Here is a 42716-nt window from a genome sequence, read left to right on the forward strand (position 1 = left end):
CTAGTAGTAGGCGATTTGCGCCGCTTGGTGACCGCGACGGTGCTGGATCCGTGCTGGGTAGGGTCCCCCGTCCGGGCGTTTCAGCAGGTGACTGCGGTGTATGAAATCTTCCGCTTCAACGTGTGATGGTCTGCTGAGCAGCCCGCTGGCTTGCGGAAACCGCAGGTCAGCGGGTCGATTTGGGGTTCCAGGGTCCTGACCTCGTACGTTGCGCCGGAACGTTCAGACATCCGGCGATTGTCGGACTCGCATCCAAAAGAGCAGGTGGGGACTGGTCCGCCGCGCTCGTCGCTGGAGCGCTGCGTGCGTTGATCGAATGCGGTGCTGGATGGGTGCTGGACGATCTGACGGGCCGTCGGTCCGGCGTCGGAGGCTGTGCCGTGGACCGGATCGGCGCAGTTGCCGTCGGTTCGTGGAGCGGTCGTTGCATCGGAAGCTCCGATAGCGACCGCTGTCGACCGGTTCGGTGGTGCCTGTCGTAGCTCGCCGCGCAGCGACACGACCAGGACTCCGCCCGCCTCGAACTCGCCGCCTGGACGGAGGCGCACGGCGGCCCGGCCCCCGCCCGCGACCATCCGCGCCATGCCCTTCCGCCTGCGCGCCCGCGCGATGCTCGAGATCGACGCCGCCGCGGTCCCCAGCGACGAGGCCGAACCACTGCGCCCGCGCCCAGACCTCCGCCCCTGCGGCCGCGAGGGCCTCGCCCACCTCCAGGCCCTCGCTGCTGGGCCGCTGAGCCAGGGTGCCGCAGCCCGACGCGCCGCGCCAGGCGCACCCGCCGCCGCAACCGCTGACCGACCCCCGGGCCCAAACGGCAGACCCGGCCGGGAACAGCGCCAAAGTGGCCCCGGTGCCCGCATGCATCCGGCCCTGAGCGGCCGCCAGTAGGCGAGGAGGCTTGTGGCGGCGGTGGAGTCGCGGCGGTTGAGCACGCCAGAGGAGACGGCGGAGACGGAGTCGTTCCCCCTGACGGACATGCATGGTACCGAATTCCGTACCGATAGTGTACGGTTTTCAGTACAATGCACGGGGATGGTTGGCGCGAAAGGGGCGACAGTAAATGACGATCACTGGAACCGAGGCGCGGCGGGACTTCTTCCCCCTGCTCAAGAAGGTCAACGACGATCACGCGCCGGTGCGGATCGCCTCCAAGCAGGGGAACGCCGTTCTCATGGCGGAGTCGGACTACGAAGCGTGGACGGAGACCATGTACCTGCTGGGCAATGCGCGCACCGCCGCTGAGCTGATGGAGTCCGTCGCGGAGCTGGAGGCCGGGCGCGGTACTGTGCGCGACCTGATCGACCCCGAGGCGGCGGAATGAAGGTCATGTTCTCCACTCGCGCTTGGGAGCAGTACGCGCAGTGGGCCATGACCGACAGGCGCACGCTCAAGCGCGTGAACCTCTTGATCGCGGACATTCAGAGGAACCCCGATGACGGCGACGGCGTTGGAAGGCCCGAGATGCTGAAGGGGGCATTGAAGGGTTGGTGCTCGCGGCGCATCACGGAGGAGCACCGACTCGTCTACCGGGTTAACGGTGACGTACTGGAGGTTGCCCGGGTCTACGGCCATTACTCCGACCGTTGAGGCGTGACGCCGGTGCTGGACGTCGATCTGCCAGCTTCCGGAACGGTCGTGTGGCAGGTCTGTGCCCCGATCGGCTTCGCGTACGCCGTCGCCGGTGCTGGATGCGTGCTTGATACAGCGGCCGTCTTGCGCGTTTCCGCAGGTGATTGCGGTTACGTCGGCCGTTCCGCTCTTCAGCGTCTGATGATCTGCTGAGCAGCCAGCTGGCTTGCGGAAGCCGCAGGCCGGCGGGCTGATTCGTGGGCGGTGTGCGCTCGCGCATCCGATGACCGTGCCCACAGTGGCCGCTTCCACTCCCAGCGATCCGACCAGGGGCGTGCCTCGTGTCCGACGATCCGTGCCGTTCGAGCGACCGCGCGACAGTCGTGGTTCCCTCGGGGCGGCGGCGATGGAGGCGCGCCAGGCGGCCAACCAAGTACTGCACCAGCACCCGCTGATGCTGGCCCGCGAACTGCGCTACCCCGCGACCCCCGACCTGGAGGGCCTGCGAGCCACTGCCAGGCCCCTTGGCGCGTGGCGCGGGCCACGAGGGCGTACACGCGCTCGCCAGCCTCCGCTGGATTCAGCGGCGTTCAAGGGGCCGCCGTCAGGATGTCGCCCCTCAACCGGACAGCCTTCGCCGCCGCGACCCCGCACTACTGGGTCAGCGCGTGGATGGGCTTCACACACGAGGACCAGTTCCAGACCTACCTGTGGAACGGGTCCGCGTGGAACGCCTCAGTGCCCGCCGGTCTGACCGCACTGGTGGCCCTCGCCGCAGGCGCAACCATCGTCGTGTTCTGGGCGTCCAAGGACGACCGTTTGCTCCGCAGTGCGGACTGATTCCCCGCAGGTCCCCACGGTTCGAGGAACCGTCAGTTCACGAAACAACGTCTGACGCGGGGGCGGCCGACAAGATCCGCCGCCCCAATCCACTGACGGGGGAACATTGTGGGGACTGCTGTCGGCCGCCGGAACATCGAGTTGGGGCTGGTGCTGTTCGCGGCGGCGATCTCGGTCTTCGCCGACGTACAGGTGGAACTCACCCTGCACGGTGCACTCCCCGACAACTTCGGCGGACTGTGCGGGGTATTGACGGTTGCGGCCGTCCTCGCGCACCTGGCGGTCCGCCGCTGGGCCCGCCACGCCGACCCGCTGATCCTGCCGATCGCGGTGCTGCTGACCGGGCTGGGGCTGACCATGGTCCACCGGCTCGACATCACCTACGCCCTCATCGACGCCGGCTTCGACCCGTCGGACGCGACGCCGGAGGCGCCGACGCAGCTCCAGTGGACGGTCATCGCGGCCCTTGTCTTCGTCGTGGCCCTGGCGGTGGTCAAGCACCACCGGCTGCTCCAGCGCTACACCTACCTGACCATGGCCCTGTCCATGGTGCTGCTGATCGCACCCGCGTTCTTCCCGGCCATCAACGGTGCCAAGCGCTGGATCAGCCTCGGCCCGCTCCATGTGGAACCGGACGAGTTCACCAAGATCGGCATGATCGTGTTCTTCGCCGGCTACCTGATGGCCAACCGGGACGTCCTGGTGCTGGTCGGCCGGAGATTCTGGGGGGTGAGCCTGCCGCGCATGCGGGACCTCGGACCCCTGCTGGTGGTCTGGGCGCTCTGTCTGCTCGTGCTGGTCGTCGAGGTCGACCTCGGCACCTCTCTGATCATCTTCGGCATCTTCATCCTGATGCTGTACATCACGACCCAGCGGATCGGATGGGTCGTCGTCGGCCTGCTCCTGGCCGTGGTGGGTGGCGGCGTCGTCGGGGCGGCCTCCTCCCATGTCGGGCAGCGCGTCACCGCCTGGCTGCACCCGATGGACGCGTTCCTGCCGCACCCGACCGTCACGAACCAACCCGCACTGGCGCTCTTCGCCCTCGGCCACGGTCGCATTTCCGGCACCGGCCTGGGGCGAGGCCAGTCATGGCTGATCGGCACCGCGGGCCGCAGCGACTGGATCTTCGCCGCGTTCGGCGAGGAGTTGGGCACGGCTGGCCTGATGGCGCTGCTCTGCCTCTACCTCCTGCTCGCGCACCGGGGTTGGCGGGCAGCCATTTCGCTCACCGACCCCTTCGGCAAGCTCCTCGCCGCCGGGCTCGCCAGCGTCCTGGTGCTTCAGGTGTTCGTCGTCGCAGGCGGCGTCGTCGGCCTGCTGCCCGAGACCGGCAAGGCCCTTCCCTTCGTCTCGCAGGGCGGCTCTTCCGCCGTCGCCAACTGGCTGCTCGCTGCCCTGCTCATCAAACTCAGCGACGCCGCCGGCCGCAGCGAACTCAGCCCCCCACCCCATCCGGGAGATACGCTCACCGTCTCCACCGGAGAGATCCGCGCCCACTTCGCCGACGCCCAGTGAAAGCAGGGCCGCCGCACCAGCCAGACGGTGTGCGTCCCTAGCGGGACAGGCCTTCACCAGCGCAGTAGGGAAACGACACGGAGGTGCTCAATGCCGTGACCGACGACGGCTTCCAGGGCTACTGTCGCGGCGGATCAACGACGAGCACCGGCTGATCGACAAGGTCACTGAGGATTCGATCCTGATCGCGCAATGCCGCTACCACTACGAGGGCTGAGGTGGACCGCCTCAACGTGTGACGCGCGCCCGAGCCGCCGTGGCCCGGTCGTTCCCGTCCTCGATGCGGCCGGGCTGCTCCCGTCGCGACTGGCATGTTCACGCCCATTTCGGTTGGATAAAACCAGGGAAGAGCCTGTTCCGTCGACGAAGGGTGGCTTGGGTGGAAGCGGTGAGTGGGGCGAAAGGTGGGGCGGCCGAGGAGTTGGAGCGGCTCGCCGCCGACTACTTCCACGGGCATCTCGACGCGCAGCCCGTCTTCGCCTCGACGCTCGGCTTCGCCGGGTACGAGTCCCGGGTCGCCGACCCGTCGCGGGAGGGCGACGCACGATGGATCGCGCGGCTGCGCGCGTTCGCGGTGCGCGGGGAGGGCATCGATCCCTCCGGGCTGGACCGCTCGCGGGCGCTGACCCGCGCCATCCTGCTGGAGCGCCTGCGGCTCGAGGCGGACAGTCTCGAAGCCGCCACGGGCGAGGTCTCCGTGTCCGGGAGCATCGGGGGAGACCTCTCGATGACGCTCTCCATGGTCGGGCACGCGTCCCTGCCGGACGATGCGACGGCCGAGGCGTTCGTGCGCAGACTGGAGGCGCTGGGCGGGTACTTCGACGGCCTCGGACTCCGCTACCGGCAGGCTCGGGAGGACGGCCGATTCCCCGTGGCGTCCGGAGTGCGTTCGGCCGTGCGGCAGTTGGACGGCTACCTGGCCGGTGACGTGGCGACCGACCCGTTGCTGCGGCCGGTGCTCTCGGCGGCCACCCTGCACGACGGCTGGCAGGCCAAGGCGGCCGGGGCCCTGCGGGAGCACGTGCGGCCCGCGCTCGACCGGCTGCGGTCGGTCTGGCTGAACGAGCTGCTGCCGGTGGCCCGGGACGACGAGCACCCGGGTCTGTGCCATGTGCCCGGCGGCGAGCAGGCCTACGGCGCGGAGATGCGTCTGTACACCACGACCGTCTACTCGGCCGAGGAGATCCACCGGCTCGGCCTGGCACGGGTGGCCGAACTCCGGGAGGAGATCGCCGAGCTGGGGGAGGCGGTGTTCGGGACCGGGCGGTGCGAGGCGGTCCTGCAGCGGGCGCATGCCGGCGGGGGCCGGGTCTTCGACAGCCCCGACGAGGTGCTGGACTGCATCCGTGCCGCCTACGGGCGCGCGCGGGAGGCACTGCCGGGATGGTTCAAGGACCGTCGTCTGCCGGACTGCGAGATCCGTGCGCTCGATCCGCATCAGGCGGGCGGAGGGGCGGCCGCCTACTACCTGTGGCCGTCGGCGGACGGCAGCCGGCCCGGGGTGCTGTGGGTGAACACCCGTCAGGCCGTGGGCAGGCCGGCCGGCGGAATCGAGGCGCTCGCCTTCCACGAGGGGGTGCCCGGCCACCACCTCCAGGTGTCCGTGGCGGCCGGCGGGGACGACCTGCCGGACTTCCGGCGGCACCGGCGGCTCGCCGCGCACTCGGAGGGCTGGGGCCTGTACGCGGAGCGGCTCGCCGACGCGATGGGTCTCTACAGCTCGCCGGAGGCGCGCCTCGGCATGTGCACCGAGGCGCTGATGCGGGCGGCGCGTCTCGTGGTCGACACCGGCGTCCACGCCCTGGGCTGGTCCAGGAACCGGGCCCTGGAGTACCTGCGTGCCAATTCCGACCGCTCCCCGGAGGCGGTCGAGAACGAGATCGACCGTTACATCGCCGTTCCGGGCCAGGCGTTGTCGTACATGGTCGGGCAGGTGCGCCTGGAGCAGTTGCGGGACGAGGCGAGGGCGGCCCTCGGGTCGGCCTTCGACATCGCCGAGTTCCACGATCTCGTGCTGGCGGACGGGTCCATGCCGCTCGACGTGCTCGCCGCGTCCGTCGGCGCGTGGGTGAAGGACGGGGCGCGGGTGCCGTAGTCGCGCGGCGGTCCCGGCCCCGAGCGGGCGCGCGAGGAGGCCGCCGACCCCGGGTGCTCGGGGTCGGCGGCCTCTCGGACGTGCGCTGACGGAGGTTCGGCCGGGGCTCAGTCGACGGGTTACCGCAGTCGGCCGTCGGTCGCCGAAGCCGAAGCCGAAGCCGCCGCAACCGAAGCCGAAGCCGAGGCCGCAGCCGAAACCGAGGTCGGGGTCGGGGTTGGGAAAGCGGTGACGTGCTGGAGGCGTTCGCCCTCGATGTCGAGGTCGGGCAGGAGCCGGGCCAGCGGACGCGGGAGCCACCAGGCGGCGCGCCGAGTGAGGGCGAGCACGGCGGGGACGAAGGTCATCCGGATCACGAAGGCGTCCAGCAGCACGCCGGTGGCCAGGGCGAAGGCGATCTGCTTGAGCATGATGTTGTCGGTGCCGAGGAAGGCCGCGAAGACGGAGATCATGATGAGCGCCGCCGCCGTGACGACCCGGCCGCTGTGGCGGGCGCCGGAGTGGACGGCCTGGAGGGGGTCGCCGGTGGCTGTGTAGGACTCGCGCATCCGGGAGACGAGGAAGACCTCGTAGTCCATCGCGAGGCCGAACAGCACGGCCAGCAGCAGGATCGGCAGGAAGCTGCTGATCGGACCGGTCGTGTCGAGGCCGAACAGGCTGCCCATATGCCCGAGTTGGAAGACCGAGACGACCGCGCCGAGGGTGGCCGCGACGGACAGGACGAATCCGGCGGCGGCCTTGAGCGGCACCACGACCGAGCGGAAGACCAGGAGCAGCAGGAGCAGCGAGAGACCGACCACGACCGCGGCGAAGGGCAGCAGCGCCGCGTTGAGCTTGGCGGCGACGTCGATCTGGACCGCGGTGCTGCCGGTGACCTGGATCGTCGCGCCCGTCTGCCGCTGGATCGCGGCGCGGTCGTCGCGGATGGTGTTGACCAGGGTCTTCGTCGCGCTGTCGCTGGGGCCGGTCCGGGGTACGACCTGGATGAGCGCGGCGTGCGTGGCCGGGTTGAGGACGGGCTTGCCGACGGCCGCGACGTCCGGGAGGCCTTGCAGGGTCGAGGCGATCCGCCCGGCGGCCTGCTGGGGGTCGGCGCTGCCGCCGGTGTTCGCGAGGACGAGCAGGGGACCGTTGAAGCCGGGACCGAACTTCTGGCTGATCTCGTCGTAGGCGACGCGCTGTGAACTGCCCGCCGGCGCGGTTCCGTTGTCGGGCAGGGCGAGTTTCATGGAGTGCGCCGGCCAGGCGAGCGCGCCGAGCACGACGGCGACCGCCGCGAGGGCGAGCAGCGGGCGGCGGGTGACCTGGCGGAACCACGCTTCGGCCGCGTTCGCGGCCCGACCGGTTCCGGCGCCGGCGGTCCCGCTCGCCGCCGCCTCGCGGCGGGCGGCGCGTGAGCCCGGACGCGGCGCCAGACGTGCGCCGGCGAAGCCGAGGATCGCGGGCAGCAGGGTGGTCGCCACCAGGACCGCGGTGAGGACCGCGCCCGCCGCGGCCAGTCCCATGGCGGTCAGGAACGGGATGCCGACCACGGTGAGCCCCGCCATGGCGATCACGACGGTCAGTCCGGCGAAGACGACGGCGCTGCCGGCCGTGCCGACGGCCAGCGCGGCGGACTCCTCCGGGTCCATGCCCTGGGCGAGCTGGGAGCGGTGGCGGGTGACGATGAAGAGGGCGTAGTCGATGCCCACGGCCAGACCGATCATCAGGGCCAGGCTCTGCGCCGTGGAGGAGATGGCGACGACGCCGGTGAGCGAGAGCAGCCCGAAGATGGCCGTGGCGACCCCGAAGACGGCCGTCACCAGCGGTATGCCGGCGCTCAGCAGCGAGCCGAAGGTGACGACCAGGATGAGCAGCGCCACGCCGACGCCGATCAGATCGCTGTCGGACTTGCCCGGCGCGTTGCCGTAGGCCGCGCCGCCGACCTCGGTCTTCACGCCCGGCTGGTCGCTGCCGGAGACGGACGTCGAGACGGCCGATTTCAGCGCGTCCAGCGAGCCGGAGGCGAGGCCGCTGCTCGGCACCTCGTACTGGACCTGCGCGACGGCGGTCGTGCCGTCGGGAGAGACGGTGCGCGCGTCGAACGGGCTGACCACCCGGGCCACCTGCGGTGCGGTGGCGGCGGCGTTCACAGCCGCGCGGATCGCGGCGGCGTCCGCGGGGTCGGTCACCTTCTGCCCGGCCGGGGCTGTGAACACGATCTGCGCGCTGGTGCCCGAGGAGGTCGGGAAATCGGTCTTCATCCGGTCCAGGGCCTGCTGGGACTCCGAGCCGGGGATCGAGAAGGTGTTGTCGAACTTGCCGCTGCCGCCGAAGGCAACGGTGCAGGCGACCACGGCGGCCACGACCGCCAGCCAGAGCGCGAGCACGCTGCGGCGGTGGCGGAAGGCGAACCTGCCGAGGCGGTGAAGAACGGTGGGCATGGGGGCTCCGGTGGGCTCCGGTCGCCCCGGGAGGGGACGACCGCGGTGACCGCGGTGCTGGAGGACCCGCGATCCGAAAAACTGGCAGTTCTGCCACGGTAGCAAAGTGGCAGAACTGCCAGTTTCATCCTCAAGGCTGAGATGCTTGGCCTGTGGACACAACCGCAGGAGGATCCGCGCGCCTGAGCGAGCAGGCCGAGGGCCGTCGGCAGCAGAACAAGCGCCGTACCCACGAAGCCCTGATCGAGGCCGCCGGCCGCCTCTTCCAGGAGCGCGGCTACGAGTCGACGACCGTCCGCGACATCGCCGCGGCCGCCGGCGTCGGGGAACGCACCTTCTTCCGCTACTTCCCGAGCAAGGAGAGCCTGGTCCTGCAGCAGGTCCGCGATCTGGTGCCGTTGCTCGCCGCCGAGATCCGCGACCGTCCCGGCGCCGAGCCGCCGCTCGTCGCCCTGCGCAGCGCCGTCCTGGAGGTCGCCCGCCGCAACGGGACCAACCCCGCGGTGCTGCTCGCCGGCTCGGGCCCCTTGCATGGGATCACCCGCACCGACGGCCGCACGGACGGGCGTGGCGACAAGCACCTGCTCTACGACATGGAGCAGGCCGTGGCCGCCGCGTTCGCGGACCGGCTGCTGCGCGAGGGCGGCGAGGCCGCGTCCGTCGCGCTGCGGGCGTCGGTCCTGAGCCGCGCGGGCGTGGGCGTGCTCCGGGCCGTGCGGCTGGCCTACGGCAGCGTCAGCGAGCCCGAGCGGCTCTCGGTCGACCCGGTCGCCCTCGTCCAGGAGGCCTTTGCCTGCCTGGACCTCCCGGGCTGAAGCTACGCTTCCCGTATGCGGATCTCGGTTTCCTCCGACATGGATGAGGGCGTCGCCCGACAGCTGGTCACCGAGCTTCAGCGCCGGGGCCATTCGGTGATCAGGCACGGTGCGCTGGAGCCCGACGAGAAGGACGACTGGGCCTTCTGCAGCGAGGCCGCTGCGCGCGACGTGGTGGAGGGCCGCGCCGACCAGGCGGTGGTCTGCTGCTGGACCGGCACGGGCGCGTCGATCGCCGCCAACAAGCTCCCCGGCGTGCGCGCGGCGCTGTGCACCGACGGCTACACCGCGGGCGGCGCGCGCCGCTGGAACGACGCCAACGTCCTCGCGCTGAGCCTGCGGCTGACCTCCACCCCGATGCTGTCGGAGATCCTCGACGCGTGGTTCGACGGCGCGCCGAGCCAGGAGCCGGACGACCAGGAGAACATCGCCCACCTCGCCAGAATCGGCCGCGGATGAGCGGCGGCGCCGGGACGGGCTGGATCCTGATGCGTCAGGACGACAACAGCAACCGCGTCGAGATGGCCCGCTTCGAGGTCCGCGCGGAGGCGGAGGCCGCGGCGGCGGAGTTCGAGGCGCGGGGGCACAAGCAGCTGTACTGGGTGGCGCAGGCCGCCCGGATCGTGGTGGGGGCGGCGCTCTTCGAGGCCGCCGAGGCCGATGCTCGCGGCGATTCCGGCGGCGATTCCGACGGTGGCGACTCCAGGGGCGACGGTGGCGGCGGTGGGGGGCGGGGCCGCCGGGTCCTGGCGGCGCGACGGTCCGCGCCGGAGGCGCTGGCGGGCCGGTGGGAGTTCCCCGGCGGCAAGGTCGAGCCGGGGGAGAGCGTGCCGGCGGCGCTGGAGCGGGAGCTCCGGGAGGAGCTGGGCGTGACCGCGCGCGCGGTGGAGCGCCTGCCCGGGGCGTGGGAGGTCCGGCCGGGGCTGGAGCTTCAGATCTGGGCCGCGGAGCTGCTGTCGGGCGAGCCCCGCCCGCTCCAGGACCACGACGAGCTGCGCTGGCTGGACGCGAGCACGCTGGACTCGGTCGACTGGCTGCCCCAGGACCGCTTCGCCCTGCCGCACGTGGCCAGGCGGCTGTAGCGGCGCCCCTCCCGGGGTGAGCCGCTGACCTGCGGGTTTCCCCCGGGCTCCCCAGGTCCCCTCGGCTCCTCCGGTCCCGCGCCCGGGCTCCCCTGGCTCCTCCCGGACTCCCCCGGCCTTCGGTCGGGAGCCGCTGTCGGCGTGGATCCACGGATCTCGTAGGTCGCCGCGCCGGTCTGTCGCTTCCCGCCGCGCCGGTCTGTCGCCTCCCGCCGGGATCTCTGGCCTTCGGCCGGGAGCCGCCCCCGGTGCGGGCGCCGCGAACCCTGGGTCCCGGCGGGCGCGCGAGCGCGCCGAGTCGGCCCCGCGCGGGCCGTGTGCACGGGCTTCTCAGGGCGGTTTGCCACGCCTGGGACGGGCCGCCTTCATCCCTGCTCGAAGATGACCCATCCGGCGGGGTACGGCCGGTTTAAGGTGGGTATGTCAGTATCCGGCCACCCACCGGAGCGGTGGCCGGGACTGGGGAGACGTGAGGCGAGCTGACGCGCGTGCGCGCCTGCGGCGAAGGCCGGCGGCGGGTGGTGTCGGGGGGATCGTCCGTCGTGCCGGGTCGCGCGCTGCCACGCCCGCGCCCTTCCCGGACGCGCTGGCGGTCGGCGCAGAGCTGGAGGAGGGGGTCGGGCGTCGGACCGAGAGCCTGCTCGACCTGGTGCGTGTCGCCATCGCCCTGCTGGACGAGCAGGGCCGGGTGATGCTCTGGAGCCACGCGGCCGAGGAGCTGCTCGGCTGGCCGAGCGACGCGCTGGTCGGCCGCGACCTGGAGGTGCTGCTCGGGGACGACGCCGAGATGTACAAGGTCGCGCACGACGCGATCGCGGGCGTGCTGCGCGACGCCGAGTCCTGGTCGGGGATCGTGCGGCTGCAGCACCACGACGGGCAGAGCGTGCGCTTGGAGGCGCGACTCTCGCTGCTCGAGAACGGCGACGGCGTACCGTTTCTGCTCTGCCGCTTCGCGGACGCCGCCGCGCTCCTCGGGCTGGAGCAGGGGCTGGCCGTGCAGGAGGCGCTCTTCGAGCAGTCGCCGCTCGGTCTGGCGATCTTCGACCGCGACCTGCGGTACGTACGGATCAACGAGACGCTCGCCCGCATGAACGGCCTGCCCGTCGAGGCGCACCTCGGGCGGACGGCCGGCGAGGCGCTGCCGCAGCTCGCCGCGGACGAGGTGATGGCGGTGCAGCGGCAGGTGCTGGCCACCGGCGAGCCGGTGATCGACGTGACGGTCAACAGCGCCGATCCGGGCGAGCCCGGCTACCGCTCCGTCTCCTACTCGCGGCTGCACGACCGCTCGGGTCGGATCCTCGGTCTGACCGGCATGATCATGGATGTGACGGACCGCTACCGCTCCGTGGCCAAGGTCGAGCACGCGCGGCAGCGGCTCGCGCTGCTCAACGAGGTCGGCAGCCGGATCGGGGACCTGCTGGACGCCGAACTGATCGCGCAGGAGCTGGCCGGCGCGCTCGTGCCGCGTCTCGGCGACCACTCCGGGGTCGCCCTGCTGGAGGCCGTGCTGGACGGCTCGGAACTGCCCAGACACCCGCACACACGGCTCACACCGCTGATCATGGCCGCGGCCGCCGCCGTCGTGCCGGGGCCGGACGCGGACGCGATGCAGACGCCCGGCGCGCGGATCACCATGACCGACGAGTCGCTCTTCGGCCGGGTGCTCCGGACCGGCATGCCGTTGACCCTGGACGCGGCCACCCGCCTGGAGGACGTGTCCGGGCAGGGCGACCCGCGGGTCCGCGCCGCGTACCGGCTCGGTGTGCACTCGATGCTGGTGGTGCCGCTGCGGGCGCGCGGCATCGTGCTCGGCCTGCTGATCCTGGACCGGGCCGGGCGGCGTGAGGGCTTCGACCACGACGACGTCGTCTTCGCCACCGAGCTGGCGGACCGCGCCGGGGCCTCGCTCGACAACGCCCGCCTCTACGCCCGCGAGCGCGCCGCCGCGCTGATGCTGCAGCGCAGCCTGCTGCCGCAGTCGGTGGCCCAGCCGCCGGGCATGGAGGTCGGCTACCGGTACGTGCCGGGCAGCAGCGGCGCGGAGGTGGGCGGCGACTGGTTCGACGTGATCCCCCTGCCACGCGGCCGCACCGCGCTGGTGGTCGGCGACGTCATGGGCCACGGCCTGCGCGCCGCCGCGACGATGGGCCGCCTGCGCACCGCCGTGCGCACTCTCGCGGGGCTCGACCTGCCCCCGCACCGGCTGCTGCAGAAGGTTCACGACCTCGCCGACGACCTGGCCCAGGGACCGGAGGAGGCGCTGATCGCCACCTGCGTGTACGCGGTCTACGATCCCTCCGCGCACAAGCTGGTGCTCTCCAAGGCCGGTCACACCGAACCGCTGCTCATCACCCCGACTCCGACGGCCGCGCCGGGCGGGGAGCGGCTGGGCGGCGGATCGGCGACCGTGCTGGCGCTGCCCTCGGGCGCGCCGCTGGGCGTGGGCGGGGTTCCCTTCGAGGTGACCGAGCTCACCGTGCCGGAGGGCAGCCTGCTCGCGCTGTACACCGATGGGCTGGTGGAGTCGCGCACGGAGGACATCGACGTGGGCACGCGCCGACTGAGCGCCGTGCTGGAGCTTCCGCACGCCTCGGTCGAGGAGGCGTGCGAAGCGGTCGTGCGCACCCTCGACCAGGGACAGGAGCCGGACGACGTGGCGCTGCTGCTGGCCCGGCTGGGAGGGACGCCCGAGCCGACCGTGTTGCGGGAGGAGCGCTGGACGCTCAGCGCTGAGCCCTCCGCGCCCGCGCACGGCCGCCGTCTGGTCCGGGCGACGCTGCACGACTGGGACGAGGAGCGCCTGCTGGACACGACGGAACTGCTGGTCAGCGAGCTGGTGACGAACGCGGTCCGGTACGCGAGCGCGCCGATCGGGCTGCGGCTGGCGCTCCGCGAGGAGACGCTGCTGGTCGAGGTCGCCGATCCGCTGCCCGACCCGCCGCGTGAGCGCGAGGCCGCCGGCACCGACGAGGGCGGCCGCGGCCTGCAGTTGGTGCACCGGCTGGCGAACCGCTGGGGGACACGCGCCGAAGGGGAAGGAAAAGTCGTCTGGTTCGAACAAATCCGGTCCGATGTTCCTGGTGAGACTGATGTCTCCACCAGTTCTTGATCAACTGGACACGTCGAGTACCTCCCGTTCGGCCTGACTGAGGCGTATGGTTCCGATTCCGGACACCGTGCCCCGCGGTGGCAGGGGATCGCCTCACGTTCCCTCGCTCGATGTGATGTTGAGATCGGTCAGGGCGTAGGCGAGATCACCGGGATGATGAATACTCGGAACGCGACATGCTCCACCGGGCTTCGGCCGGGAGGTGCCCCAGCGCAGATCGCCACAGGAGTCGGTAGTTGAGCGACACGCCGTCACGTGAGGCCGCCGAGCCGGCCGCGTTCACGCCCGAGGGCGGTGCGGATGCCGTCATCCCGCATCCGGCCGGGGAGGTGCGGCTGCACGCCACGTCGCCCAACCTGTCGGGTCACGGCGAGCCGGGCTCCGTCTACGACTACATACAGGTCGCCGCCTTCTCGCTCGACGGCGACGGGCTGATCTCCCAATGGAGCGACCGTGCCGCCGAGTTCTTCGGGCTGCGCGCCGACGAGGTGGTCGGCGCCGACCCGGTGACCACCTTCGCCCCGCGTGAGCTGTGGCGACGCGGACGGGAGCGGATCGAGGAGACCCTCGGCGGCAAGGAGTGGGTCGGCACCGCGCCCTACCGCGACGCGGACGGCCAGGAGCGCGTCGCCGAGCTCTACCTGATGCCCGCTCGTGGCCACGACGGACGCCCCGGCGTCGTTTGCCTGGCCGTGGACCTGCGCAAGCTGCGCGCGATCGAGACCGAACTGGCCGCCTCGGAGGCCGTCTTCGGCCAGGCGCCGACGGGGTTCGTGCTCTTCGACCGCGAGTGCCGCATCCGCCGGGTCAACGACAGCTTCGCCGAGGTCCTCGGCCTCCCGGCGGAGGACCTGGTCGGCCTCGCCCCGGTCGACCTGATGGCCCCGCGCGACGCCCTCCGGCTCGGCCGGGCCGTCGCCGACGTGCTGGAGAGCGGCGAGCCGGTCGTCGACGTGACCTTCAGCGGAGTGCTGCCGACCCGCGGCAGACGCCGCTGGTCGATCTCGCTCTACCGGCTGCTGAGCACCGGCGACCGCCCCATGGGCGTGGCCGGGCAGGTCGTGGACGTCACCGGCCGGGCCCGGGCCGAGCGCGAGGCCGCCAGCGCGCGCCGCAGCCTCGCCCTGCTCAACGAGGCCAGCCGCCACATCGGCTCGACCCTCGACCTGGAGACCACCGCCCGCGAGCTGCTCGACGTCACCGTGCCCGGCTTCTGCGACGTGGCCACCGTCGACCTCTACAACGCGGTGCTCACCGCCGACGCGGAGGGCCGCCGGGTCGACGACGGCGACGGCACCGGCGAGCTGCGCCGCGTCGCCTCGGCCAGCACCGTGCACCACGACGCCGCTCCGACGCACGAGGCCCCGTCCACCCCGGCCGCGGAGGTCGGCGGCGCGTTCTGCTACCCGCCGCGCTCCCCTTACGCCAAGGCGCTGCGCACCGGCCGCAGCCTCACGCTGATCGGCCCCGGCAACCCGGACCCCAACCCGCTGATCCACAGCGCCATGGTGGTGCCGATGGTCGCCAGGGAGAAGGTGCTCGGCCTGGTCCAGCTCTCCCGCGCCAAGGGCAGCGAGCCCTTCGACGCACGCGACGTCGCCATCGCGACCGAGCTGGTCGCGCGGGCCGCGGTGTGTATCGACAACGCCCGCCTCTACCGGCGTGAACACGAGCGCGCACTGATCCTGCAGCGCTCCCTGTTGCCCCCCGGCAACCCCGAGGCCTCCGGCCTGGAGATCGCCTGCCGCTACCGCCCTGCCGGGAGCGGCACCGAGGTCGGCGGCGACTGGTTCGACGTCATCCCGCTGCCCGGCAACCGCACCGCGCTCGTCGTCGGCGACGTCATGGGCCGCGGGCTGCGTGCGGCGGTCGCCATGGGCCAGCTGCGGACGGCGGTGCGCACGCTCTCCCTGCTGGACCTCGACCCCGCCGACGTGCTGACCCAACTCGACGAGATCGCCCGCGGGTTGTCCGCCGACCCGGAGTCCGACGGCGGCGAGTCGGGCGAGCTCTACCTCGCCACCTGCGTGTACGCCGTCTTCGACGCGGTCACGCGCCGCTGCACGATCGCCAACGCGGGCCACCTCCCGCCGGTCGTGGTCGACCCCGCGGGCGGCGACAACCCGGCCCTGATGCTGGAGGTCCCCGAGGGCCTGCCGTTGGGCGTCGGCGGCGAGCCCTTCGAGGAGGTCACCGTCGAGCTCCCGGACGGCGCGCTGTTCGGGCTCTACACGGACGGGCTGGTCGAATCCCGCAAGCACCAGCTCGAGGACGGCCTCTCCGCGCTGCGCTCCGCGCTCAGCGGCCCCGAGCGTCCACTCGAAGCCCTCTGCGACCAGTTGCTGACGGAACTCGACCCGCACCACGGCGAGGACGACATCGCCCTGCTGATGGCGCGGGTGCGCGCCCTGCCGAGCAACTCCGTCGGGGACTGGGTTCTGCCCTCCGAGCCCACCTCGGTCGCCCGCGCCCGTGAACTGGCCTGCGGCTGGCTGCTCGCCTGCGGCCTGGACGAACTGGTCGACACCGTCGAGCTGCTGGTCAGCGAGCTGGCGACGAACGCGCTGCGGCACGGCCGCGGCGACATCCGCGTGCGCCTGCTGCGGGACTCCGTCCTGGTCTGCGAGGTCTGGGACAACGGCTACGCGCAGCCGCGCCAGCGCCGCGCCCGCGACACGGACGAGGGCGGCCGCGGCCTCCAGTTGGTCAGCCTGCTGGCCGACCGCTGGGGGAGTCGCCGGACTCCCAACGGCAAGGCGGTCTGGTTCGAACTCGGCCTCCCCGCAACCCCCTAGCGGCGCGGCCAGGCCGAGCTTTCGTTCCCGCGGGTGGGTGCGGGTGGGTGCACTGCCTGGGGCGCGGGGAACTGCGCGAGAACCACCCGGTGCGGATGGCCCAGCGCGTTGAGGACCATCCGCGTGTCAGTGGCTGGTCGCGCAGTTCCTCGCGCCTCCTGATGCGGTTGCCCCCCTGAGGGTGGTCGCCCCCTGAGGGGTCGCCACCTCAGGGGGCCGCCACCTCAGGGGATCGCCACCTCAGGGGGCCACCACCTCAGGGGGCCGCCACCTGAGGGTGGTGCCTCACCCCCGTCGTAGGCCGATCTTGCTGCCCAGCCAGACCAGCGGGTCGTACTTGCGGTCGACCGCCCGTTCCTTGAGTGGGATCAGTGCGTTGTCCGTGATCTTGATGCCCTCCGGGCAGACCTCCGTGCAGCACTTGGTGATGTTGCAGTAGCCCAGCCCGTGCTCCTCCTGGGCCGTGGCCTTCCGGTCGAGGCCGGAGTCGGAGGCGGCGTCGAGGGGGTGCATGTCCAGCTCGCCCACGCGCATCAGGAACCGCGGGCCGGCGAAGGCCGGCTTGTTCTCCTCGTGGTCACGAATCACGTGGCAGGTGTTCTGGCACAGGAAGCACTCGATGCACTTGCGGAACTCCTGCGAGCGGTTCACATCCTCCTGCTGCATCCGGTACTCGCCGGGCTTCACGCCCTGCGGCGGGATGAACGAGGGGATCTCGCGGGCCTTCTGGTAGTTGAAGCCCACGTCCGTGACCAGATCCCGCAGCACCGGGAAGGTGCGCATCGGGGTGATGGTCACCGTCTCGCCCGGCGGCAGGGTCGACATGCGGGTCATGCACATCAGCCGCGGCCGGCCGTTGATCTCCGCGCTGCAGGAACCGCACTTGCCGGCCTTGCAGTTCCAGCGGACGGCGAGATCGGGAGCCTGGGTCGCCTGGATGCGGTGGACGACGTCGAGCACCACCTCGCCGTCGTTGACCTCGACCTGGAAGTCCGTCAGTTCCCCGCCCTCGGCGTCGCCGCGCCAGACGCGGAACGTGGCCTCGTAGCTCAATGCTCCGCTCCGTTCTCACTCTTCTTGTCGGCGTCCGCGTCCGCGCGCTGCGGCGGGAGGTCCGCGTCCGCGCCGGGCAGCTCGTCCTCGGTCAGGTACTTCTTGAGCTCGTCGATGCCGAACAGGCCCAGCAGGTCCTCGCGGATGGACGGGTTCTCCTTCCGCTGGAGGACGATCGCGCCCTCGCCGGGAACGGGCTTGTCCGCGAGCGAGCAGGCGAGCAGCACGCGGCGCCACTCGGGGGCCATCGCCGGGTGGTCCTCGCGGGTGTGGCCGCCGCGGCTCTCCTGGCGCTCCAGCGCGGCGCGGGCCACGCATTCCGAGACCAGCAGCATGTTGCGCAGGTCCAGGGCCAGGTGCCAGCCGGGGTTGAACTGGCGGTGACCCTCGACGCCTGCGTTCACGGCCCGCTCGCGCAGGACCGATAGCCGCTGGAGGGCCTCCTCCATCTCGCCCTCGCGCCGGATGATGCCGACCAGGTCGTTCATCGACTGCTGCAGTTCCTGGTGCAGGCCGTAGGGGTTCTCGCCGCCGTCGGCCGAGAAGGGCGCCAGCGCCTCCTCAGCCGCCGCGTCGATCTGCTCCTGGTCGACCACCGGGCGGCTCTCCCGGGCGGCGTCCGCGTACTCGGCTGCGTGCAGCCCTGCCCGGCGACCGAAGACCAGAAGGTCGGACAGGGAGTTGCCGCCCAGACGGTTGGAGCCGTGCATGCCGCCGGCGACCTCGCCGGCCGCGAACAGGCCGGGCACGCAGGAGGACGCGGTGTCCGGGTCGACCTCGACGCCGCCCATGACGTAGTGGCAGGTCGGACCGACCTCCATCGGCTCGGCGGTGATGTCGACGTCGGCCAGCTCCTTGAACTGGTGGTGCATCGACGGCAGCCGGCGCCGGATCTCCTCCGCGGGCAGGCGCGTGGAGACGTCCAGGAAGACGCCGCCGTGCGGGGTGCCGCGACCGGCCTTGACCTCGCTGTTGATGGCGCGGGCCACCTCGTCGCGGGGCAGCAGCTCCGGCGGGCGGCGGTTGTTGGCCTGGTCCTGGTACCAGCGGTCGCCCTCCTCCTCCGTCTCCGCGTACTTCTCGCGGAAGACGTCGGGGATGTAGTCGAACATGAACCGCTTGCCGTCGCTGTTGCGCAGCACGCCCCCGTCGCCGCGCACGGACTCGGTGACCAAGATGCCCTTCACCGACGGCGGCCAGACCATGCCGGTCGGGTGGAACTGGACGAACTCCATGTTGATCAGGTTCGCGCCCGCCAGCAGCGCCAGCGCGTGGCCGTCGCCGGTGTACTCCCAGGAGTTGGAGGTCACCTTGAACGACTTGCCGATGCCGCCCGTGGCCAGGACGACGGCCGGCGCCTCGATGACGAAGAAACGCCCCGACTCGCGCTGGTAGCCGAAGACCCCGCTCACCCGCTCGCCCGTGGCGGAGCCGCCGAGGCCAGGAGCCTTCAACACCCGGGTGACGGTGTACTCCTGGAAGACCTTGATCCGCGCCTCGTAGTCGCCGTGCTCGCGGAAGTCCTCCTGCTGCAGGCTGACGACCTTCTGCTGCAGCGTGCGGATCAGCTCCAGGCCGGTGCGGTCGCCGACGTGGGCCAGGCGCGGGTACTCGTGGCCGCCGAAGTTGCGCTGCGAGATCTTGCCGTCCTTGGTGCGGTCGAAGAGCGCACCCCAGGTCTCCAGCTCCCAGACCCGCTCGGGGGCCTCCTTGGCGTGCAGTTCGGCCATCCGCCAGTGGTTGAGGAACTTGCCGCCGCGCATGGTGTCGCGGAAGTGCACCTGCCAGTTGTCCTGGCCGTTGACGTTGCCCATGCTGGCCGCGATGCCGCCCTCGGCCATCACGGTGTGAGCCTTGCCGAAGAGCGACTTGCAGATGATCGCGGTCCGCCTGCCGTGCTCGCGGGCCTCGATCGCCGCCCGCAGCCCGGCGCCGCCGGCGCCCACCACCACCACGTCGAAGTCGTGGCGCTCCACCTCGGTCATGAAGTTGTTCCTTTGGGTCTCTTAGAAGAAGCGCGGGTCGCTGAAGGCGCCGGTCGCCAGCAGGTACACATAGAGGTCGGCCAGGCCCACGCTGAAGAGGGAGGCCCAGGCCAGTTGCATGTGACGGGCGTTGAGCTTGCTGACCCAGGTCCACAGCCGGTACCGCACGGGGTGCTTGGAGAAGTGCCGCAGCCGGCCGCCGACGATGTGCCGGCAGGAGTGGCACGAGGCCGTGTACGCCCAGATCAGCGAGACGTTGACGAGCAGCACCAGGGTGCCGAGGCCCATGTGCCCCCAGTGGCCCTGTGGGTCGCGGAAGCCGAGAATCGCGTCCCAGGTGAGGATGCCGGCCACCGGGATGGCGACGTAGAAGAAGTACCGGTGGATGTTCTGCAGGATCAGCGGGAAACGCGTCTCGCCGCTGTACTTGGCGTGCGGCTCGGCCACCGCGCAGGCCGGCGGGGAGGACCAGAAGGACCGGTAGTAGGCCTTGCGGTAGTAGTAGCAGGTCAGCCGGAAGCCCAGTGGGAAGATCAGCACGATCAGCGCGGGGGACAGGCTCCACCAGCCGCCGAACAGCGCCCAGTCCGCGCCGCCGGCCATCTTGGGGCAGTTCGCGGCGAGGCAGGGCGAGTAGAACGGGGAGACGTAGGGCGCGGCGTACGAGGTGTGCAGGCCGAAGAAGGCCCGCCAGGTCGAGTACCCGATGAAGAGCAGCAGGCCTGCGGCGGTCACGGCCTGGGGGAGCCACCAGCGGTCCAGCCGTAGATGCCGTTGTGCGATGGCCGCGCGCCCAGGGGAGTGGACCCCCCGACCGGTGCTGTCCGCGGCCTCGGGGGGCCTCGTCTCCGTCGTCACTGCTGTTCCTCGTCCTCTCCTGGGCGGTTCCGGCCGGGCGTCGGCGCCGGATCGTCTTCCGGTCAGTGGCGGTGCCCGCCGATGCCTTCGTCCTCGGCGTCGTGCCACATCGCGGGGTCGTACTGCTCGTCCGACACCTCGATCGGGCTGCTGCGCTGTTCGGGCGCGCCGCACGGTGGCAGGCAGGCGCGCAGGCGGGCCAGCGCGAGCCGGGTCTCGTCGACCGCCCGGTCGAGCTCGGTGAGCCGTCGGTGGGCCTCCGCCAGGGCGGTGGGATCGATCGTGTTCGAGGGCATGACTCAGCTCCCCTCCACGCGCATGGGTATTCGATTCCTGATGTTCTGTCAGGAACGCGCGGAAGCGAGTGTGGCCCCGATCGCCCTCACCTGAAAAGGCTTTGCTCACGATTGGCGGATTACGCCTCCGCGGCGCGCGCCCCCGCTCGGCGCAATCCGCTGCCCCGATCGGGTGGCTCCGGGGCCTCTTCCGACGTGTCGTCAGGCATACGGTGGCCCCAGGTCCTTGAGTGGCGGGGTGGTGTACCGCAAACCCTTCCCCCGTGCGCCCCGCGAGACCTCCGCCGCGGTGCTGGCCGCGGCCGTGGCCCTGGTCCTGGCCGCCTGCTCCGGCTCGGACGCCCCCGCCGTCCGCGCCGACGACATGTCGCACGCCGCCCGCTCGGCCGTCGCCCAGGGCGGCACGCTGCGCTGGGCGGTCGACGCGCTGCCGACCACCCTCAACGCCTTCGCGGCGGACGCGAGCCCGGCCACGACCCTCGCCGACCAGGCTCTGCTGCCGACGCTGTTCACCCTGGACGCCTCCGGCAAGGCCGCCGTGGACCAGGACTACCTGCAGAGCGCCAAGCAGGTCTCCTCCTCGCCGCAGACCGTCGTCTACACGCTCAACCCGAAGGCGGTCTGGAGCGACGGCAAGCCGCTCGGCGTCGCGGACTTCGCCGGCCAGTGGCACGCGCTCAGTGGCGCCGACCCCGCGTTCGAGGCGGCGGGGGCGGCGCACGCCGACGGCTACGACAGCATCTCCTCGGTCGCGGCGGGCCCGAAGCCGCACCAGGTCAAGGTCGTCTTCGCGCACGGCTACGCGCCCTGGCGTTCGCTGTTCACACCGCTGTACCCGGCGGCCTCGACCAGCTCGCCGCAGGCGTTCACAGACGGGCTGAAGAGCACGCTCGCCGCCGACGCCGGTCCGTTCACGCTCAAGGGCGCCGAGGGCCAGGGCGCCCAGAAGACGCTGACCGTCGCGCGCAATCCGCGGTGGTGGGGCGATCGCCCCAAACTGGACGCCATCGCGTTCACAGCCGTCGCTTCGGGGGGCGCGGCGTCCGCGCTCGCCGCGCACCGCGTCGACGTCGCCGACCTCAGCAGGGCGGCGGACGACTCCGGCGACACCCCCGACGCCACCTCGGGCACCGAGGTGCTGCGCGCCTCCGCGCCCGGCTACCTCGCCCTGGCCTTCAACGGCGGCACCGGCCTGCTCGCCGACCCGCAGGTGCGCCGCGCCGTCGCCGACGCGGTGGACCGTCAGGCCGTGGCCGACGCCGTCCTCAAGCCGCTGGACCTGCCGGCCGTGCCGCTCGGCAACCACCTGCTGATGGCGGACCAGCAGGGCTACCAGGACGACGCCGCCGCCCTCGGCGCGAGCGCGACGAACGCGGCCAAGCTCCTCGACGCGGCCGGCTGGCGCCTCGGCGCGCACGGGGACGCGGCGTCCGGAGCGACGCGCGCGAACGGGACGAAGCCGCTGACGCTGACGCTCCTCACCCGCGCGGGATCGGCCAGGGACGCCGTCATCGCCAAGCTCCTGACCACGCAGCTCGGCCGGGTCGGCATCGGCCTGACGACCAAGGCGGTTCCCGAGGCGGACTTCTTCACCAAGGACGTCGCGGCCGGGGACTTCGACCTCGCCCTGGTCACCTGGCCGGCCTCGCTCTTCCCGGTGGCCGACGAGCGCGCCCTGTTCGCCAAGCCCCAGGTCAACGCGGACGGCTCGCTCACGGTGGGCCAGAACCTCTCCGCGACGGGAACCGACGAGATCGACCAGCTGCTGAACCAGGCGGCGGCCGCGAGCAGCCCGTCCGAGGCGACCCGGCTGACCAACGAGGCGGACATCCGGATCTGGCAGGCCGCGCCGTCGCTCCCCCTCTTCCAGTCGCCCGAGCTCGTCGGCATCCGTGACAACGTCCGCAATGTCGGGGCGTTCGGCTTCGCGACGCCGCGCTTCCAGGACATGGGGTTCGCCTCCGGGCAGGGGCACTAGCGTCCCGGCCTCGTTTGGCACCACTGTGAGCTGCACGTACGCCAGTCTGAGCCAAAGCCGCTTGCACTGGTGCCAAAGTGGTGCCACTCTAAAGCCATGGACCTCACCCCCTATGTCGACCAGCTCCGCCGCGAGCTGACGACCGCAGCCGAGGTCGGCGGCGAGGACGCCCGCGCTCTCGCCGACCGGCTTCTCCAGCCGCTGGACGCCGCCGTCCGGCTCACCCTGCTCGAAGCCCTCTCCGCCGCCGCCGAGGAGATCTCCGCCGAGCTCGCGCCCGGCTCCGTCGACGTCCGGCTCCGGGGCGGCGCCGCCGGCTTCGCCGTCACGCCGCCGCCCGCCCCCGCGCCGCCGGCCGCCGACGTCGCCCCCGGTCCCGTCGACGTGCGGCTGCCCGTCGCCGAGGGCGACGACGCCGCGATGGTCCGGATCAACCTGCGGCTGCCCGCCAACCTCAAGGCCCTGATCGAGGACGCGGCCGCCTCCGGCGGGCTCTCCGTCAACGCCTGGATCGTCCGCGCCGCCGCGGCCGGTCTGGCCGCCCAGGGCCGCGGGGCCGCCCGGCCCGCCCCGGCGCAGAACCCCGACCGGGCCCTCGGCCAGAGCTTCACCGGCTGGGCCCGCTGACACGCACGCGCACCGCCACCGGAACGTCCCTGCCTGAGCAAAGGAATCCCGAGATGTCCCTCTCGACGTTCGAGACCCCCGCCCCCATCGCCGTCGTCCTGGACCTCTACGTCGCCGAGGTGCGATTCGCGGCCTCGGATCGCACCGACACGACCGTCGAGATCCGCCCGAGCGATCCGGCCAAGGCGGCCGACGTCAAGGCCGCCGACAACACCCGCGTCGAGTACGACGAGACCGCCCGCACCCTCACCGTCGTCTCGAAGAAGCCGCTGAACCGGTTCGTGAACTTCAGCAGCAAGCGGCCGGAGTCCGTCGACGTGCTGATCCAGCTGCCCACGGACTCCGCTGTCCGCGGCGAGGCCGCGATCGGCGACTTCCACGCCGAGGGCGCGCTCGGCGCGGTCGTCCTCAAGACCGATCTCGGCACTGTCCGGCTGGCCGAGACCGGCCCGCTCGACCTGCGCAACGGCGTCGGCGAGGTCAGCGTCGAGAGCGTCGGCGGTCCCGTCCGGATACACACCAGCTCCAGCGACATCCGCCTCGGCGCCGTCGACGGCTCCGCCGAGGTCGACAACGACAACGGCAAGGTGCAGATCGCGGTCGTCACGGGCGCGGCGACGGTCAAGTGCGCCAACGGCTCGGTGAACGTCGAGCGTGCGCTGTCGGACATCACCGCCACCAGCTCCAACGGCGAGGTCCGGATCGGCGAGGTCGTGCGCGGCAAGGTCTCGGCGACCTCCAAGAACGGCGGCGTCGAGGTCGGCGTCCGCGACGGCAGTGCCGCCTGGCTGGAGCTGAACACCGGCGTCGGCCGCGTCTACAACGACCTCGCCAGCACCGACGCCCCCGAGGCGGGCGAGCCGGTCGACAAGGTCGAGGTCCGCGCCGAGACCAAGCTCGGCGACATCACCATCCGCCGCGTCGCCCGGCTCGACGAACAGGCCTGACCGCGCGCCCGCCGAGCGCCTCGGTCAGACGCGGTCCCGCATCAGCGGCAGCTCGTCGATCAGACGTTCCACCGTCGCGATGCGGGCGAGCTCCGGGGCGAGCGCCCGGGCCTGTGCCAGGTTCGCGCGGGCGGCCGGCTGATCGCCGGTGACGGACTGGGCCGCGGCCAGCGTGCACAGGCAGTAGGCACGGGTCAGCTGGTCGGACATCCGCCTGAGGGCGCCGCGCGCGAGCAGGGCCGCATCCGCCGCGCGGCCGTTCAGCAGGGCCTGTGTCGCCAGGATGTCGGTCGCCGCGAGCAGACGCGGGGTGCGCTCCCCGGCGAGGGCGACGCCGATGGCCGCGGCCGCGAGGGCGTCCTCGCGCGGCATCACGCCGGCCTCGGCGGCGAGCAGACCGGCGCGCGCGAGCAGCAGTTCCTCCCCAGGGACGCGGGGCGCGAGCCCACGTGCCCCGGGGGCGCCGAGCAGGGCCTCGACGGCCTCGGCGTAGCGACCCGAGACCACGTCGACGGCGGCGTGCAGACGCACCCGGGAGAGCGTGTCTGCGGGGACGCCGTCCAGCGCGGCACGCGCCTCGGCGACGCGTGCGCCCATCAGCGCACGCTGCGCGGTCAGCTCCCGCTCGCCGAGGGCCAGCTGCGGCAACAGGCCGGCGTCCGCGAAGGGCGCGCGCAACAGCATCCACCCGATCGTGCCCGGCGTCCGGGGCGCGGTGAGCAGCAGCAGTGGGACGAGGAGCAGCCCGGTGCCGAGGTAGCGCAGCGGCGTGTCGGTCCACATCAGCGCGACCCCGAGGCCGGCGGGGACGGCGACCCGGAGCAGCCCGTTCAGGAAGAGGCGCGGCCGCAGGCGGTCGACGGCCACGACGGCCTCGCCGACGAGCAGCGGCACCAGCGGGATCGGGCGGACGAGCAGGGTGACCCCGCGCAGACGGCGCACGCCCAGCAGCCGGCCGGCGCCGATCATGAGCAGCGCCGGCGCGGTGCCGCCCAGGCGGCCGAGCGCCAGCCCCACCAGTGCCTGGAGCTGCACCGCGAGCAGCGCGCCCACGAAGAGGCCGGCCAACAGGGCGAAGGCGTCCCGGCCGTGGCCGAGGTTCGGTGCGACGCTCGTCAGCGCAGCGGCGCCGAGGCCGAGAAGGAAGGGCAGGACGCGAAAGCGGGCGGGGCGACGAGGCGCTCCGGGCGCCGGGGGCTGGGTCACGCCGCGCGATCATGCCATCCGGGCGACCCGGGTGGCCAGGCCCGGATACCCGGGAGGTCAGAGGGGTTCGTCCGCCGTTCGCCGGGCAGCGCGCGAGTGTGCGAGGGCAACCACGTACCATAGGACAAAGCCGTGGCATGTTCAGATGCCCGGTGGGTGGACCGGCGGCACGGACCGTGCTCGGCGGGTGCCACGCCCAGTCGATTCGGGAGAACTGTACTCCGTATGCCCACGCGCAATGACATCCGGAACGTCGCCATCGTCGCGCACGTCGACCACGGCAAGACCACGCTGGTCGACGCCATGCTGAAGCAGGCGGGAGCCTTCGCGGCGCACCAGCACCTGGACGACCGCATGATGGACTCCAACGACCTGGAGCGCGAGAAGGGCATCACCATTCTCGCGAAGAACACCGCGGTCAAGTACCACCCCAAGGGCGGTGGCGACCCGATCACCATCAACATCATCGACACCCCCGGCCACGCCGACTTCGGTGGCGAGGTCGAGCGCGGTCTGTCGATGGTCGACGCGGTCGTCCTCCTCGTGGACGCCTCCGAGGGCCCGCTGCCGCAGACCCGCTTCGTGCTCCGCAAGGCGCTGCAGGCCAAGCTGCCGGTCATCCTCTGCATCAACAAGACCGACCGTCCGGACTCCCGGATCGACGAGGTCGTCAACGAGACCTACGACCTCTTCCTCGACCTGGACGCGGACGAGGACCAGATCGAGTTCCCGATCGTCTACGCCTGCGCGCGTGACGGCATCGCCTCGCTGACCAAGCCGGAGAACGGCACCGTGCCGTCCGACAGCGACAGCCTGGAGCCGTTCTTCTCCACCATCCTGGAGCACGTCCCGGCCCCGACCTACGACGAGGACGCGCCGCTCCAGGCCCACGTCACCAACCTGGACGCCGACAACTTCCTGGGCCGTATCGCGCTGCTCCGCGTCGAGCAGGGCTACCTCAGGAAGGGCCAGACCGTCGCCTGGATCAAGCGCGACGGTTCGATCTCCAACGTCCGCATCAGCGAGCTGCTGATGACCGAGGCGCTCACCCGCAAGCCGGCCGAGCAGGCCGGCCCCGGCGACATCTGCGCCGTCGCCGGCATCGGCGACATCATGATCGGCGAGACCCTCGCCGACACCGAGAACCCGATCGCGCTGCCGCTGATCACGGTTGACGAGCCGGCCATCTCGATGACCATCGGCACCAACACCTCGCCGCTGGTCGGCAAGGGCGGCTCCGGCAAGGGCGCCGACGCCAAGTCGGGCGCGAAGGTCGACCGCAAGGTCACCGCCCGCCAGGTCAAGGACCGGCTGGACCGCGAGCTGATCGGTAACGTCTCGCTGCGCGTGCTGGACACCGAGCGCCCGGACGCCTGGGAGGTGCAGGGCCGTGGTGAGCTGGCGCTGGCCATCCTCATCGAGACCATGCGCCGCGAGGGCTTCGAGCTGACCGTCGGCAAGCCGCAGGTGGTGACCAAGGAGGTCGACGGCAAGACGCACGAGCCGGTCGAGCGCCTCACGGTCGACGTGCCCGAGGAGCACATGGGCGCCGTCACCCAGCTCATGGGTGTCCGCAAGGGCCGCATGGACAACATGTCGAACCACGGCTCCGGCTGGGTCCGCATGGAGTTCGTGGTTCCGTCCCGCGGTCTGATCGGCTTCCGCACGGAGTTCCTCACCTCCACCCGCGGCACCGGCATCGCGCACTCGATCCACGAGGGCCACGAGCCGTGGTTCGGCCAGCTGACCACCCGCAACAACGGCTCCCTGGTCGCCGACCGCTCCGGCGTGGTCACCGCCTTCGCGATGACCAACCTGCAGGAGCGCGGCGTGCTGTTCACCGACCCCGGCACCGAGGTGTACGAGGGCATGATCGTCGGCGAGAACTCGCGCGCCGACGACATGGACGTGAACATCACCAAGGAGAAGAAGCTCACCAACATGCGTTCCTCGAACGCCGACGTGGCCGAGTCGATCGTCCCGCCGCGCAAGCTCTCCCTGGAGCAGTCCCTGGAGTTCTGCCGCGAGGACGAGTGCATCGAGGTGACCCCGGAGACCGTGCGCATCCGCAAGGTGGTGCTCGACGCGCAGACCCGCGCCCGTACCCGCGGCCGCGCCTCGAAGGGCTGATCCTCAGCAGGACCCTCGAAGCCGCCGGAGGCACCGCCTCCGGCGGCATTTCTGCGCCGTTCGGCAGTCACTCATGGTGATGACATTCAGGCCGAGTGTCAGTGCCAGAGTGTACGGATATCGGTGTCACGATGAGTCTGGGCGGTATTCCATGTCCGATTCGACATCTGTTGCACCCACCTGGTGATGCCCAAGTTGCGAGACATAGCTCACAGGCGTGTGATCAAACCGCAATGTCATTTGGTCGGAAGCATCGCCGAGAGTGACGGATAGTAGAGACACCGACGCTCGGGTCACCGGGCCGGCTGCCGACCAATGGCGGACGGCCTACGAGCTCAGGCGCTGACGCCCAGGGGTGGGCGAGGGCGCCGCAGAACAAGTGCAAACAGCACGTCTGAGGAGGCACGTCCATGCGTGGAGCCACGCAAGCGAAGTTCGCCGCCGGGGCCATCGCCATCGCCCTGGCCGCCACGGCCTGCAGCACCTCGAGCTCCAGCGGGTCCAGCTCGGGCAGCAACGCCAACGGCGTGGTGCGCGCATGGTGGGGTGACCCCCAGAACCCGCTCATCCCGACCGACACCAACGAGGTGAACGGCGGAGCGGTCCTTAACATGATCTTCGAGGGTCTGCAGCACTACAACCCGAAGACCGGTGTCGCCGAGCTGGCGAACGCCCAGTCGATCACGACCACGGACCAGCAGCACTTCACCATCACGCTGAAGCCCGGCTGGAAGTTCAGCGACGGCACCCCGGTGACCGCGAGCTCCTACGTGGACGCCTGGAACTGGGGCGCCTACCTGCCGCACGCGCAGAACAACACCGACCCGTTCTTCACGTCGATCCAGGGCTACGACGCCGTCCACCCCGCGAGCGGCTCGCCGACGGCGCAGACCATGTCCGGCCTGAAGGTCGTCAACGACACCACCTTCACCGTCGCGCTGACCCAGAAGTTCTCGCTGTGGCCGGACACCCTCGGCTACTCGGCCTTCTACCCGCTGCCGCAGTCGTTCTTCAAGAACCCCACCGCGTGGGAGGCCCACCCGGTCGGCAACGGTCCTTACGTCATCAAGTCGTGGACCAAGGGCACGGGCATGTCCCTGACCCCGAACTCGACGTACTCCGGCAACTACAAGCCGAAGAACGGCGGCGTCGACCTCAAGGTCTACACCGACCCGAACGCCGCCTACGCGGATCTCCAGGCCGGCAACCTCGACATCGACAACGGTCTGTCCAACACCGCGCTGAAGACGGTCCAGTCCGACCTCAACGGTCGCTACCTCAACCAGCCGGCCGGTATCAACCAGACCATCTCCTTCCCGCTGAACCAGCCGAAGTGGAACACGGCGGGCGCCAAGCTGGTCCGCGAGGGCATCTCGATGGCCATCGACCGCCCGACCATCACCAAGGTGATCTTCCAGGGCACCCGTACCCCGGCCACCGACTGGACCTCCCCGGTCCTCGGCGCCGAGGGCGGCTACAGCAGCACGCTCTGCGGTGACGTCTGCACCTACAACCCGACCAAGGCCAAGCAGCTGATCCAGCAGGGCGGCGGCATCCCCGGCGGCCAGCTGACCATCAGCTACAACGCCGACGGCCCGCACAAGGAGTGGGTCGACGCGGTCTGCAACAGCATCAACAACGCGCTGGGCAACACCAACGCCTGCGTCGGCAAGCCGATCGGCACGTTCGCGGACTTCCGCAACCAGATCCAGAACAAGCAGATGACCTCCGCCTTCCGCACCGGCTGGCAGATGGACTACCCGCTGATCCAGGACTTCCTGCAGCCGCTGTTCTACACGAACGCCGCGTCGAACGACTCGCACTACAGCAACCCGCAGTTCGACAGCATGGTCAACCAGGCCAACGCCGCCAGCACCAAGTCGGCGGCGGTCTCGGACTTCCAGAACGCCGAGAAGCTGCTGGTCACCGACCTGCCGTCGATCCCGCTGTGGTACCAGAACGGCACCGTCGGCTGGTCCTCGAACGTCTCCAACGTGTCGCTGGACGTCTTCAGCGTGCCGGTCTACACGAACATCACCGTCAACAAGTAAGTCGTCGGTCCGCCGGCCGATCGCCGCGCGAGCCGGACGGCGGCCGGGAATCCTCGAGATTCCCGGCCGCCGCCGCGACGAATCCCTGGAGGTTCCATGGGGCGCTACGTCATCCGACGACTGCTCCAGATGATCCCGGTGTTCATCGGGACAACGTTCATCATCTTCGCGATGGTGCACGCTCTCGGTGACCCGGTTGCCGCACTCTTCGGCGACAAGGCTCCCGACCCGGCCGTTGCCGCGCAGCTGCGGCAGCAGCTCGGGCTGAACGATCCGCTGATCGTCCAGTACGGCAACTACATGAAGGGGATCTTCACCGGGGATCTCGGGACCACCTTCAGCGGCCAGCCCGTCACGGAGCTGCTGAAGACCGCCTACCCGACCACCCTGAAGCTCACCGTGGTGGCCTTCACCTTCGAGGTGATCATCGGTATCGGGCTCGGCGTCATCAGCGGCATGCGCCGCGGCCGCCTCGCCGACACCGGCGTGATGGTGATGACGCTGATCGTCATCTCGATCCCGACCTTCGTGATCGGTTACGTGCTGCAGTACCTGTTCGGCGTGAAGTGGGGCCTCGCGGACGCGACCGTCCCGGAGGGTGCGCCCATCCAGTCACTGCTGCTGCCGGGCTTCGTGCTCGCCTCGGTCTCCCTCGCCTACGTCGCCCGCCTGACCCGCACCACCATCGCGGAGAACAGCAAGGCCGACTACGTGCGCACGGCCGTGGCCAAGGGCCTGCCCCGCCGCCGCGTGATCACGCACCACCTGCTGCGCAACTCGCTGATCCCCGTCATCACCTTCCTCGGCACCGACCTCGGCGCCCTGATGGGTGGCGCCCTGGTCACCGAGCGCATCTTCAACATCCACGGCGTGGGCTACTACCTGTACCAGGGCATCCTGCGTCAGAACACGCCGACCGTCGTCGGCTTCGTGACGGTCCTGGTGATCGTCTTCCTCCTCGCCAACCTGCTCGTCGACCTGCTCTACGCGGTCCTGGACCCGAGGATCCGTTATGCCTGATCAGCAGCCTGACAAGCCGAACGGCGTCCCCGACGACGCGAACACCGAACTGTCCAGCGCCTTCCCGCAGACGCCCACCCTGGGCGCCATGGAGGTGGAGGGCATGCTCGAGAAGGAAGACCTCACCCACGCGCCGGAGGTGTCCACCGAGGCGGTGGGCGTCGCCGACCGCGAGGTGCCGCGCAGCCTGTGGCAGGACGCCTGGCGCGAGCTGCGGCGCAACCCGATCTTCATCATCTCGGGCATCCTGATCATCTTCCTGGTCATCGTCGCGATCTTCCCGGGCCTGTTCGACTCGACCAGCCCGCTCCAGTGCGACCTGTCGAAGTCCCAGCAGGGCCCGACCTCCGGTCACCCCTTCGGCTTCGACACCCAGGGTTGCGACGTCTACGCCCGCACCATCTACGGCGCCCGGGCCTCCATCACGGTGGGTGTCTTCGCCACCCTCGGGACCGCGCTGCTCGGCACGCTGCTGGGCGGCCTGGCCGGCTTCTTCGGCGGCTGGCTGGACGCGGTCGTCTCCCGCATCGCGGACATCTTCTTCGGCATCCCGATCCTGCTCGGCGGCCTGGTCTTCCTCTCCGTCATCCCGAGCCGGTCGATCTGGATCGTCGTCGCGTTCATCGTGGTGCTGGGCTGGCCGCAGCTCGCGCGCATCGCCCGCGGCGCGGTGATCACCGCCCGCCAGCAGGACTACGTCACGGCGGCACGGGCGCTCGGGGCCGGCAACTCGCGGCTGATGCTGCGCCACATCCTGCCGAACTCGCTCGCTCCGATCATCGTCGTGGCGACGATCGCGCTGGGCACCTACATCTCGCTGGAGGCGACGCTCTCCTACCTGGGTGTGGGGCTGAAGCCGCCGACCGTCTCCTGGGGCATCGACATCTCGGCCGCCGCGGACACCTTCCGCAACGCGCCGCACATGCTGCTCTTCCCGGCCGGCGCGCTCTGCATCACCATCCTTGCGTTCATCATGCTCGGCGACGCGGTGCGCGACGCCCTCGACCCCAAGCTGCGCTGAGGAGGCGGAACTGTGGGTATTCATGCAACCGAAGTCACCGCCGACGCCGGACGCGGCCGCACCGCGGACAGCGAGGACGCCCCGCTGCTGCAGGTGAAGAACCTCCAGGTCGAGTTCCGCACCCGCGACGGTGTGGCCAAGGCCGTCAACGGCGTGAACTACAGCGTTCGCGCCGGCGAGACCCTGGCCATCCTCGGTGAGTCGGGCTCGGGCAAGTCGGTCTCCTCCCAGGCCGTCATGGGCATCCTGGACAGCCCGCCCGGCTTCGTCACCGGCGGCGAGATCGTCTTCAAGGGCGAGGATCTGCTGAAGCTCTCCAGCGAGAAGCGCCGCAAGATCCGTGGCACCCAGATGGCCATGATCTTCCAGGACGCGCTCTCCTCGCTGAACCCGGTGCACACCGTCGGGACGCAGCTGGGCGAGATGTTCCGGGTGCACCGCGGCACCTCCAAGTCCGAGGCCAAGAAGAAGGCCGTCGAGCTGATGGAGCGCGTCGGCATCCCGGCCGCCAAGGAGCGGGTCAACCAGTACCCGCACCAGTTCTCCGGCGGTATGCGCCAGCGCATCATGATCGCCATGGCGCTGGCCCTGGAGCCGGACCTGATCATCGCCGACGAGCCCACCACCGCCCTGGACGTGACCGTCCAGGCCCAGGTGATGGAGCTGCTGGCGGACCTTCAGGCCGAGTACAACATGGGCCTGATCCTGATCACCCACGACCTCGGCGTCGTCGCCGACGTCGCGGACAAGATCGCGGTCATGTACGCCGGCCGGATCGTCGAGACGGCCCCCGTGCACGAGCTCTACAAGCGCCCGGCGCACCCGTACACCCGTGGCCTGCTGGACTCGATCCCGCGCCTGGACCAGAAGGGCCAGGAGCTCTACGCGATCAAGGGTCTGCCGCCCAACCTGCTGCGCATCCCCTCCGGCTGTGCGTTCAACCCGCGCTGCCCGATGGCCCAGGAGATCTGCCGTACGGAGATCCCACCGCTGCACGCGGTGACCGAGGCCGACGGCGCCCCGATCCAGGGCCGCGGCAGCGCCTGCCACTTCTGGAAGGAGACCATCCATGGCTGAGGCGCAGGAGGCGGCCGAGGTCGCAGCCATCGAGGCCGTGATGGAGCAGAAGGTCGAGCGCGGCGAGCCGATTCTGCAGGTGCGCAACCTGGAGAAGCACTTCCCGCTGACCCAGGGCATCCTGATCAAGAAGCAGATCGGCGCGGTCAAGGCCGTCGACGGCGTCTCCTTCGACCTGCACCAGGGCGAGACGCTCGGCATCGTCGGCGAGTCCGGCTGCGGCAAGTCGACGCTGGCCAAGGTGCTGATGAACCTCGAGACGGCCACGGCCGGCGAGGTGCTGTACAAGGGTGAGGACATCTCCAAGGTCTCCGGCCGGGCGCTCAAGGCGATCCGCCGGAACATCCAGATGGTCTTCCAGGACCCGTACACCTCGCTGAACCCGCGCATGACGGTCGGCGACATCATCGGCGAGCCCTTCGAGATCCACCCCGAGGTGGCTCCCAAGGGCGACCGCCGCAGGGAGGTCCAGGACCTGCTCGACGTGGTCGGGCTGAACCCGGAGTACATCAACCGGTACCCGCACCAGTTCTCCGGCGGCCAGCGCCAGCGCATCGGCATCGCACGCGGCCTGGCGCTCAAGCCCGAGATCATCATCTGCGACGAGCCGGTCTCGGCGCTGGACGTCTCCGTGCAGGCGCAGGTCATCAATCTGCTGGAGAAGCTGCAGGACGAGTTCAACCTCTCCTACATGTTCATCGCCCACGACCTGTCGATCGTGCGTCACATCTCCGACCGCGTCGGCGTGATGTACCTCGGCAAGATGGTCGAGATCGGCTCGGACGAGGAGATCTACGAGCACCCGACCCACCCCTACACCCAGGCGCTGCTCTCCGCGGTGCCGGTGCCGGACCCGGAGGGTCGCGAGGGCCGCGAGCGGATCATCCTCGGCGGGGACATCCCCTCGCCGGCCAACCCGCCGTCGGGCTGCCGCTTCCGCACCCGCTGCTTCAAGGCGCAGGAGAAGTGCGCGGTCGAGGAGCCGCTGCTGGCGATCCCGCAGGTCTTCCGCGGCCAGGACACCCCGGCCGCGCACGAGTCCGCCTGCCACTTCGCCGAGGACGTCGACATCGTCGGCGCCACCAACGGCGAGGCCTGAGCACCAGCGACCTTCAGGGGCGCGGGGCTCCACCGATGTGCGGCTCCGCCGCATGTCAGTGGAGCCCCGCGCCTCTGTGGTGTTGCCCGGTGCCCTTGGAGGTTCATCCCCTCCGGACGGAGAACAGCACGAAGCCGTAGCTCAGACCCGTGGCCTCCGGGTGCTGCTCCAGCCAGGCGTCCGCGGTGCCGTCGGGGAACTCCATCCGCAGGACCGCCTCGAGGTCGGCGCGGGAGTCGAAGGCCCAGCTGCTCAGCACCTCGGTGCGCTCCGCGCCGCGCTCGGACCACCACGCGTCGGTGCGGTCACCGCCGCCCATCGCGGCGGAGCCGGCGCACGCGCGCAGGAGGGCGGCGAACTCGCCGTTCCGCCAGTCGTTGTCGATCACGACCAGGGTGCCGCCGGGCCGCAGCACACGCAGCACCTCGCGCAGACCCCGTTCACAACGCGGCGGCCAGAAGTACGCGAAGCGCGCGTGAACCACGTCGACGGACGCGTCCGGCAACGGGACGTGCTCCGCCGAGCCGTGCAGGACCCGCGCCGACGCGCTCCGCGCCGCGGCGCGGGGGACGAGCGTCGGATCCGGTTCGACGCCGATCACCTCGGCGGCGTCAGCGTAGGAGCCGAGCCAGTAACCGCTGCCGCAGCCGAGGTCGACGAGGGTGCGGCCCTGCCATGGGGCGATCTTCGCCAGGGCGTCGAGCACCAGGCCGCCGGGGTCGACCGCGCGGTTCTCGGTCTCGTACAGCTCGGGGTTGCCGCCCTGGTTCGGGGCGGGGGAGAAGTCGGACAGCTGCACGACGAACCTTTACTGAGACGACGGAAGGGCCCGCCCGATCATGGCGATCGGGCGGGCCCTTTGGCTACCGGTTTCCGCTACGGGGCGTCAGACCGCCTCGCCCGCCGGGGTGGCGACGGTGACCGGGGTGTCCGAGACGGGCGTCTGCAGCGGGAAGTGGCAGGCCGCCACGTGGCCGTCGCCGAACAGGCGCATGGCCGGCTCCTCCTCCGCGCAGCGCTCCTGCGCCAGCGGGCAGCGGGTGCGGAAGCGGCAACCGGACGGCGGGGCGACCGGGCTGGGCAGCTCGCCCTTGATGCCGCCGCCGCGCTTCTCGCGCTCCAGCTCGGGCTCGGGGACCGGGATGGCCTCCAGCAGACCCGCCGTGTAGGGGTGGGCCGCACGCTGGTAGATGTCCTCGCCGGAACCGACCTCGACCATCTTGCCCAGGTACATCACGCCGATCCGGTCGGCGAGGTACTTGACCACCGCCAGGTCGTGCGAGATGACCACGTAGGACAGGTCGTGCGAGGCCTGCAGACGCTTCATCAGGTTGAGCACCTGCGCGCGGATCGACACGTCCAGCGCCGAGACCGGCTCGTCCGCGACGATGACCTTCGGGTGCAGGGTCAGCGCGCGGGCCAGGCCGATGCGCTGACGCTGACCGCCGGAGAACTCGTGCGGGAAGCGCTCCAGCGCCGACTTGGGCAGTCCGACCTCGCCGAGCAGGTCGGTGACCAGGGACAGCTGCTCCTGCGCGGTGCCGATGCCCTGGATCTGCAGCGGCTCGCGCAGGATCGAGCCCACGCGCATGCGGGGGTCGAGCGAGGCGTGCGGGTCCTGGAACATCATCTGCAGGTCGCGGCGGTGGCGGCGCAGCGCCTTGCCGCGCAGCGAGCCCACCTGGGCGCCGTCCAGGGTGACCTGGCCGGCGTTGGGCTTCTCCAGGCCGACGATCATGCGGCCCAGCGTGGTCTTGCCACAGCCCGACTCGCCGACGAGGCCGAAGGTCTCGCCGTAGCCGAGGGAGAGGGAGACGCCGGACACCGCGTGCACCACGGCCTTGTTGCGGCCGAACAGGTTGCCGCCGACCGGGAACTCCTTGACCAGGTCGGTGACCTCGAGCAGGGGCCGCTTCTCCTTGGCGGCCGGAGCCGACCGGTCGGCCACCGTGGTCGAGGAGGTGAGGTCCAGCGGGCCGTCGACCGGGTGGAAGCACGCGAAGGTGTGCTCCTTCGGGCCCTTGAGCCCCGGGTCCTCGGTCCGGCAGTCGTCCTGGGCGTAGCTGCACCGGGCCGCGAAGCGGCAGCCGGTGGGCGGGTTGGAGAGGTCCGGCGGCAGGCCCGGGACGGTGAACAGCTTCTGCGTGTTGTCCTGCGCCAGGCGCGGGATCGACGCGAGCAGCCCCTGGGTGTAGGGGTGGCGCATGTCGCTGAAGAGCTCGTCGGTCTTGGTGGACTCGACGATGCGTCCGGCGTACATGACGTTGATCCGGTCCGCGTGCCCGGCCACCACGCCCATGTCGTGGGTGACCAGGATCATCGCCATGCCCAGACGATCCTTCAGGTCGTTGAGCAGGGTGAGGATCTGGGCCTGGATGGTGACGTCGAGCGCGGTGGTCGGCTCGTCGGCGATGAGCACCTTGGGCTCGCAGGCGAGCGCCATGGCGATCATGACGCGCTGGCGCAGACCGCCCGACAGCTGGTGCGGGTAGTCGCCGAGACGCTCCTTGGGCTTCGGCAGACCCACCAGACCGAGCACCTCGGCGGCCCGGTCGAGGGCCTCCGCCTTGCTCGCGCCGCGGTGCAGCATGACCGGCTCGGACACCTGGTAGCCGATCGTCTTGGTCGGGTCCAGGGAGCTCATCGGGTCCTGGAAGACCATCGCGATCTCGTTGCCGCGGATCTTGCGCATCTCCGACTCGGGCAGGTCGACGAGCTCGCGACCGCTCAGCTTGACGGAGGAGCCGCCGACGAGCTGTCCGCCCGGGGGCAGCAGGCGCATCAGCGAGAGGCCGGTCATCGACTTGCCGCAGCCGGACTCGCCCACCAGGCCGAGGGTCTCCCCGGCCTCCAGGTGGAAGGAGACGCCGTCGACGGCCTGGACGCTGCCGCTGCTGATCGCGATGTGGGTGGAGAGGTTGTTGACCTCAAGAAGAGCCATGGTTGTTCCTCGATTCCGTCTCTGTCTCTGTGCGGGCGTCGTCAGCGCTTGCGCAGTCGGACGTCGACGGCGTCGCGGAGGCCGTCACCGATGAAGTTGAAGGCCATGACGACCAGCACCAGGGAGACGCCGACCGGGAAGACCTCCCACCAGTAGCCGTTGGACAGGTTGCTCTGGGCGTCGCCGAGCTGCGAGCCCCAGTCGGTGTTCGGGTATCGGACACCGAAGTTGAGGTACCCGAGGGCGGCCAGGGCGAGGATCGCGTCGGCGATCTGGAAGGTGATGTTGACGATCACCGTGCCCATGGCGTTCGGAATCAGGTGCCGGAAGATCAGGCGGGTGTTGGTGCCGCCCATGACCCGCGCGGCCGAGACGAAGTCGCGGACCTTGAGCGAGAGGACCTCGCCGCGGATGAGTCGGGCCGGGACCAGCCAGGAGAAAACGCCCAGGATGATGATCAGGCCCCAGGTGTTCGCCCCGTAGCGCTGCGAGATGATCAGCACGACCAGCAGGAACGGCAGCGAGAGCAGGATGTCGACGATGCGCATCAGCGTCGCGTCGATCAGGCCGCCGAGCAGACCGGCGACGGCGCCCCACAGGGTACCGATGACGGTGGCGATGACGGCGGCGGCGAAACCGATCCAGAGGGAGGTCTGACCGCCGATCATGATGCGGCCGATGATGTCGAAGCCGTTGCTGTCGGTGCCCAGCGGGTGGCCCGCGCCGGGTGCGCCGTCCGTGTTGAGCAGGTCCGTCGTGTTCTGGTTCGAGTGGTAGAAGACCGGGCCCAGCCAGCAGAACAGCACGAAGAAGACCAGGATCGCCACACCGGCTACGGCCATCTTGTTCTTCAGGAACTCGCGGAGCGTCAGCTTCCAGGCGGAGGTGGTGCTCTGGAGCTCGCCGGCGTCGGAGACCGCCGGAACGGCCGGCTCGGGACCGGCCGGGGACTCGATGGTGACGCTCACGTCTTCGACTCCTCGGGCTGTCTCGGTCTCGGTCTCGGTGGAGACCGCGGGAGTGTTCGTCTCGGACATGGCGCTACACCAGCTTGATGCGGGGGTCGGACAGGGTCAGGCAGATGTCGGCGATGAGGTTGCCGACGACCGTCAGGACGGCCGTGATCAGGGTGTAGGCCATCAGGACGTTGTAGTCGTAACCCTGGAGGGAGTTGACGAAGAGCAGACCGAGGCCGTTGATGTTGAACGTGTACTCGACCAGCAGGTTGCCCGCGATCAGCAGCGGCAGCGACAGGCCGATCAGTGTGATCATCGGCAGCGACGCGTTGCGCACCAGGTGGCGCGAGTAGACCAGGCGCTCCGAGAGGCCCTTGGCCCGGGCCACCTTGATGTAGTCCTGCGCGAGCACGTCGAGCGCCGCCGAGCGCTGGTATCGCGAATATGAGGCGACAGCCGTGAGCGTCAGTGCCACAATTGGCATGATCAGGTCGGGCCACCCGGCCAGTGCCCCGGAGAGGGTCTGGTCCTGCGGGACGTTCGGGTTGACCCACTTGAGGCTGAGCGCGAAGACCTGGACCAGCACCAGCGCGACCAGGAAGGTCGGCATGGAGTAGAAGATCATGGCGAGCGAGGTGGCGGTGATGTCGCCGAAGCTGTTGCGCTTGACGCCCTGGTAGATGCCGAGGGGCAGGGCGACCAGGATGGACAGCACCAGTGAGGCGATCGTCAGGAGGCCGCTCAGCGGCGCCTTCTCGGTGAGCAGTGCGCTGACCGACTGGTTCAGGTGGTACGAGTAGCCGAGGTTGCCCTGGAAGAGGTGGCCCAGATACGTGGCGAACTGGTCCCACCACGGCTTGTCGAAGCCGTTGGCATGGTTCCAGGCCTTGATGGCCGCCGGCTGCGCCTTGGGTCCGAGGACCGTGATCGCGGGTGACGGCGCGATGATGTGCAACATCAGGAACGTCACCAGGATGATGCCGAAGACCACGAGGATCGCTGTGGTCAGGCGTCGGATGAGATAACCCGCCATGTCCGGGATCTCCTCCTTCGTAATGGTTCGGGGGGGAGGAAGACAGCCCTCCTTGGAGCTGCCTGGTGATGCCAGGCGGCCCACCCGGAGTCGACACTTGGTCCGGGTGGGCTGCGAGGCATCGGCCGGGGCGACGGCTGACCGTTGATCAGACGCCGCCCCGTATGCGATCCCGGCTTACTTGGTGAAGTACCAGTCTTCGGGGTTGAGCATGAACTGCGTGGCAGCGGCGAAGGAGTCGGTCGAGCCGGACAGCTTCGGGCTCCAGGCGTAGACGCGGTCCTCGTTCGGCTGGAAGAGGCCCGGCAGGTCGGCGTCGACGGCCGTGATCTCGTTCTTCAGCGCGTTGGAGTCGGGCGACACCATCGAGTTGTTGATCAGCTTGTCGAGCGTCGGGTCCGAGAAGCCACCCTGGTTGTACGAGCCGCCCGTGTTGAACAGGTTGATCGTCGAGGGGTAGATGCTCTCGGTGAAGCCACCGAAGTCGGCCATGCCCCAGTTGTTGTTGTTCTTCGGGGTGGAGACGACGGACTCGTTGGTGACGATGTTGTTGAAGGTGTCCGTCTTCAGCGTGACGTTGACACCGATCTGCTTCAGGTTGGCCGCGAACGCGGTCATCATCTGGCCGACCGACTTCGGGGTGCTGGTGTAGAACAGCGTGAAGTCGAGGTTCTGGCCCTTGGTGATGCCGGCGCCACACTGGTTGGCGGCGGTGCCCGGGCTGGTGCAGGTGGTCGTGCCGTTCGGGACGACGGTCCAGCCGTGCGAGGTCAGCAGCTGCTTGGCCGTGTCCACCGAGAACGGGAACGGGTTGGTCAGCGCGCTTTCCGGGGTGTACGGGGACTTGGGCGCGACACCCAGCGGGCCGTACGCCGGGGCGGCCAGGCCCTTGAAGACACCCTTGATCTCGGCGTCCTCGTCCTGCAGGTGGGCGAACGCCTGGCGGATGTAGAGCTGGGCGACAGCCTTGTCCCAACCGCCGGTGGTGTTCTTGAAGTTGAAGTACGAGAAGTTGAAGCCGAACGACGGGAGGCCGTAGACGTTGTAGCCGTTCGTCTTCAGCTTGCCCAGCTGCGGGTAGTTGTCGCTCTTGACGTAGCCGAAGTCGAGCTTGCCCGACTGCAGGTCGTTGAACTCGGCGGTCGGCGAGGTGTAGGCCAGCTCGTCGATCTCGGCGATGTTCGGCTTGCCCTCACCGGTGTAGTTCTTGTTGGCCACGAAGTTGGCCGCACCGGTGGAGGTGTTGTACATGCTGATCTTGTACGGGCCGTCGACGACCTGCCACAGCGGGTTGGTCTGGTAGGTGTCGAGCTTCTTCGACGCCGCCGACAGGTAGTCGTAGATGGCCTTGGCGTTGGCCGGCTGGGTGTAGTCCAGCATCGAGCCGTTGTCCGAGGACTTGGCCCAGGCGTGCGCCGGCATGGGCACGATCTGCGAGAACTCGGTGCCGAGCACCCAGTCGGGGTTCAGCACCTGGTTGAAGGTGAAGGTGACCGTCTGGTCGTCCGGCGCGGAGACGGCGGTGACGTTGTCCGGGAACTGACCGACGGTGTAGTTGCCCATGTTGGCCGGGCTTTCCTTCACCGCGGCCTTGTACTCGTAGTACCAGAACAGGACGTCCTTGGACGTGACCTTCTGGCCGTCGGACCAGGTGTACTTGCCGTTCAGCTTGATGGTGAACGTCTTGCCGTCGGCCGAGACGGTCGGCTTGCCGTCCGTCATCGAGCGCGAGTAGTCCCAGTCCGGGGTCGAGCCCTTGGGGGACCAGAACAGGCTGCGCCAGCTCAGGTACTGGAACTGGTACTGGTCGTAGACCGAGGAGTTGGCAGCCGGCGTGAGCGGCATGATCCAGTTCGGCTGGGCGCCGATGTCCTCGGCGATGTGGAGCGTGCCGCCCGGGACGACGTTCGAGGACGCAGCCGGGATGGTGCCGTACGAGTAGTCGGCGGCCGCGTTCGGCTTGGTGTTGTTGTTCGAGCCGCCACTGCTTCCACATGCGGACAGTGCCAGTGCGCCCGTGGCCACCAGGGCCGCCGCCTGCAGGACCCGAAGGTTCCTTCTGCTCATGTATCCCTCCCGGAGTCGGTCATTCGCGTCCGCTGCCGGTGGTCAGGAACACCGAACAACAACGCCGTAGCTGAGGCACATACTGATGGGCGAAGGAACCCGGTGTCGACAGCATACCGATCAAGGATTGATAACGCTCAAACGACGGGTAACGGCCATTCATTGTTTCAGCTATTACTTGCCACCACTTGACGCGGTGGCAACATGCTCTGCTGAGAGGAGAGTTGGGTGCAAGTCTGTCCGATAATCGGACGGTGATGCGGATGGAAAGGGCGATCCGGACACATCGGTCATTCAATGACTCACAAGACCTTTTCGGGCGGAACGCCGATCGCACCAGAAGTCAACCCTCCTATTGTGGGTAATCGAGCCGCAGGCGGGGGGAATTCGCCTCGCCGGCGGTAATTCCGACAATGCGCTGGGAAATGTTTTGGAAACAGAACGCCCCGGATGCGCAGTGTGCACATCCGGGGCGGACGGTCGACGAACGGTCGTCGTCGGGGGCCTTCGGCCCGGGGGCTCAGATCGTCGTCGACGTCGCTCCGTCAGGGTTGCTGAGCAGGGAGACCAGCGCTGCGGCGACGACCTGGGCCGTGACGGGCCGGCCGTCCTTGGTGTGCGCGTTGTCGAAGGCCGGACCGTAAGCGGCCTTCAGCTTGGTCAGGTTGAAGACCGGCACGAAGGCGCCCGAGGAGTTCGGCTGCAGGGTCAGGGCCTGGCTGAAGGTGTTCTTACCGAAGAGTATCGACTGCCCGCCTGCCGTGACCTTGAACGGCTGCTTCATGGCCCAGGCGCCGATGGTGCGCGCCGCCTCGTCCGCGGCGGCCGAGGTGCCCTTGGGCTTCACCGTGGTGACCGCGAGGGTGACCACCGCGTCCGTGCCGCCGCTGGCCCGAGTCTTGAAAGCCTGCTCGACGAGCGGGATCGCGGCGTCGACGTCGAGGCCGCTGCCGCCCTTCGGCTGCGTCACCACGGCCTTGCCGGCGACGAAGTGGACGCTGGCCTCGGTGGAGCCGCTCGAGGCGGCGAGCTGCTGCAGCGCGGAGCGGAGCTTGTCCGGGTCGATGGTGACGACGGGGGCGACCGCCTTGCTCTGCCCGAGCAGGGACTCGATCACGGTGACCGGGTTGTAGTCGTGGTGCGCCACGCTGTCGACCGTCGCTGTGGTGTCGATGGTCAGGCCGGCGACGGACGGGTTGAGCGTCGCGGTCCTGCCGCCGATGGACACGGTGATCGGGCGGGCGGACAGTGGACCGAGGGCGCTGTCCAGCGTGTTGAGCGCCTGGTCCCGGGTGTCGCCGCCGATCGCGTGGCCGAGCACCGTGGTGCCCTTGGGGACGTCCCCCTGGTTGAGCATCAGCCCGGCGCCGTAGGCGCCCGCGCCGGCCAGGACCAGCGCCCCGACCGCGTAGCCGGTGAGCTTGCGGGCCTTGCCGCCGCCGCGCTTGCCGCCGCCCGAGGACGGGGCAGTCGAGGCGCCGGTCCCCTTCCCACCTCCGGTGGGCTCCGGGCGCGGCTCGGCGCTGACGCCACCGGTCCCCCCGGCGAAGCCGTCGGCGATGGGCTGGGGCCGCGGGATGGGCGGCAGCGTCGCGGTCTGGCCGACGGCGTTCCCGGCACCGGCCTTGCCGCCCTTGGCACCGCCCTTGGCGCCCTGGCGAACCTGCTGACCCGCCTGGCCGCCTGCCTGAGGCTGGCCGCCCTTGGTGGTCCTCGGGGAGCGGCGCTGGCCGCCCGCCTCGCCCGGCTGGCCGGGCGTTCCCGGCGTCCCCGGCCGGCCGAACTGCTGGTCGGGGCCTCCCGGTGTCGGGGTGGCTATGGGCGCGCCGAAGGCCGTGTCGGCCAGGGTGGCCCCGGGCGGGAAGCCGCCCTGCGGGAATCCACCCTGCGGGGAGCCCGACTGGGGGCCTGGCGGGGGGAAGCCGCCCGGGGGGAAGCCCGTCTGCGGGAAGGCCCCCTGGGGTTCCGTCAGCGGATCTCCGAGCGAGGGGAACTGGAGCGTCGGCTGCGCGCCCGTGGTGGAACCCGGGGCCTCGGGCGCGCTCTGCCGGCGCGCGGCCCGGGCGCCCGGCACCGGGCGCGGCGGCAGGGTCGGACCGGGCGGGGTCTGCGGCGCCTGTCCCGGCGG

The 42716-nt window shown here is 70.5% G+C and carries 33 protein-coding genes; 21 read left to right on the top strand and 12 right to left on the bottom strand.

Annotated features, from left to right (window positions below):
* Positions 1 to 1060: 1060 nt before the first annotated feature.
* The 7 genes from TR48_RS28745 to TR48_RS28765 all read left to right on the top strand — a co-directional run bounded on the left by TR48_RS28745 (position 1061) and on the right by TR48_RS28765 (position 6019).
* Positions 1061 to 1321: a type II toxin-antitoxin system Phd/YefM family antitoxin gene (locus TR48_RS28745; RefSeq protein ID WP_042372746.1), complete on the top strand. Its 261-nt coding sequence runs from the start codon at positions 1061 to 1063 to the stop codon at positions 1319 to 1321.
* Positions 1318 to 1587, top strand: coding sequence for a Txe/YoeB family addiction module toxin (locus tag TR48_RS28750; protein ID WP_042372748.1), 270 nt, complete (start codon positions 1318 to 1320; stop codon positions 1585 to 1587). The genes TR48_RS28745 and TR48_RS28750 overlap by 4 nt, the downstream gene beginning before the upstream one ends.
* A 3-nt stretch (positions 1588 to 1590) precedes the next feature.
* Positions 1591 to 1782: a hypothetical protein gene (locus tag TR48_RS42405; RefSeq protein ID WP_152628232.1), complete on the top strand. Its 192-nt coding sequence runs from the start codon at positions 1591 to 1593 to the stop codon at positions 1780 to 1782.
* Between the two features lie 396 nt (positions 1783 to 2178).
* Positions 2179 to 2409, top strand: coding sequence for a hypothetical protein (locus TR48_RS28755; RefSeq protein WP_042372749.1), 231 nt, complete (start codon positions 2179 to 2181; stop codon positions 2407 to 2409).
* Between the two features lie 108 nt (positions 2410 to 2517).
* Positions 2518 to 3924 (top strand): FtsW/RodA/SpoVE family cell cycle protein, encoded by a 1407-nt coding sequence (locus TR48_RS28760; RefSeq protein ID WP_042372750.1) that lies wholly within the window; start codon positions 2518 to 2520, stop codon positions 3922 to 3924.
* Between the two features lie 151 nt (positions 3925 to 4075).
* Entirely contained in the window at positions 4076 to 4141 is a 66-nt protein-coding gene (locus TR48_RS46870) for a hypothetical protein (protein WP_439654502.1), read from the top strand.
* Positions 4142 to 4303: 162 nt separating this feature from the next.
* The gene (locus TR48_RS28765; protein ID WP_161789925.1) at positions 4304 to 6019 is read left to right on the top strand and encodes a DUF885 domain-containing protein; all 1716 of its coding nucleotides are present in this window, start codon (positions 4304 to 4306) and stop codon (positions 6017 to 6019) included.
* A 119-nt stretch (positions 6020 to 6138) separates the two neighbouring features.
* On the opposite strand, the gene TR48_RS28770 is transcribed toward TR48_RS28765, so the two are convergent.
* Complete coding sequence (locus TR48_RS28770; RefSeq protein ID WP_063771086.1) at positions 6139 to 8442, bottom strand: MMPL family transporter; 2304 nt, start codon at positions 8440 to 8442, stop codon at positions 6139 to 6141.
* 152 nt (positions 8443 to 8594) lie between these two features.
* Between TR48_RS28770 and TR48_RS28775 the strand changes: the two genes are divergently transcribed.
* The 5 genes from TR48_RS28775 to TR48_RS28795 all read left to right on the top strand — a co-directional run bounded on the left by TR48_RS28775 (position 8595) and on the right by TR48_RS28795 (position 16243).
* Positions 8595 to 9257 carry a TetR/AcrR family transcriptional regulator gene (locus TR48_RS28775; RefSeq protein WP_042372752.1) on the top strand — a complete coding sequence of 221 codons (663 nt, stop codon included), beginning with the start codon at positions 8595 to 8597 and terminating at the stop codon, positions 9255 to 9257.
* A gap of 15 nt (positions 9258 to 9272) precedes the next feature.
* Positions 9273 to 9716: an RpiB/LacA/LacB family sugar-phosphate isomerase gene (locus TR48_RS28780; RefSeq protein ID WP_042372753.1), complete on the top strand. Its 444-nt coding sequence runs from the start codon at positions 9273 to 9275 to the stop codon at positions 9714 to 9716.
* A gap of 287 nt (positions 9717 to 10003) precedes the next feature.
* The gene (locus tag TR48_RS45890; protein WP_042372781.1) at positions 10004 to 10339 is read left to right on the top strand and encodes a (deoxy)nucleoside triphosphate pyrophosphohydrolase; all 336 of its coding nucleotides are present in this window, start codon (positions 10004 to 10006) and stop codon (positions 10337 to 10339) included.
* A gap of 469 nt (positions 10340 to 10808) precedes the next feature.
* Positions 10809 to 13448 carry a SpoIIE family protein phosphatase gene (locus TR48_RS28790; protein WP_268873606.1) on the top strand — a complete coding sequence of 880 codons (2640 nt, stop codon included), beginning with the start codon at positions 10809 to 10811 and terminating at the stop codon, positions 13446 to 13448.
* Positions 13449 to 13684: 236 nt separating this feature from the next.
* On the top strand, positions 13685 to 16243 hold the full coding sequence (locus TR48_RS28795; RefSeq protein ID WP_084729847.1) for a SpoIIE family protein phosphatase: 2559 nt from the start codon (positions 13685 to 13687) through the stop codon (positions 16241 to 16243).
* 285 nt (positions 16244 to 16528) lie between these two features.
* Here TR48_RS28795 and TR48_RS28800 read toward each other — a convergent pair whose 3' ends face one another.
* From TR48_RS28800 to TR48_RS28815, 4 genes are all read right to left on the bottom strand, one after another.
* The gene (locus TR48_RS28800) at positions 16529 to 17296 is read right to left on the bottom strand and encodes a succinate dehydrogenase/fumarate reductase iron-sulfur subunit (RefSeq protein ID WP_042372754.1); all 768 of its coding nucleotides are present in this window, start codon (positions 17294 to 17296) and stop codon (positions 16529 to 16531) included.
* Complete coding sequence (locus TR48_RS28805) at positions 17293 to 19281, bottom strand: fumarate reductase/succinate dehydrogenase flavoprotein subunit (protein ID WP_084729848.1); 1989 nt, start codon at positions 19279 to 19281, stop codon at positions 17293 to 17295. The genes TR48_RS28800 and TR48_RS28805 overlap by 4 nt, the downstream gene beginning before the upstream one ends.
* 21 nt (positions 19282 to 19302) lie before the next feature.
* Entirely contained in the window at positions 19303 to 20139 is an 837-nt protein-coding gene (gene sdhC, locus TR48_RS28810) for a succinate dehydrogenase subunit SdhC (protein ID WP_042372755.1), read from the bottom strand.
* Between the two features lie 62 nt (positions 20140 to 20201).
* Positions 20202 to 20435, bottom strand: coding sequence for an Rv0250c family protein (locus TR48_RS28815; protein WP_042372756.1), 234 nt, complete (start codon positions 20433 to 20435; stop codon positions 20202 to 20204).
* Between the two features lie 238 nt (positions 20436 to 20673).
* Here TR48_RS28815 and TR48_RS28820 point away from each other — a divergent pair, with 238 nt between their 5' ends.
* The 3 genes from TR48_RS28820 (at position 20674) to TR48_RS28830 (ending at position 23987) form a co-directional block, all read left to right on the top strand.
* Complete coding sequence (locus tag TR48_RS28820; RefSeq protein ID WP_052443140.1) at positions 20674 to 22413, top strand: ABC transporter family substrate-binding protein; 1740 nt, start codon at positions 20674 to 20676, stop codon at positions 22411 to 22413.
* 96 nt (positions 22414 to 22509) lie between these two features.
* Complete coding sequence (locus TR48_RS28825; RefSeq protein WP_042372757.1) at positions 22510 to 23040, top strand: histidine kinase; 531 nt, start codon at positions 22510 to 22512, stop codon at positions 23038 to 23040.
* Between the two features lie 53 nt (positions 23041 to 23093).
* Positions 23094 to 23987 carry a DUF4097 family beta strand repeat-containing protein gene (locus tag TR48_RS28830; protein ID WP_042372759.1) on the top strand — a complete coding sequence of 298 codons (894 nt, stop codon included), beginning with the start codon at positions 23094 to 23096 and terminating at the stop codon, positions 23985 to 23987.
* A gap of 24 nt (positions 23988 to 24011) precedes the next feature.
* Here TR48_RS28830 and TR48_RS28835 read toward each other — a convergent pair whose 3' ends face one another.
* Positions 24012 to 25193: a hypothetical protein gene (locus TR48_RS28835; protein WP_042372760.1), complete on the bottom strand. Its 1182-nt coding sequence runs from the start codon at positions 25191 to 25193 to the stop codon at positions 24012 to 24014.
* A 225-nt stretch (positions 25194 to 25418) separates the two neighbouring features.
* Between TR48_RS28835 and typA the strand changes: the two genes are divergently transcribed.
* The 6 genes from typA (at position 25419) to TR48_RS28865 (ending at position 33591) form a co-directional block, all read left to right on the top strand.
* A complete protein-coding gene (typA, locus tag TR48_RS28840; protein ID WP_042372762.1) occupies positions 25419 to 27323 on the top strand; it encodes a translational GTPase TypA in 1905 nt (634 codons plus the stop codon).
* 410 nt (positions 27324 to 27733) lie between these two features.
* A complete protein-coding gene (locus TR48_RS28845; RefSeq protein ID WP_042372764.1) occupies positions 27734 to 29374 on the top strand; it encodes a peptide ABC transporter substrate-binding protein in 1641 nt (546 codons plus the stop codon).
* Between the two features lie 96 nt (positions 29375 to 29470).
* Entirely contained in the window at positions 29471 to 30394 is a 924-nt protein-coding gene (locus TR48_RS28850; RefSeq protein ID WP_042372765.1) for an ABC transporter permease, read from the top strand.
* Entirely contained in the window at positions 30387 to 31415 is a 1029-nt protein-coding gene (locus TR48_RS28855; RefSeq protein ID WP_042372767.1) for an ABC transporter permease, read from the top strand. The genes TR48_RS28850 and TR48_RS28855 overlap by 8 nt, the downstream gene beginning before the upstream one ends.
* An 18-nt stretch (positions 31416 to 31433) precedes the next feature.
* Positions 31434 to 32492 (top strand): ABC transporter ATP-binding protein, encoded by a 1059-nt coding sequence (locus tag TR48_RS28860; protein ID WP_042372791.1) that lies wholly within the window; start codon positions 31434 to 31436, stop codon positions 32490 to 32492.
* Positions 32485 to 33591: an ABC transporter ATP-binding protein gene (locus TR48_RS28865; RefSeq protein ID WP_042372769.1), complete on the top strand. Its 1107-nt coding sequence runs from the start codon at positions 32485 to 32487 to the stop codon at positions 33589 to 33591. Before TR48_RS28860 ends, TR48_RS28865 begins: the two co-directional genes overlap by 8 nt.
* A 103-nt stretch (positions 33592 to 33694) precedes the next feature.
* Here TR48_RS28865 and TR48_RS28870 read toward each other — a convergent pair whose 3' ends face one another.
* The 6 genes from TR48_RS28870 to TR48_RS43695 all read right to left on the bottom strand — a co-directional run.
* Positions 33695 to 34390, bottom strand: a complete 696-nt coding sequence (locus TR48_RS28870) for a class I SAM-dependent methyltransferase (protein ID WP_042372770.1) — start codon at positions 34388 to 34390, stop codon at positions 33695 to 33697.
* Between the two features lie 87 nt (positions 34391 to 34477).
* On the bottom strand, positions 34478 to 36532 hold the full coding sequence (locus TR48_RS28875) for an ABC transporter ATP-binding protein (RefSeq protein ID WP_052443141.1): 2055 nt from the start codon (positions 36530 to 36532) through the stop codon (positions 34478 to 34480).
* Positions 36533 to 36573: 41 nt separating this feature from the next.
* Positions 36574 to 37500, bottom strand: coding sequence for an ABC transporter permease (locus TR48_RS28880; protein ID WP_236652374.1), 927 nt, complete (start codon positions 37498 to 37500; stop codon positions 36574 to 36576).
* A gap of 73 nt (positions 37501 to 37573) precedes the next feature.
* Positions 37574 to 38521, bottom strand: a complete 948-nt coding sequence (locus TR48_RS28885; RefSeq protein WP_042372773.1) for an ABC transporter permease — start codon at positions 38519 to 38521, stop codon at positions 37574 to 37576.
* A gap of 177 nt (positions 38522 to 38698) precedes the next feature.
* A complete protein-coding gene (locus TR48_RS28890) occupies positions 38699 to 40588 on the bottom strand; it encodes an ABC transporter substrate-binding protein (RefSeq protein ID WP_084729850.1) in 1890 nt (629 codons plus the stop codon).
* A 520-nt stretch (positions 40589 to 41108) separates the two neighbouring features.
* A partial coding sequence (locus TR48_RS43695) for a hypothetical protein (RefSeq protein ID WP_161789926.1) occupies positions 41109 to 42716 on the bottom strand: 1608 nt, incomplete at its 5' end.

Origin of the sequence: Streptacidiphilus neutrinimicus (assembly GCF_000787815.1) — a bacterium.
GTDB classification, from domain to species: domain Bacteria; phylum Actinomycetota; class Actinomycetes; order Streptomycetales; family Streptomycetaceae; genus Streptacidiphilus; species Streptacidiphilus neutrinimicus.

Excerpts from the sequence above, each read along its gene's own strand:
- TR48_RS28745 (WP_042372746.1), top strand. The coding sequence starts at position 1,061 with ATGACGATCACTGGAACCGAGGCGCGGCGGGACTTCTTCCCCCTGCTC.
- TR48_RS28750 (WP_042372748.1), top strand. The coding sequence starts at position 1,318 with ATGAAGGTCATGTTCTCCACTCGCGCTTGGGAGCAGTACGCGCAGTGG.
- TR48_RS28755 (WP_042372749.1), top strand. The coding sequence starts at position 2,179 with ATGTCGCCCCTCAACCGGACAGCCTTCGCCGCCGCGACCCCGCACTAC.
- TR48_RS28770 (WP_063771086.1), bottom strand. The coding sequence starts at position 8,442 with ATGCCCACCGTTCTTCACCGCCTCGGCAGGTTCGCCTTCCGCCACCGC.
- TR48_RS28780 (WP_042372753.1), top strand. The coding sequence starts at position 9,273 with ATGCGGATCTCGGTTTCCTCCGACATGGATGAGGGCGTCGCCCGACAG.
- TR48_RS28805 (WP_084729848.1), bottom strand. The coding sequence starts at position 19,281 with ATGACCGAGGTGGAGCGCCACGACTTCGACGTGGTGGTGGTGGGCGCC.
- TR48_RS28815 (WP_042372756.1), bottom strand. The coding sequence starts at position 20,435 with ATGCCCTCGAACACGATCGATCCCACCGCCCTGGCGGAGGCCCACCGA.
- TR48_RS28825 (WP_042372757.1), top strand. The coding sequence starts at position 22,510 with ATGGACCTCACCCCCTATGTCGACCAGCTCCGCCGCGAGCTGACGACC.
- TR48_RS28830 (WP_042372759.1), top strand. The coding sequence starts at position 23,094 with ATGTCCCTCTCGACGTTCGAGACCCCCGCCCCCATCGCCGTCGTCCTG.
- typA (WP_042372762.1), top strand. The coding sequence starts at position 25,419 with ATGCCCACGCGCAATGACATCCGGAACGTCGCCATCGTCGCGCACGTC.
- TR48_RS28845 (WP_042372764.1), top strand. The coding sequence starts at position 27,734 with ATGCGTGGAGCCACGCAAGCGAAGTTCGCCGCCGGGGCCATCGCCATC.
- TR48_RS28850 (WP_042372765.1), top strand. The coding sequence starts at position 29,471 with ATGGGGCGCTACGTCATCCGACGACTGCTCCAGATGATCCCGGTGTTC.
- TR48_RS28855 (WP_042372767.1), top strand. The coding sequence starts at position 30,387 with ATGCCTGATCAGCAGCCTGACAAGCCGAACGGCGTCCCCGACGACGCG.
- TR48_RS28865 (WP_042372769.1), top strand. The coding sequence starts at position 32,485 with ATGGCTGAGGCGCAGGAGGCGGCCGAGGTCGCAGCCATCGAGGCCGTG.
- TR48_RS28875 (WP_052443141.1), bottom strand. The coding sequence starts at position 36,532 with ATGGCTCTTCTTGAGGTCAACAACCTCTCCACCCACATCGCGATCAGC.
- TR48_RS28885 (WP_042372773.1), bottom strand. The coding sequence starts at position 38,521 with ATGGCGGGTTATCTCATCCGACGCCTGACCACAGCGATCCTCGTGGTC.
- TR48_RS28890 (WP_084729850.1), bottom strand. The coding sequence starts at position 40,588 with ATGAGCAGAAGGAACCTTCGGGTCCTGCAGGCGGCGGCCCTGGTGGCC.